The organism is Nitrospirillum amazonense, assembly GCF_007828035.1.
GTDB classification, from domain to species: domain Bacteria; phylum Pseudomonadota; class Alphaproteobacteria; order Azospirillales; family Azospirillaceae; genus Nitrospirillum; species Nitrospirillum amazonense.
In genome coordinates this window covers 511,337-568,325 of record NZ_VITV01000003.1, presented here as the reverse complement: position 1 = coordinate 568,325, position 56,989 = coordinate 511,337, and the positions used below count along the sequence as shown (strand labels likewise).

The 56,989-nt window shown below is 68.0% G+C and carries 47 protein-coding genes and 1 riboswitch (2 of these 48 cut by a window edge); of the genes, 21 read left to right on the top strand and 26 right to left on the bottom strand.

Annotation, left to right across the window (positions count from 1 at the left end; all coding sequences use genetic code 11):
- Positions 1-897 carry the 3' portion of a LysR family transcriptional regulator gene (locus FBZ87_RS10410; protein ID WP_145610245.1) on the top strand. Its footprint begins 27 nt before the window's first position, so only the last 897 of its 924 coding nucleotides appear in the window; the start codon falls outside the window, past its left edge; the stop codon is at positions 895-897.
- 102 nt (positions 898-999) lie between these two features.
- Positions 1,000-3,930, top strand: a complete 2,931-nt coding sequence (locus tag FBZ87_RS10405) for an ATP-binding protein (protein WP_145610244.1) — start codon at positions 1,000-1,002, stop codon at positions 3,928-3,930.
- Between the two features lie 15 nt (positions 3,931-3,945).
- Here FBZ87_RS10405 and FBZ87_RS10400 read toward each other — a convergent pair whose 3' ends face one another.
- The 8 genes from FBZ87_RS10400 to FBZ87_RS10365 form a co-directional block, all read right to left on the bottom strand.
- Positions 3,946-4,710, bottom strand: a complete 765-nt coding sequence (locus tag FBZ87_RS10400; protein WP_145610243.1) for an SDR family NAD(P)-dependent oxidoreductase — start codon at positions 4,708-4,710, stop codon at positions 3,946-3,948.
- A gap of 63 nt (positions 4,711-4,773) precedes the next feature.
- Positions 4,774-5,331 carry a response regulator transcription factor gene (locus FBZ87_RS10395; RefSeq protein WP_145610242.1) on the bottom strand — a complete coding sequence of 186 codons (558 nt, stop codon included), beginning with the start codon at positions 5,329-5,331 and terminating at the stop codon, positions 4,774-4,776.
- A complete protein-coding gene (locus tag FBZ87_RS10390) occupies positions 5,318-6,646 on the bottom strand; it encodes an ATP-binding protein (RefSeq protein ID WP_145610241.1) in 1,329 nt (442 codons plus the stop codon). Before FBZ87_RS10390 ends, FBZ87_RS10395 begins: the two co-directional genes overlap by 14 nt.
- 233 nt (positions 6,647-6,879) lie before the next feature.
- On the bottom strand, positions 6,880-7,251 hold the full coding sequence (gene cyoD, locus FBZ87_RS10385; RefSeq protein WP_040849428.1) for a cytochrome o ubiquinol oxidase subunit IV: 372 nt from the start codon (positions 7,249-7,251) through the stop codon (positions 6,880-6,882).
- Positions 7,251-7,889, bottom strand: coding sequence for a cytochrome o ubiquinol oxidase subunit III (gene cyoC / locus FBZ87_RS10380; RefSeq protein WP_145610240.1), 639 nt, complete (start codon positions 7,887-7,889; stop codon positions 7,251-7,253). The genes cyoD and cyoC overlap by 1 nt, the downstream gene beginning before the upstream one ends.
- 4 nt (positions 7,890-7,893) lie before the next feature.
- On the bottom strand, positions 7,894-9,873 hold the full coding sequence (gene cyoB, locus FBZ87_RS10375) for a cytochrome o ubiquinol oxidase subunit I (protein WP_145610239.1): 1,980 nt from the start codon (positions 9,871-9,873) through the stop codon (positions 7,894-7,896).
- Between the two features lie 3 nt (positions 9,874-9,876).
- The gene (cyoA, locus tag FBZ87_RS10370) at positions 9,877-10,773 is read right to left on the bottom strand and encodes a ubiquinol oxidase subunit II (RefSeq protein ID WP_145610238.1); all 897 of its coding nucleotides are present in this window, start codon (positions 10,771-10,773) and stop codon (positions 9,877-9,879) included.
- Positions 10,774-11,424: 651 nt separating this feature from the next.
- Complete coding sequence (locus tag FBZ87_RS10365; protein WP_145610237.1) at positions 11,425-12,192, bottom strand: FadR/GntR family transcriptional regulator; 768 nt, start codon at positions 12,190-12,192, stop codon at positions 11,425-11,427.
- A gap of 297 nt (positions 12,193-12,489) precedes the next feature.
- Between FBZ87_RS10365 and FBZ87_RS10360 the strand changes: the two genes are divergently transcribed.
- Genes FBZ87_RS10360 through FBZ87_RS10345 form a run of 4 tightly spaced genes read left to right on the top strand, consistent with a single transcriptional unit; the run spans position 12,490 to position 18,482 of the window.
- Positions 12,490-13,293, top strand: coding sequence for an SDR family oxidoreductase (locus FBZ87_RS10360; RefSeq protein WP_145610236.1), 804 nt, complete (start codon positions 12,490-12,492; stop codon positions 13,291-13,293).
- 22 nt (positions 13,294-13,315) lie between these two features.
- Positions 13,316-15,148 carry an acyl-CoA dehydrogenase gene (locus tag FBZ87_RS10355; protein ID WP_145610235.1) on the top strand — a complete coding sequence of 611 codons (1,833 nt, stop codon included), beginning with the start codon at positions 13,316-13,318 and terminating at the stop codon, positions 15,146-15,148.
- Positions 15,149-15,175: 27 nt separating this feature from the next.
- Complete coding sequence (locus tag FBZ87_RS10350; protein WP_145610234.1) at positions 15,176-16,354, top strand: acetyl-CoA C-acyltransferase family protein; 1,179 nt, start codon at positions 15,176-15,178, stop codon at positions 16,352-16,354.
- 31 nt (positions 16,355-16,385) lie between these two features.
- Positions 16,386-18,482, top strand: coding sequence for a 3-hydroxyacyl-CoA dehydrogenase NAD-binding domain-containing protein (locus FBZ87_RS10345; protein WP_145610233.1), 2,097 nt, complete (start codon positions 16,386-16,388; stop codon positions 18,480-18,482).
- A gap of 6 nt (positions 18,483-18,488) precedes the next feature.
- On the opposite strand, the gene FBZ87_RS10340 is transcribed toward FBZ87_RS10345, so the two are convergent.
- Complete coding sequence (locus tag FBZ87_RS10340; RefSeq protein WP_145610232.1) at positions 18,489-18,671, bottom strand: hypothetical protein; 183 nt, start codon at positions 18,669-18,671, stop codon at positions 18,489-18,491.
- A 342-nt stretch (positions 18,672-19,013) separates the two neighbouring features.
- On the opposite strand from FBZ87_RS10340, the gene FBZ87_RS10335 reads away from it, so the two are divergent.
- On the top strand, positions 19,014-19,487 hold the full coding sequence (locus tag FBZ87_RS10335) for a hypothetical protein (protein WP_145610231.1): 474 nt from the start codon (positions 19,014-19,016) through the stop codon (positions 19,485-19,487).
- Between the two features lie 54 nt (positions 19,488-19,541).
- Here FBZ87_RS10335 and FBZ87_RS10330 read toward each other — a convergent pair whose 3' ends face one another.
- On the bottom strand, positions 19,542-21,128 hold the full coding sequence (locus tag FBZ87_RS10330; protein ID WP_246134334.1) for a porin: 1,587 nt from the start codon (positions 21,126-21,128) through the stop codon (positions 19,542-19,544).
- Between the two features lie 595 nt (positions 21,129-21,723).
- Between FBZ87_RS10330 and FBZ87_RS10325 the strand changes: the two genes are divergently transcribed.
- Together FBZ87_RS10325 and FBZ87_RS10320 are read left to right on the top strand one after the other, a co-directional pair.
- On the top strand, positions 21,724-22,494 hold the full coding sequence (locus FBZ87_RS10325; RefSeq protein ID WP_145610229.1) for an AraC family transcriptional regulator: 771 nt from the start codon (positions 21,724-21,726) through the stop codon (positions 22,492-22,494).
- A gap of 85 nt (positions 22,495-22,579) precedes the next feature.
- Positions 22,580-23,581, top strand: a complete 1,002-nt coding sequence (locus tag FBZ87_RS10320; RefSeq protein WP_145610228.1) for a DMT family transporter — start codon at positions 22,580-22,582, stop codon at positions 23,579-23,581.
- Between the two features lie 4 nt (positions 23,582-23,585).
- Here the strand turns inward: FBZ87_RS10320 and FBZ87_RS10315 are convergent, their stop codons facing one another.
- The gene (locus tag FBZ87_RS10315; RefSeq protein WP_145610227.1) at positions 23,586-25,322 is read right to left on the bottom strand and encodes a tannase/feruloyl esterase family alpha/beta hydrolase; all 1,737 of its coding nucleotides are present in this window, start codon (positions 25,320-25,322) and stop codon (positions 23,586-23,588) included.
- Between the two features lie 25 nt (positions 25,323-25,347).
- Positions 25,348-27,483, bottom strand: coding sequence for a TonB-dependent receptor (locus FBZ87_RS10310; protein WP_186454687.1), 2,136 nt, complete (start codon positions 27,481-27,483; stop codon positions 25,348-25,350).
- 404 nt (positions 27,484-27,887) lie between these two features.
- Here FBZ87_RS10310 and FBZ87_RS10305 point away from each other — a divergent pair, with 404 nt between their 5' ends.
- Positions 27,888-29,186 carry an MFS transporter gene (locus FBZ87_RS10305; protein WP_145610225.1) on the top strand — a complete coding sequence of 433 codons (1,299 nt, stop codon included), beginning with the start codon at positions 27,888-27,890 and terminating at the stop codon, positions 29,184-29,186.
- Positions 29,187-29,212: 26 nt separating this feature from the next.
- Here FBZ87_RS10305 and FBZ87_RS10300 read toward each other — a convergent pair whose 3' ends face one another.
- Positions 29,213-29,854: a YbhB/YbcL family Raf kinase inhibitor-like protein gene (locus FBZ87_RS10300; RefSeq protein WP_145610224.1), complete on the bottom strand. Its 642-nt coding sequence runs from the start codon at positions 29,852-29,854 to the stop codon at positions 29,213-29,215.
- A 408-nt stretch (positions 29,855-30,262) separates the two neighbouring features.
- Between FBZ87_RS10300 and FBZ87_RS10295 the strand changes: the two genes are divergently transcribed.
- Positions 30,263-31,228 carry a GlxA family transcriptional regulator gene (locus tag FBZ87_RS10295; RefSeq protein ID WP_145610223.1) on the top strand — a complete coding sequence of 322 codons (966 nt, stop codon included), beginning with the start codon at positions 30,263-30,265 and terminating at the stop codon, positions 31,226-31,228.
- Between the two features lie 9 nt (positions 31,229-31,237).
- On the opposite strand, the gene FBZ87_RS10290 is transcribed toward FBZ87_RS10295, so the two are convergent.
- The gene (locus tag FBZ87_RS10290; RefSeq protein ID WP_145610222.1) at positions 31,238-31,873 is read right to left on the bottom strand and encodes a helix-turn-helix domain-containing protein; all 636 of its coding nucleotides are present in this window, start codon (positions 31,871-31,873) and stop codon (positions 31,238-31,240) included.
- A gap of 510 nt (positions 31,874-32,383) precedes the next feature.
- Here FBZ87_RS10290 and FBZ87_RS10285 point away from each other — a divergent pair.
- A complete protein-coding gene (locus FBZ87_RS10285) occupies positions 32,384-35,440 on the top strand; it encodes an ATP-binding protein (protein WP_145610221.1) in 3,057 nt (1,018 codons plus the stop codon).
- Between the two features lie 84 nt (positions 35,441-35,524).
- On the opposite strand, the gene FBZ87_RS10280 is transcribed toward FBZ87_RS10285, so the two are convergent.
- A complete protein-coding gene (locus tag FBZ87_RS10280; protein WP_145610220.1) occupies positions 35,525-36,274 on the bottom strand; it encodes an SDR family NAD(P)-dependent oxidoreductase in 750 nt (249 codons plus the stop codon).
- Between the two features lie 337 nt (positions 36,275-36,611).
- Here FBZ87_RS10280 and FBZ87_RS10275 point away from each other — a divergent pair, with 337 nt between their 5' ends.
- Entirely contained in the window at positions 36,612-37,538 is a 927-nt protein-coding gene (locus FBZ87_RS10275; protein WP_145610219.1) for a Gfo/Idh/MocA family protein, read from the top strand.
- On the opposite strand, the gene FBZ87_RS10270 is transcribed toward FBZ87_RS10275, so the two are convergent.
- The 3 genes from FBZ87_RS10270 to FBZ87_RS10260 form a co-directional block, all read right to left on the bottom strand.
- Complete coding sequence (locus FBZ87_RS10270) at positions 37,523-38,929, bottom strand: MFS transporter (RefSeq protein WP_246134333.1); 1,407 nt, start codon at positions 38,927-38,929, stop codon at positions 37,523-37,525. The two genes, FBZ87_RS10275 and FBZ87_RS10270, sit on opposite strands and share 16 nt — an antisense overlap.
- Before the next feature lie 130 nt (positions 38,930-39,059).
- Complete coding sequence (locus tag FBZ87_RS10265) at positions 39,060-39,491, bottom strand: 6,7-dimethyl-8-ribityllumazine synthase (protein WP_246134332.1); 432 nt, start codon at positions 39,489-39,491, stop codon at positions 39,060-39,062.
- 110 nt (positions 39,492-39,601) lie between these two features.
- Positions 39,602-40,081, bottom strand: a complete 480-nt coding sequence (locus tag FBZ87_RS10260; RefSeq protein ID WP_145610218.1) for a MaoC family dehydratase — start codon at positions 40,079-40,081, stop codon at positions 39,602-39,604.
- Between the two features lie 128 nt (positions 40,082-40,209).
- Here FBZ87_RS10260 and FBZ87_RS10255 point away from each other — a divergent pair, with 128 nt between their 5' ends.
- Genes FBZ87_RS10255 through FBZ87_RS10245 form a run of 3 tightly spaced genes read left to right on the top strand, consistent with a single transcriptional unit; the run spans position 40,210 to position 43,518 of the window.
- Positions 40,210-40,752: a winged helix-turn-helix transcriptional regulator gene (locus FBZ87_RS10255; protein ID WP_145610217.1), complete on the top strand. Its 543-nt coding sequence runs from the start codon at positions 40,210-40,212 to the stop codon at positions 40,750-40,752.
- Between the two features lie 13 nt (positions 40,753-40,765).
- Positions 40,766-41,911 (top strand): HlyD family secretion protein, encoded by a 1,146-nt coding sequence (locus FBZ87_RS10250; RefSeq protein ID WP_145610216.1) that lies wholly within the window; start codon positions 40,766-40,768, stop codon positions 41,909-41,911.
- The gene (locus tag FBZ87_RS10245; protein WP_145610215.1) at positions 41,908-43,518 is read left to right on the top strand and encodes a DHA2 family efflux MFS transporter permease subunit; all 1,611 of its coding nucleotides are present in this window, start codon (positions 41,908-41,910) and stop codon (positions 43,516-43,518) included. Before FBZ87_RS10250 ends, FBZ87_RS10245 begins: the two co-directional genes overlap by 4 nt.
- 39 nt (positions 43,519-43,557) lie before the next feature.
- Here the strand turns inward: FBZ87_RS10245 and FBZ87_RS10240 are convergent, their stop codons facing one another.
- From FBZ87_RS10240 to FBZ87_RS10230, 3 genes are all read right to left on the bottom strand, one after another.
- Positions 43,558-43,950, bottom strand: a complete 393-nt coding sequence (locus tag FBZ87_RS10240) for a catalase-related domain-containing protein (RefSeq protein ID WP_145610214.1) — start codon at positions 43,948-43,950, stop codon at positions 43,558-43,560.
- Positions 43,951-44,126: 176 nt separating this feature from the next.
- Positions 44,127-45,191 (bottom strand): EAL domain-containing protein, encoded by a 1,065-nt coding sequence (locus FBZ87_RS10235; RefSeq protein WP_145610213.1) that lies wholly within the window; start codon positions 45,189-45,191, stop codon positions 44,127-44,129.
- A 192-nt stretch (positions 45,192-45,383) separates the two neighbouring features.
- Complete coding sequence (locus FBZ87_RS10230) at positions 45,384-46,580, bottom strand: cytochrome-c peroxidase (protein ID WP_145610212.1); 1,197 nt, start codon at positions 46,578-46,580, stop codon at positions 45,384-45,386.
- A 160-nt stretch (positions 46,581-46,740) separates the two neighbouring features.
- On the opposite strand from FBZ87_RS10230, the gene FBZ87_RS10225 reads away from it, so the two are divergent.
- Complete coding sequence (locus FBZ87_RS10225; RefSeq protein WP_425465727.1) at positions 46,741-48,282, top strand: acid phosphatase; 1,542 nt, start codon at positions 46,741-46,743, stop codon at positions 48,280-48,282.
- Positions 48,283-48,356: 74 nt separating this feature from the next.
- Here the strand turns inward: FBZ87_RS10225 and FBZ87_RS10220 are convergent, their stop codons facing one another.
- Entirely contained in the window at positions 48,357-49,085 is a 729-nt protein-coding gene (locus tag FBZ87_RS10220; RefSeq protein ID WP_145610210.1) for a TonB-dependent receptor, read from the bottom strand.
- 228 nt (positions 49,086-49,313) lie between these two features.
- Between FBZ87_RS10220 and FBZ87_RS10215 the strand changes: the two genes are divergently transcribed.
- Positions 49,314-50,033 carry a 4'-phosphopantetheinyl transferase family protein gene (locus tag FBZ87_RS10215; protein WP_186454686.1) on the top strand — a complete coding sequence of 240 codons (720 nt, stop codon included), beginning with the start codon at positions 49,314-49,316 and terminating at the stop codon, positions 50,031-50,033.
- Here FBZ87_RS10215 and FBZ87_RS10210 read toward each other — a convergent pair whose 3' ends face one another.
- The gene (locus FBZ87_RS10210; protein ID WP_145610208.1) at positions 50,034-52,076 is read right to left on the bottom strand and encodes a TonB-dependent receptor; all 2,043 of its coding nucleotides are present in this window, start codon (positions 52,074-52,076) and stop codon (positions 50,034-50,036) included.
- 139 nt (positions 52,077-52,215) lie between these two features.
- Positions 52,216-52,445: riboswitch (cobalamin riboswitch) on the bottom strand.
- Between the two features lie 397 nt (positions 52,446-52,842).
- Between FBZ87_RS10210 and FBZ87_RS10205 the strand changes: the two genes are divergently transcribed.
- The 3 genes from FBZ87_RS10205 to FBZ87_RS10195 all read left to right on the top strand — a co-directional run bounded on the left by FBZ87_RS10205 (position 52,843) and on the right by FBZ87_RS10195 (position 55,257).
- A complete protein-coding gene (locus tag FBZ87_RS10205; protein WP_246134331.1) occupies positions 52,843-54,450 on the top strand; it encodes a DEAD/DEAH box helicase in 1,608 nt (535 codons plus the stop codon).
- Positions 54,451-54,499: 49 nt separating this feature from the next.
- A complete protein-coding gene (locus FBZ87_RS10200; RefSeq protein ID WP_145610207.1) occupies positions 54,500-54,736 on the top strand; it encodes a hypothetical protein in 237 nt (78 codons plus the stop codon).
- 110 nt (positions 54,737-54,846) lie between these two features.
- A complete protein-coding gene (locus tag FBZ87_RS10195) occupies positions 54,847-55,257 on the top strand; it encodes a DUF2177 family protein (protein WP_246134358.1) in 411 nt (136 codons plus the stop codon).
- Here the strand turns inward: FBZ87_RS10195 and FBZ87_RS10190 are convergent.
- From FBZ87_RS10190 to FBZ87_RS10180, 3 genes are all read right to left on the bottom strand, one after another.
- Positions 55,236-55,724, bottom strand: a complete 489-nt coding sequence (locus FBZ87_RS10190) for a hypothetical protein (protein WP_145610206.1) — start codon at positions 55,722-55,724, stop codon at positions 55,236-55,238. The genes FBZ87_RS10195 and FBZ87_RS10190 overlap by 22 nt on opposite strands.
- Before the next feature lie 92 nt (positions 55,725-55,816).
- Positions 55,817-56,632 carry a DUF1295 domain-containing protein gene (locus tag FBZ87_RS10185; protein ID WP_211106910.1) on the bottom strand — a complete coding sequence of 272 codons (816 nt, stop codon included), beginning with the start codon at positions 56,630-56,632 and terminating at the stop codon, positions 55,817-55,819.
- 3 nt (positions 56,633-56,635) lie between these two features.
- Positions 56,636-56,989 carry the 3' portion of a ChrR family anti-sigma-E factor gene (locus FBZ87_RS10180; RefSeq protein ID WP_186454685.1) on the bottom strand. Its footprint extends 318 nt past the window's final position, so 354 of the gene's 672 nt are visible here — the last part of the coding sequence; its start codon lies beyond the right edge, outside the window — the gene reads right to left on this strand; the stop codon is at positions 56,636-56,638.

Below are 56,989 nucleotides of genomic sequence, written 5' to 3'. Positions count from 1 at the left end.
GCCATTTTCGCCAAGGTGGCGGAAACCGGGTCCTTCGCTGCCGCCGCCAGTGATTTCGGCGTCTCCAACGCCACGGTCTCCAAGGTCATGAAGCGGCTGGAGGAACGGCTGGGCGAACGGCTGATCCACCGCACCTCCCGCCGGTTCTCGCTGACCGAAACGGGGCGGGTGCTGGCAGTGCGCGCGGCGCAGATCCTGGCGGAGGGGGAGGCCGTGGAGGCGGAGGCCCAGGCCAAGTCCAGCCAGCCGCATGGCCGCGTGCGCCTGGCCGCCCCCATGTCCTTCGGCGTGCGCCATGTGGCCCCGGCCCTGCCGGATTTCCTGACGGCCTACCCCGACGTCACGGTAGACTTGCAGCTGGATGATCGGCTGGTCGATCTGGTGGCCGGAGGGGTGGACGTGGCGCTGCGTATCGCCGAGCTGACCGACTCCAGCCTCATGACCCGGCGTCTTTGCCCCGTGCGACGATGGGTGGTCGGGGCGCCCAGCTATTTCGCCCGCCGCGGCATGCCCGTCCGGCCACGCGACCTGAAGGATCACGCCTGCCTGGTCTACAGCTATCTGGCGACGGGGGAGACGTGGCGCTTCGTCCATGTGGATGGCACGGAGGAATTGGTGCGGGTCAAGGGGCCATTGAGCGCGACCAACGCCGACGCGCTGCAGGACGCGCTGCTGGCTGGGCTGGGGGTGGCCATGCAGCCGGATTTTCTGGCGTGGGAGGCGGTGCGCGATGGCCGCCTGGTGGTTGCGTGCCGCGACTGGGCACCGCCACCCCTGGCCATCAACCTGGTGACGCCGGCGGGCGGTCCGCGCGCCGCCCGGGTGGCGGTGCTGCTGGATTTCCTGGCGCACCGCTTCACCGCCGGTTCGGCACCCTGGACACGGGAGCTGGCATAGCGCCGCCCCATAAGGCAGGCGTATAGGTTGGCGGCGGAATGGTTGCCTTTATTAACCACTTTTGTTCGGATGCAGAAAGCGGTCTACCCCGGGGCCTGACCCATGCCTGAACAAGCAACAACAAAGCCATCGGCCGAAGCCGTCTATCGGTTTGGCCCGTACAGCCTTTATCCGGCCCGCCGGCTGCTGACGGCGGGTCAGCCCATCGACCTGCGCGGCCGGGCCCTGGACCTGCTGCTGGCGCTGGTGGAACGGGCGGGTGAGGTGCTGGACCGGGCGGAGTTGGAAAGCCGCGTCTGGCCCGGGCTACACGTCGGGGAAAACAACTTGCGCGTCCAGATGGGCAAGTTGCGTCGGGCGCTGGGGCAGGATGGCGACGACGGCCCCTATGTCGGCACGGTGCCAGGCCAAGGCTACCGCTTTGTCGCCCAGGTCCTGAAAGAGGGGGCGGGGCCCGCCCCCCCGACATCCCCCGCCATGGCCGCCTTCGCCCTGTCGCGGCAGATGGCCCCGCCACTGGGCCGGGATGAAACCATCGCGACGCTGGCGGCAAGCCTGGGTCGGCAGCGCCTGATTACCATCGTCGGGGCTGGCGGCATGGGCAAGACGACGGTGGCCCTCGCCGTGGCGGCCGCCGTGGCTGGGCGCTATCCGGACGGCGTGGCGTTGATCGACCTTTCCGCCGTGGGGGAGGGCGGGCTGGTAGAGACCGCGGTGGCCGCCCGCCTGGCGCCCCATATCCATGCCGCCAATCCCATGCCGGCCCTACTGGCCTTCCTGAAACCCCGGCGCATGCTGCTGGTGCTGGACAGTTGCGAGCCGGTGATCGCGGCGGCGGCGGCGCTGGCCGACGCCTTGTTGGCCGGCGCGCCCGGTCTCGACATCCTGGCGACCAGCCGGGAGCCGCTGGGGCTGGAGCGGGAGCACGTCCACCGCCTGGCGCCGTTGGTGGTGCCTATGCGGTCGGAAGGTCTGAGCGCCAGCCAAGCCTTGGCGCATTCCGCGGTGCAGTTGTTCATGGCGCGGGCGGCGGCGGGGGCTGGCGGCGGCGCGCTGACGGACGCGGAGGCACCCGCGGCGGCGGAGATCTGCCAGCGTCTGGACGGCATTCCCCTGGGTTTGGAACTCGCGGCCGGCCAGGTGGCCGCTTACGGCATCACCGGTGTGGCATGCCGGCTGGACGACCGCCTGGGCTTGCTGGTGCGCGGGCGGCGTACCGCGCCGCCGCGTCACCAGACGCTGCGGGCGGCTTTTGATTGGAGCTACGCCCTGTTGTCCGGCGCGCAGCGGGCGGTGCTGAACCGGCTGTCGGTGTTCGTCGGCGGCTTTGATGCCGCCGCCGCGATGGCGGTCGTATCTCCGGCCGACCTGGATGGCGAGGGCACCAGCGGGCATATCGTCGACGAACTGGTGGCCAAATCCCTGGTGGTGGCCGACCGGCGGGGGACGGAGGCGCGCTACCGCCTGTTGGACACGGTACGGACTTACGCGGGGGAGTGGCTGGAGGCCAGTGGTGGCGGTGCGGAAACCCGGGTGGCCCACGCCGCCCACTATCTGCGCCTGTTCCAGTCCATCCTGCCGGAGTGGGCCACCCGCCCGGCGGGCGAGATGGCGCACCGCTACGCGGTGGAGATCGATAACGTCCGCCAGGCGCTGGACTGGTGTTTTAACCATGCCGGTGATGAGGGAGTACGCGTGGGGCGGGCACTGGTGCTGGCCGTGGCCCCCCTTTGGCAGTGTCTGTCCCTTGGTATGGAATGCCACCGCTGGGCGGCGCTGGCGCTGGGCAGCCCCCTGCCCCACGCCGATGATCGGCAGAGCCTGGACTTGCAAATGTTATGGGTCATGGCCGTCACCGTGATGAGCATCGCACCGCCCGATCAGGTGGCCGCGTTGTGGGAGGGAGTCCTGGCCACCGCCGGCCGTCTGGGTGATGGGGACGGCCGGCTGCAGGCGCAACAGGGCCTCTATTTCTGCCATCTTCAGCAGGGCCGGGTGCGCCAGGCGCTGGAACTGGTCCGGGGCATGCGGAAGGATGTGGCCGAGGGGGGCGATCCGTCGGCTCTTGCGCTGGCTGAGCGTATGGTTGGCGGGGCGCTGTACATATTGGGCGACCCGGCAGAGGCCCGCCATCACACGGAGATGGCGTTAAGCCTGGCGGAGAGCGGGCCGGCCACGGGGCGCCGCATCCGGTTTCAAATGGACCAGCAGATCGTGGCGCGCGGCGCGCTGGCGGGCATGCTTTGGCTGCAGGGGAATATCGACCAGGGAATGGAACAGTTGCGCCGTTGCCTGGAGCAGGCAATGGCGCTGGATCACGCCTACACCACCTGCGTCGTGCTGGGGCAGTCGGCCTGTCCTCTGGCCATGATGACGGGGGATTGGGCCGCGGCGCAGCGACACAATGATCTGCTGACGCTGCTGGCGGAGCGGCACGGTTCGCTGACTTGGCAGCCGTGGGCACGCGGCTTCGGCCTGATCCTGCGCCAGAGAGCCGGCGGGACGGCGGAGGGGTTGGAAGAACTGCGTCGCCAGATGGCGAATATCGGCGACCTGTCCCATGCGCGCTATGGCATCCTGGTGCGCGAGACAGCGTTGGCCCTGGCGCGCGCGGGCGATTTGGAGGGCGGCTTGGCGATGGTCGGGGCGGCATTGGCCCGCGCCGAGGCCAATGAAGAAGGCTGGGCTCAACCGGAACTGATGCGCCTGAATGGCGAACTGCTGTTTCAGCGGGGCGACAAGGCGGCGGCCGAGATGCTGTATCGCCAGGCGTTGGCGGTGGCCGAACGTCAAGGGGCATTGTCCTGGCATCTGCGGGCGGCGATCAGCCTGGCCCGGTCGCAGGCCCGCCAGGGGCGCGTCACCGACGCGCCGGATCTGCTGGTCCGGGCGGTCGGCCGCGTCAATGGTGGACGACCAACGGCGGAGGTGGACGTCGCCCGGGTGCTGCTGGGTCACTTCCAGGGTGTTCCAGCGCCGGACCACGTGCTGGACGGCCCGGCGGGACCCGCTGGCGGCCTGCTGGCGGCTTGATGATCCCGACGCCGATCAATCCGTGATCAGCGTCCCGCCGTCCACCACAAGGTTATGACCGGTGACGAAGGCGCCGGCGGCGGAGGCCAGGTAGACGGCGGTGCCCGCGATCTCGCGCGGCGTGCCCATGCGCCGCAGGGGCGTCTGGGCCATACGCTTCTCGAAACGGGCCGGGTCGGCCTTGAACACCGCCGATAGGTCGGTGTCGATCAGGCCGGGGGAGATGGCGTTGACCCGCACATTGCCGGGGCCGTACTCCACCGCCATGTTGCGCGCCATCTGCGCCAGGGCCGCCTTGGTCATGGAATAGACGCCCAGCCCGCGGTTGCCGCGCAAGCCGGACAGGCTGGACATCAGGATGATGGCACCGTCCCCCCGTGCCGCCATGGACGGAGCGATACGGTTGCATAGGCGGAAGGCGCTGCGCAGATTGATGGCCATGACACGGTCATAGGCCTCATCCGGTGTGGTGGCGCTGGGGCCGTTGTGCAGGTTCAGGCCGGCGTTGCAGACCAGGATGTCCATACCGCCCAGCCGACTTTCCGCGGCGGCCGCCAGGTCGTCCAGGGCGTTGTCATCACTGACGTCGCAGGGAATGGCCAGGGCGCTCAACCCCTGGGCCGCGAACGCCGCCGACACCTGGGCGCAGTCGTCCGGCACTTCGCTGGAGATGATGACTGTCGCGCCGGCGCGGGCCATTTCCAGGGCGATGGCGTGCCCAAGGCCCCGTGTCGATCCGGTGATGAGCGCCCGCTTTCCTTCCAGGCTGAACAGATCCATGACCCCTCCCGTTTTCTGGTGGGGCCCATTTCCAGCCAGCCAAGGTTGTGCCGTCAACCGGAATTAACTGACGCGCTGCTTGGCCAATTTGCGGGCCAGGGTCCGGCGGTGCATGCCCAGGCGGCGGGCGGCTTCCGAGACGTTAAAGCCGGTATCGGCCAGGGTCTCGTGGATGCGTTCCCACTCCAGCGTCTTGATGGAGGTGGCGCGGGTGGTCAGGCCGACGCCGCTGTCGCCCTCGGTGCGGCCGAAGGCGGCCTCGATGTCGTCGGTGTTGGACGGCTTGGCCAGGTAGTGGCAGGCCCCCAGCTTGATGGCTTCCACCGCCGTGGCGATGCTGGCGAAGCCGGTCAGCACCACGATCTTCATCTCCGGATCATGGGCGTGCAGCATCTTCACGCATTCCAGGCCGGAGGCCCCGGCCAGCTTCAGGTCCACCACGGCGAAGTCGGGCGCCTCTTTGGTCAGCAGGTCGGGCACGGCTTCCGCCCGGTCGCAGCTCACCACATGATATCCCCGCCGCTCGAACGACCGTTTCAGCGCCCGGCCGAAGGACGGGTCGTCTTCCACGATCAGCAGGACGGGGGCGTCCTCGTCGGCAATGGGATTATCGTCCATCATCGGCATCCTCGATCACCCCATCCGCGATTATTAGCGATTCGATGGGCAGGCGCAGTTCCACGGTGGCGCCACCGGCTGGGTTGTTGTCGGCGGTTACCCGGCCACCCAGTTTGCGCGCCACATTGACCGTAAGGAAGAGGCCAAGGCCACGGCCTGGTTTGTTCTTGGTGGACTGGTAAGGCTTGCCGAAACGGGCCAGGATGTCGGGCGCGAAGCCCGGCCCGCGGTCCTGCACCGTGACGGTCAGCAGGCCGTCATGGCAGGCGACGTCGATACCGACCCAGGCGGGGCTGGCCTCCAACGCGTTGTCGAAGACGTTGAACAGGCTCTGCTTGATGGCGGTGTCGGACACGATGGCCACATCGTCGGTGATGTGGTTGGTGTAGTCGATGGCGCGGTCGGCGTGAGCCCGGCGCCAGTCCGCCACCACGGCGTCCAGGAACCGCACCAGGGTCGTGCGCTCCGCCCCTTCGCCCCGCGCCTCGCCCGCCGTCAGCAGGATGCGCGACACGATCTCCTTGCAGCGGGCCAATGCCGCCTGCATCTCCGCCACGTCGTCCAGCAGTTCGGCGTCGCGCTCGTTGGCCGGCATGTGCTGCCAGTCGTTCAGGATGACGGACAGGGTGGCCAGGGGCGTTCCCAGCTCATGCGCGGCACCCGAGGCCAGCAGCCCCATGCGCACGATGTGGTCCTCCTCCACCGACTTCTGCCGCAGATCGGACAGGCGGGCATCGCGCTGGCGCAGGTTGCCGTTGATGCGGGTGACGAAGCTGACCGCCAGCACGGAAGCCAGCAGGAAGCAGATGAAGGTGCCGGCCAGGTACAGGTCGAACACCCGGGGCCAGGCCCCTCCGGCCGAGGCCAGCCCCTGGGAGAACAGGGCGATGTCCCGGTGATAGGCCGTCAGGCCGACGAAGCAGGCGCTGGTGAGGCCCACCAGGGTCCAGGTTAGGGCCGGCTGCAACAGCACGGCGCCTAAGATGACCTGCAGCAGGAACAACGAGACGAAGGGGTTGGTGGCGCCGCCACTGAGGTACAGCTGCACCGTCAGGGCGGCCACGTCCAGCAGCAGGCCCAGGAACAGTTCGCCATTGGCGATGTGCGGGCTGGTGCGGCTGCGGTACAGGCTGACCAGATTCAGCAGCACCAGGAACAGAACCACCCCGGCCATGGGAATGAGGGGCAGTTCGATATCGAACCAGGCCTGGGCCATGGCGATGGTCGCCACCTGGCCGCCGACCGCCAGCCATCGCAGGGTCACAAGAAGAAGCAGGTTCTTCTTGTTGGTGGTGTCCTGGATCGAAATCTCTTCCATCCTGTCCCTAGTCCCTCCCGGTGACGGATGTCTTTTCCGGTAGGACTAACGGTTCAACGGGGGGCCGGCAATGACGAAGGCGACCACGGGGCCATCCCGCCGCAGGGGGCCGGGTGGTCTCGTGGTCGCCCTGACGGTGCCCAACGGCACGGTGGTCAACAGCGCGGGTTTGGTGGGAAAGCGCCCGGGGGGAGGGGAGGATGCTGATCCAGCCCTGCCCCCGGGAAGACGCCTTACTCCATGGGCATGGCGCCCGGCATCATGTTGGCGTTCAGGTGCAGCATGACCCACCAGGAACCAACCACCAGGATGGCGACGATCAGCAGTGTGAACAGGAAGGCGGCCATGTTCCAGGACCGGGCCGACGAGCTGTTCATGTGCAGGAAGTAGACCAGGTGCACGATGATCTGGACGATGCCCAGGCCGAAGCACACCGGGATGGCGGTCCCGGCCGGCAGGGCGCCGGACATGACCAGGCCGAAGGGGATGGCGGTCAGGATGACCGACAGGACGAAGCCGACGATGTAGGACTTCACGCTGCCGTGAGCGCCCTCGCCATGGTGGCCATGATCATGGCCGTGAGCAGTGGTGTGTGCGGTAGCCATCACGCGGCCACTCCCGACAGGTAGACGATGGTGAACACGCCGATCCAGACGATGTCCAGGAAGTGCCAGAACAGGCTGAGGCAGGTCAGGCGGACGATGTTGGCGTGGGTCAGGCCGCGGCGCAGCACATGGGCGATCAGCGTCACCATCCAGACCATGCCGGACAGGACGTGCAGGCCGTGGGTGCCGACCAGGGTGAAGAACGACGACAGGAAGGCCGACCGGTCGGGGCCCGCACCCTCGCCGATCAGCTCGGCGAACTCATGCAGTTCCATGAACATGAAGCCCAGGCCCAGCAGCAGGGTGACACCCAGCCACCGCAGGGTGGCCGACTGCTTCTGCTTCTCGGCGGCGATCATGGCCATGCCGTAGGTGAAGCTGGACACCAGCAGGAAGGCGGTTTCACCGGCCACGTAGGGCAGGCTGAACAGCTCCTTGGCGTCCGGCCCGCCGGCCGTCTGTCCGCGCAGCACCGCGAACGCCGCGAACACGGCGGCGAACAGGATGCAGTCGCTCATCAGGTAGATCCAAAACCCCAGCGTGGTCTTGGAACCATCGTCGTGGTGGTGCTCGTCATGAGCCTCCACGGCATTAAGCAGGGCCGCGTCGGCGGCCGCGACGGAATGTGCGTTGCTCATCGTCTTAGACCTGCGACGTCAGTTGCTTGAAGTACTTGCCCTCGGTCTCGGCCACCGTCTCGGAGGGGACGTAGTAGTCCCGGTTCTCGTTGAAGGTGTGGCCGATGCCCACCGCCACGGCGGCGGCGAACGCGGCGACCGCCAGCCACCAGATGTGCCAGATCAGCGCGAAGCCCAGGACGGCGATGAAGCCGCCGAGGATGACGCCCGTGCCCGTGTTGTGGGGCATGTGGATCTTGCCGTAGGCCGGCAGGGGCTGGAGGCCGGCACCGGTAGTCTGCTTCTGCTCCCAGAAGGCGTCGCGGCTGGTGACGACCGGGTCGACGGCGAAGTTGTAGAACGCCGGCGGGGACGAGGTCGCCCACTCCAGCGTGCGGCCGTTCCACGGGTCGCCGGTCAGGTCGCGCAGGGCCTTGCGGTTCAGCACGCTGACCAGGATCTGCAGGACGAAGGCGCCGATGCCGCAGGCGATGACCGCCGCACCCAGGGCCGCGACCAGCAGGTAGTTGTGCCAGACGACGTTGTCGACATGGTTCATGCGGCGGGTCATGCCCATCAGGCCCAGGGCGTACAGGGGCATGAAGGCCAGGTAGAAGCCGACCAGCCAGCACCAGAACGACACCTTGCCCAAGGTTTCGTTCAGCTTGAAGCCGAAGGCCTTGGGGAACCAGTAGGTGAAGCCGGCCAGGTAGCCGAACAGCACGCCGCCGATGATGACGTTGTGGAAGTGGGCGATCAGGAACAGGCTGTTGTGCAGGACGAAGTCGGCGGCGGGCACCGCCATCAGCACGCCGGTCATGCCGCCGATGACGAAAGTGACCATGAAGCCCAGGGTCCACAGCACCGGAACGGTGAACTGCACCCGGCCGCGATACATGGTGAACAGCCAGTTGAAGATCTTGGCGCCGGTGGGGATGGAGATGATCATCGTGGAAATGCCGAAGAAGGCATTCACGTTGGCGCCGGCGCCCATGGTGAAGAAGTGGTGCAGCCACACGATGAACGACAGCACGGTGATGCAGACCGTGGCGTAGACCATCGAGGTGTAGCCGAACAGCTTCTTGGACGAGAAGGTGGAGATGACTTCGGAGAAGATGCCGAAAGCCGGCAGGACCAGGATGTACACCTCAGGATGGCCCCAGGCCCAGATGAGGTTCACGTACATCATGGCGTTGCCGCCACCGTCGTTGGTGAAGAAGTGCATACCCAGGTAACGGTCCAGCGACAGCATCGCCAGCGTGGCCGTCAGGATGGGGAAGGCCGCCACGATCAGCATGTTGGAGCAGAGCGTGGTCCAGGTGAAAATCGGCATGCGCATCAGCGTCATGCCCGGGGCCCGCATCTTCAGGATGGTCGTGATCATGTTCACGCCCGCCAGCAGGGTGCCGACGCCCGAAATCTGCAGGGCCCACAGGTAATAGTCGACACCGACGCCGGGGCTGTACTGCAGCTCCGACAGGGGCGGATAGGCCAGCCAGCCGGTGCGGGCGAATTCACCCACCGCCAGCGAGATGTTGATCAGCAGCGCGCCCGCGGCCGTCAGCCAGAAGCTGAGGTTGTTCAGGTAGGGGAACGCCACGTCGCGCGCGCCGATCTGCAGCGGCACGACGATGTTCATCAGGCCGACCATGAAGGGCATCGCCATGAAGAAGATCATGATGACGCCGTGGGCGGTGAAGATCTGGTCGAAGTGCTCGGGCGGCAGCGGGCCGGCGGCGCCGGTGGAGGCCATCGCCTGCTGGGTGCGCATCATCACGGCGTCGGCGAAGCCACGCAGCAGCATGACCAGCGCCAGGATAATGTACATGATGCCGATGTTCTTGTGGTCGACCGAGGTCAACCACTTGGACCACAGGGGGCCCCACAGGCGGAAGAAGGTGATGCCCGCGAACAGGGCCGCACCACCCAGGACCATCATCGCCACGGCGCCCATGATGATGGGCTCGTGGTAGGGAATGGCCTCGAGAGTCAGTTTACCGAACATGGATTAACCCCTCGGCTTGGCGGGATTGCACAGCTGGAGGTCGCCGCCGGCCACTTCCTTGGCCATCGCCAGGCTGACCGCCGCGTCCATGCAGGTGGAACCGTCCGAGCACTTGTTGAGAATGTCGTGGTAGAGCGTGGGCTCGACCTCGGCGTAGTAGGAGACCGGGTCCTTCTCGCTGGGCTTGGCGAGATCACGGTACTTGGCCATCGTCAGCTTGCCCTCGCCGGCGCGCGCCTTCTCCACCCACTGGGCGAAGGCGTCGTCGGTCATGGCGTGCGCCACGAAATGCATGTCGGAGAAGCCGCCGCCGCTGTAGTTGGCGGACAGGCCGTCGAAGTCGCCGGCGGCGTCGGCCAGCAGGCTCAGCTTCGTCTCCATGCCGGGCATGGTGTAGATCTGGCTGCCCAGGCGCGGGATGAAGAAGGAGTTCATCACCGTGGCCGAGGTCAGCTTGAAGTGGACCGGGGTGCCGGCGGGGAAGGCCAGCTCGTTCACCGAGGCGATGTTCAGCTCGGGGTAGATGAACAGCCACTTCCAGTCCATCGAGACGACTTCGACCTCGACGGCCTTCTTGTCGGCGACCAGCTCACGGCTGGGCTCCAGGGTGTGCGAAGACACCCAGGTGACATAGGCCAGCACGGCGATGATGACGCAGGGGATGCCCCACACCGCCAGCTCGATCTTGGAAGAGTGGTCCCAGTCCGGCTTGAAGGTCGCCGCCTTGTTCGAGGCGCGGTAGCGCCAGGCGAACAGGAAGATCATGGCGATGACGGGGATCACGACGATGAGCATCAGGCACGTGGCCAGGATGATGATCGACTTTTCCTCGGCACCGATGGGGCCCGCCGGATCCAGCAGGGCCATGTCGCAGCCGCTGAGGAAAGGCGCAGCGGCCATGAGTGCCGCCAGGGATTTTGTGCGGCCGCGAAGGCTCCGCAAAATTCTAAGGGTCGCAGTCATTCTGTCCACGTAAAGCCGTGATTGATCGTCAACTCATGATTCTAATTTTTGGGCGCTTAGCCATTGGCGCGCTTGGGTTGTGGTGTTGACCCCTCAATGCTGACCCTTGCCGGCCCGCACGCAAGGCACGCCACCCCGCCGCGTCGCGTGAGGTTTCGCACTGCAAAAGAACTAGACCTCCGCCGCGTCATTTATCGAGTTCATTGTGTAGGGGGGATTGGACAATTGGTCCAAGGGCGGGCACCCCACCGGTCCGCGTACGCGCGGGTGCGTCGTGGCATAAATGGATATAGTGGCTTGATATCGCTGCAGTATTTCCAATGCGGCCGGCAAATTGTCCGGACGGGCACACGATTGCCATCCTATGACATGCGTATGGCGTAGGCCAGCCGTGCCCGAGGTTCAACCGCCATTCACGGTTAAAAGGGCATGTGCGCATCCGTTCCATCCGAAACGGTCGCCCGATTCGGAATCTGTCAGCACCACCAACGGTTTATGGTTACCGACCTGTTAAGGGCCGGAGCCAGGGTTGTGACCGCAATTGCTGCGTGCGCGAAACAGGAAAATGTCTCGCGCCACGGTGGTGGTTCACCGCCGTGGCGGGGGGGCGGCGGGCGGCGCCGCGGTGGGATCCAAGGCCTCGTCCAGGTCCAGCCCGGCGGTGTCGTAGCCCCGGCGGAAATCCACCATGTGCTTGCGCATCCATTCCCGCGCCACCTCGGCGTCGCCGTCGGCCAGGGCCTCGACGATGCGCCGGTGGGCTTCCACCAGGCGGCGGGGGCCCACCGCCGACGTCTTTGGATGGCGGAACAGCCGTTCCAGGGCGGGATAGAACAGCTGGGTCACCGGCTCGCGCGCCAGCAGCAGGGCGCGGTTGCCCGCCGCCTCCGCCACCAGGATGTGGAAGGCGACGTCCAGCGGGATGATGGAGGCACCGGCGGTGATGGCCTCCTCCGTCGCCTCCACATTGGCACGCAGCTGCGCCAGGCGGCTGGCGTCGATGCGGCCGGCGGCGTGGGCGGCGGCGCTGGGCTCCAGATCCATCGACACCTCCCACAACTCGCGGAAGGTGACGCGCTGCATCACCATGGCGCGGGACAGGCGGGGCGCCAGGTCGCCGTAGTGGGGTTCGGCGACATAAAGGCGCCGCCCGGCCTCCCGCCGTACTAGGCCGCTCTGCTCCAGGATGCGGATGCCCTCGCGCACGGTGTGGCGGGTGACGCCGAACTGGTCAGCCAGTTCCGTCTCCGTCGGCAGGATATCCCCGGCGTTCAACCTGCCGGCCAGTATCTCCCGCTCTATGGTGTCGCTGACCACCTTATAGGTGGGCAGGATGGCCAGCCGTGCGAACGCCATGCGCCGAATGCCCCTTTGCCCGCCGTGCCGAATAGGCCCGACACTGGTCCCGTGCGGATGATGAAACCCCAGGCGGCAGTTCACTGCGGCCCGTCCTTATGAAAGCCCCTCTAGCACAAGCCGCCGCGTGCCGGAATTGATCTTGTGTTTTCAGGGCGATATTTCAATTGTCCAACAAACGAACAATGGCATACAGTGCCCCCGCCCGGCAACCGCCCCGAAGGGGACCGGGCCACGGGTAAATACCGGCCCCGGCAACGCATCCGGGATGCCGAACGACAGGAGGAAACGCCCATCATGTCTTCGCTCGCCGCCCCCAAGACGGATGCTTTGCATCGCCTGTTCGACCTGTCCGGCCAGGTGGCTTTGATCACCGGCGGATCGCGCGGGCTGGGCCTGCAGATCGCGGAGGCGCTGGGTGAGTTCGGTGCCCATCCCGTACTGGTGGCCCGCAAGGCGGAGGAGCTGGAGGCCGCCGTGGCCCACCTGGCCGGCCAGGGCATCACCGCCACCGCCATTCCCGCCGACCTCAGCCGCCAAGAGGCCATGGCCCCGCTGGTGGAGAAGGTGATGGCGGACCTGGGCCGCATCGACGTGCTGGTGAACAACGCCGGCACCACCTGGGGTGCCCCGGCGCAGGACCACACGCCGGAACAGTGGGCCAAGGTGGTGGACCTGAACCTCAACGCCGTGTTCTTCCTGACCCAGGCCGTGGCGCGGGCCGCCATGCTGCCCCTGAAGCGGGGGCGCATCGTCAACGTCGCCTCCATCGCCGGACTGCAAGGACACCACCCGCGTATGGTGGGCACCGTCGCCTATGGCACCACCAAGGGCGCCCTGGTCAACATGACCCGCGTGCTGGCGGCGGAATGGGGCCCCTATGGCATCACCGTCAACGCCCTGGCGCCGGGCTTCTTCCCGTCCAAGATGACGCGCGGCACCCTGGCCAAGCATGAGGCCGACCTGGTGGCGGGCACCCCCCTGGGCAAGCTGGGCAACGACCAGGATCTGAAGGGTGCCGCCCTGCTGCTGGCCACGGCCGCCGGCGGCCACATCACCGGCCAGATCCTGGCCGTGGACGGCGGCGTCAGCGTCATCTGAAGCCAGCAGGAAGGAGCCACCCATGACCACGCCCCCGGTGCGCGCCCGCGACCTCGGCTTCCTGCTGCATGACTGGCTGGACCTGAAGGGCCTGCTGGCCTACCCACATTTCCAGGATCACAGCGTGGAAACCGTGGACGCCATGCTGGATATCGCCGGACGGGTGGCGGCGGACACCTTCCTGACCCATTACAAGGCAGCCGACAGCCAGGAGCCGCACCTGGTGGAGGGGCAGGTGCGCATCCTGCCCGCCATCCATCAGGCGCTGGCCGCCTTCGCGGAGGTCGGCATGTTCGCCGCCCCCTTCGATGCCGAGGTCGGCGGTTTGCAACTGCCGCAACTGGCCTACAGCGCCGCCATGGCGCACTTCATGGCCGCGAATGTGGCGACGTCGGCCTATCCCATGCTGACCACCGGCAACGCCAAGCTGCTGGTGCGCTACGCCAACGAGGCGTTGGTCAAAGCCTGCGCCCTGCCGGAGATCGAGGGCCGCTACTTCGGCACCATGTGCCTGTCAGAGCCCCAGGCCGGGTCCTCGCTGGCCGACATCGCCACCCGCGCGGTGCCCGATGGCGATGACGGGCTGGGTGCCCGCTATCGCCTGTTCGGCAACAAGATGTGGATCTCCGGCGGCGACCAGGACGCCAGCGAGAACATCATCCACCTGGTGCTGGCCAAGGTGCCGGGTCCGGACGGCAAGCTGATCCCCGGCACCCAGGGCATCAGCCTGTTCGTCGTGCCCAAGGTTCTGGTCTCGGGCTCGGACTACGCCGGCCAGCGCAACGACGTGGTGGTGGCGGGCCTGAACCACAAGATGGGCTATCGCGGCACCGCCAATTGCCTGCTGAACTTCGGTGAGGGCGCGCACCACCGGCCGGGCGGCATCGCCGGGGCCGTGGGCTACCGCGTGGGCGGGGTAGGGCAGGGCCTGCCCATCATGTTCCAGATGATGAACAGCGCCCGCATTTCCGTTGGCCTCGGGGCCGCCATGCTGGGCTACCGCGGCTACCGCCTGGCGGTGGATTACGCCCGCGACCGCCGCCAAGGGCGGCCGATTGGCGGCAGAGGGGGCGCGCCCATCGCGATCATCGACCACCCCGACGTGCGCCGCCTGCTGCTGGCGCAGAAGGCCTACGCCGAGGGCGCGCTGGCCCTGGTGCTGTATTGCGCCCGGCTGGTGGATGAGGAACTGCACGGGCCGGCCGAGGGACGGGATGAGGCGGCCGGCCTTCTGAGCCTGCTGACCCCCATCGCCAAGACCTGGCCCTCGGAATGGGGCTTGGCCGCCAACGACCTGGCCATCCAGGTGCATGGCGGTTACGGCTACACCCGCGATTTCGATGTGGAGCAGCTGTACCGCGACAACCGCCTGAACCCCATCCATGAGGGCACCACGGGCGTGCAGGGCCTGGACTTGATGGGGCGCAAGACCCTGAAGGATGACGGTGCCTCCCTGGCCACGCTGCGGCACCGGGTGACCGCGACGGTGGAGCGGGCGCGCCATCTGCCGGCCTTGGCCGACTTCGCCCATGTGCTGGACGTTACCTGGGCCCGCATCGGCGCCCTGGTGGGCCACCTGAAGGCTGCCGGCGACGATGTCGCCAGCCTGGCCCAGGCGACCTCCTTCCTGTCGGCCTTCGGCCATGCCGTGGTGGCCTGGCAGTGGCTGGACCAGGCGGTGGTGGCGGGCAGCCTGGCCGCCACCGATGACCCGGACGAGACGGCCTTCCGTGCCGGCAAGCTGGCCGCCTGCCGCTTCTTCTTTGAGACTGAGGTGCCGCGCGTCGATGTCTGGCTGGGCATCGTCGGCCGGCGCAGCGACCTGACCCAGACCTTCGATCCCGCCGGCTTCTGACGCTGGCCCCAGATAGGAAAAAGCACCATGACCGAGGTGTTCATCGTTTCCGGCGTCCGCACGGCCATCGGCGATTTCGGTGGCGCGCTGAAGGACATCGCCCCCGGCGAACTGGCGACCAAGGTGACCCGTGCCGCGCTGGACCGCGCCGGCGTGGCCAACGACGCCGTGGGCCATGTCGTCTTCGGCCAGGTCATCCCGACGGAGCCGCGCGACGCCTATCTCGCCCGCGTGGCCGGCATCGGCGCCGGGCTGCCGGTGGAGGTCCCGGCCCTGACCGTCAACCGCCTGTGCGGTTCCGGCCTGCAGGCGGTGGTGTCGGCGGCCCAAAGCATCCTGCTCGGCGACTGCGACGTGGCGGTGGCCGGCGGGGCGGAGAACATGAGCCGCGCGCCCTATCTGCTGCCCGATGCCCGCTGGGGCAGCAAGATGGGCGATGCCCGCGTGGTAGACTATCTCAACGGCGCCCTGTCCGACCCCTTCGACCGCAACCTGATGGGGGTGACGGCGGAGAGGGTCGCGCAGCGCTATGGCATCAGCCGCGATGACCAGGACGCGCTGGCCCTGGAAAGCCACCGCCGTGCCGCCCGCGCCCAGGCCGAGGGCCGCTTCACCGAGCAGATCCTGCCGGTGGAGGTGACGGTGAAGCGCCAAACGGTGCAGTTCGCCACGGACGAGCATGTGCGCCCGGACCTGGCGCCGGGGGATTTGGCCAAGCTGCGTACCGTGTTTCAGAAAGACGGCACCGTCACCGCCGGCAACGCCTCGGGCATCAACGATGGCGCTGCCGCCGTGGTGCTGGCCTCGGGCGAGGCGGTGAAGCGCCTGGGCCTGACGCCGCTGGCCCGCCTGGTGGGCTATGCCCACGCCGGGGTGGACCCGGCCTACATGGGCATCGGACCCATCCCGGCGACGCGCAAGCTGCTGGCCCGCACCGGCCTGACGGTGCAGGACCTGACCGTCATCGAATCCAATGAGGCCTTCGCGGCGCAAGCCTGCGCCGTGGCGCGTGAGCTGGACTTCGACCCCGATCGGGTGAACCCTAATGGCAGCGGCATTTCCCTGGGCCACCCGGTGGGCGCCACCGGCGCCATCAACCTGGTGAAGGCGGTCTATGAGCTGCGTCGGGTGAGCGGCAGGCGTGCGCTGGTCACCATGTGCATTGGTGGCGGGCAGGGTATCGCCGCCGTCATCGAAGCCGTTTGAGCCCAACCCTCACCAGGAAGGAAGCCGCCCCATGCCGGTGCACATCGATATCCGCGACGGCGTCGCCGTCCTGACTCTGGACCGCCCGCCGGTCAACAGCTTCGACCTGGCGCTGCGCCGCGACCTGCGCGCCGCCCTGGCGATGGTCATGACCAAGCCGGGGGTCGAGGCCGTGGTGCTGACCGGCGGCACGCGCCACTTCTCGGCCGGGGCGGACATCGAGGAGTTCGCCGCCGGCACCCGGGGTGGGGCCACGGCCGTGCCCACGCTGCCCGATGTGATCATCGATCTGGACCAGGCGGCCAAGCCGGTGGTGGCCGCCATCGCCGGCACCTGCCTGGGCGGCGGGCTGGAGGTGGCGCTGGGCTGTCACCACCGCGTGGTCGCCGCCAATGCCACCCTGGGCCTGCCGGAGGTGAAGCTGGGTATCCTGCCCGGTGCCGGCGGCACCCAGCGCTTGCCCCGCGCCATCGGTGTCAAGGCGGCCTTGGACATGATCCTGTCCGGCGCACCGGTGAACGCCGCCACGGCGGCCAAGCTGGGCCTGGCCACCCTTTCGACCGGTGATCTGATTGAGGACGCGGTGGCCGTGGCCAGGCAAGCGGCCCGCGACGGCGCCAAGCCGCGCCTGTCCCTGCAGCGGGCGGAGATGCCGGCCGATGCCGGTGCCGACTGGTTCCAGCGTCAGATCGATGGGCTGAAGCGACCGCTGCCGGCGCCGCTGGCCTGCATCGAGGCGGTGCGGGCGGCGGTGGAGCTGCCCTTCAGCCAGGGACTGCAGCGGGAATTCAACCTGTTCCGCGAGCTGGTGGTGACGCCGGAATCTAAGGCGCTGCAATACGCCTTCTTCGCCGAGCGCCGCGCCGCCCGGATCGAGGGGCTGAGCCCCGACGTGCAGCCCCGGGCCATCGAACGCGTGGCGGTCATCGGCGCCGGCACCATGGGGGCCGGCATCGCCACCGTGGCCGTCAACGCCGGGCTGGAGGTCATCCTGCTGGACCGGGATGAGGCCGGGGTGCAGAAGGGTGTCGCCGGCATCACCAAGGGCTATGACGCCGCCGTGGCCAAGGGCCGCATGGATGGGGCCGAGCGGGACCGCCGCCTCGGCCGCCTGCACACCGCCACTGATCTGGCGGCCTGCGCCGCTGTCGATTTGGTGATCGAGGCCGCGTTCGAGGATATGGGCGTGAAGCAGGATATCTTCCGCACCCTGGACAAGGTCTGCGGGCCGGACGCCATCCTGGCCAGCAACACCTCCACCCTGGATCTGGACGCCATCGCCGCCATCACCAGCCGTCCGCAAAGCGTGGTGGGCCTGCACTTCTTCAGCCCGGCGCCGGTGATGCGCCTGCTAGAGGTGGTGCGGGGGGCCGAGACCGCGCCCGAGGTGCTGGCCACGGCCATGGCGCTGTCGCGCAAGCTGGGCAAGGTCGGTGTCGTCGCCGGCGTCTGCAACGGCTTCATCGGCAACCGCATGGTCGAGGAATACCTGCGCCAGGCCTATTTCCTGGTGGATGAAGGCGTGCTGCCCTGGCAGGTGGACGGCGCCCTGGAACGCTGGGGCATGGCCATGGGGCCTTTCGCCATGATGGACCTGGCGGGCAACGACATTGGCCGCGCCATCCGCGCCGGCCGCAAGGCGTTGGGCGATGAACGCCCCTACTCCACCTTCCCCGACAAGATTTGCGCGCTGGGCCGGTTCGGACAGAAGACCGGCAAGGGCTATTACCAGTACGACCCAGCCACCCGGGCGCGGGAAACGGATCCGGAGGTCGATGCCCTGGCCCAAGCCCACGCCAAGGAGATCGCCCAGGAATTCGGCCTCAGCCCCCGCGTCATCGGGGATGAGGAGATCGTGGCCCGCTGCCTGCTGGCGTTGGCCAACGAAGGGGCGGCCCTGCTGGGCGAGGGCATCGCCCAGCGCGCATCGGACATCGACGTCGTTTATCTCAACGGCTACGGCTTTCCCGCTCACAAGGGTGGGCCGATGTTCCACGCCGACAGCCTGGGGCTGGAAAACGTGCTGCGCTTGATGGAAGGCTTCCTGGAGGGCTATCAGGGCCAGTTCTGGAAGCCGGCCCCCCTGTTGTGGGAAAAGGCCAGCGCCGGCGGTCGCCTGACCGCCTGAAGGGGGTCAAGAGGGCGTGCCGGGCAGCCCGCCGTCGGCGGGTGTTCCGTCCTCGGCTTCATCCTGGGCCAGGTGCCTGTCCAGGGTCTGCTTCAGGGCCAGCAGCATGGACCAGCCCAGTTGGCCTTGGGACAGGTTGTAGGCGCTCATTATTCCGGACAGGCTGCCCAATATTACAGTGCTTTCCATGGTGCCGGGCACCTCGCGTTGATCAGGTCGTGGACCGGTTCTCGCTGGGTGATACGGCGGGAAAAAGACGACCCGTCGCGGCCCGAAGGCCTGGCCGCACCGACAGGCAGGGCCTGAGCATTCGTCAACTATCTATATATTTCAAATAATTAACATGATCTTCGGCGTATTGGCCCACGGGTCATGCATCTTTCGGGTGCGCGGTTTTGGCGCGGGGCGTGCCGTGGACACGCCGCCGCCGCGCCCCATTTCGGCTCCAATCCGCCGCGACCGTGGGCGGACGAAAGGACGGACGGGCCCGGTTGGGGGTAACCGCCGCCTGGAAGGAAGGAGCAAACCATCATGAAGCATATCAAAGTCTTGGGCGCCGCCCTGGTTCTGATGGCCGCGTCGGCCTGCGCCACCGCGCCCGGTCCGGCGCACGCCCAGCCGGCCCACCCCGCCTATCTGCACGCCCTGTCTGATCTGCGCATGGCCCGCGCCCTGCTGGATCGCCCGGCGGAATACAACGTGGTGCGTGACCAGTTCGCCGCCATCGACCATGTGAACGGCGCCATCGGCGAAATCCGCCACGCCAGCTATGACGATGGCAAGGACCCTAACTGGAACCCGCCCATCGACGCCAACATCAACCATCGGGGCCGTCTCACCAAGGCGCTGGACCTGATCGCCACCGCCGAGCGCGACCTGCGGTCCGAGGAAGACAATCCCCGCGCCGCGGGTTGGCGCAACGCCGCCTTCCATCACCTGGAAGAGGCGCGGCACGCGGTGGAGCACGCCATCATGGACAAGCGCATCGATGAGGATCGGTACTGATGATGCGGCGTGCGGGCGGCGGCGGCCGCCGCCCGCTTCGCTATGGGGCAAGTTCTAGAAGTTGAACCGGACACCCGTGGTGGGAGAGATGTTGTCGGTATGCAGGTAACCCGCCGCCAAGCCGCCCGCGACCTCGGAGTACATGACGCCCAGATAGGCGTCGAAGCGGCGGGCGAAGCGGTAGTCGGCCACCAGGGAATAGGCGTTCAGCGTGCCGGAGCAGGTGGCGGTGCTGGCGTCGGAGCAGCTCTTGGCCCCGAAGCTGTTCTGGTCGTAGTGGTAGAAGCCCGCCGACAAATCCACCTTGGGCGTGACGGCATAGCGGGCGCCGGCCCAGGTGACCTGGATGATCTTGTCGTGGACGAAGGCGCTATTGTTCACGAAGGCCAGGGTATAGCCGCCGATGTCGATCGAACCGGCGCGCAGGGGGACGGAAGGATTGGCGAAGTCGATGTGCTCGTAACCGGCATAAAGCTTCCACTGCGGGTCCAGGACATAGGACCCCATCAGCGCGTAGGACGTGTTGTCGGAAATGGTGGCCGCCAGTGAGTTGCTGGGGCTGTATCCCAGCGCGGTGGCTTGGGTCACCTGGGCCGCGGTCAGACTGCCCGCCGACACCATGTCCTGCTTCTGCGCATACGTGGCGTCCACGGACAGCCCGCTGACCTCGGCACCGGCGTTCAACTGCAGGGCGTTGCCGTGCATGCCGCCGTTATCCTCACCGAATTGGTACATGGCGCCCAGGTGCAGCGGCCCGAACTTGTTCATGTACTTGACGGAATTATCGAGACGGAAGTCCTCCGTGCTGCCGCCGCCGCCCGTCAGGCCCGAGAAGCCGATGACGGAGAAGGCGTAGGAGCTTTGCTGCGGGTCGTAGGTGATGATGTTGTCGGCCAGGATGGTGTTCTGGCGGCCGAAGGTGACGGTGCCCCAGTCCTTGGAACTGACGCCGACATAGGCGGCGCGGTTGAACGCCTGGCCGGCATGGCTGGAATCGCCGTTGGCGGTCTGCTTGGTCAGGGCCACGCCGTTATTGGCCGCCATGGAATGCGGACCGTCGGCCAGCTGGCCGGACTGCGGGTTGAAGCCTGTCTCCACCTTGAACAGGGCCGACCAGCCGTCGGCGAACTCCTCCGACCCGCGCAGGCCGACCTTGGACTGGCTGAGGCCGTTGCCGGCTAATGAGGCGATGCCCTTGTTGCCGTTCTTGCTGACCAGGAAGTCCAGCCCTGGCGGGTAATAGGGGCTGAGCGCCGCGCCGTGCGACTGGTAGGAGAAGCCCATGTCGACGGTGCCGTAGAGGGTGATGCCGTAGAAGGTCAGGCTGCCGTCCTTGGGCAACTGAGGATGGGCGGCCGCGTCCGCCACCTTCTGCGCCGCTTGCGCCGCGGACTGGGCGGCCTGGGCCTGTTGCGCCGCCTGTGCCGCCGTCTGGGTGCTGGCGGCCGTCTGGCCCGCCGTCTGGGTCTGCTGCGCCTCCAGCGTGTTCAGCCGATCTTGCATCGCCTGCATGGCCTTGGCCTGGGCCGCCATCTGGGCCTGGGCCTCCTGCATCTGCTGGCGCAGCTTGCGCAGTTCATCGGCGTCGCTGGCGCGGGCCGTGGCCGGCGCCAAGGCCAGCAGGGCGCACACGGCGGTCATGGCCCAGAGACCCCCGGTCACGGGCGCCATGCGCCCGCGGGCCGCCCGGCATGCCGGTGCCAAGGCATGATTCATCGTCAAGGTCACGAGAGACCCTCCCACATTTGATGGTTTTTCTTGTTCGCGGCATGGAAATGCCGCCTCCGGTGGCCGATTTCGGGCCGACGGAATACATTTCCCAAAGACTGAAGCTTGAGAATCTGGCCTCGTTTCTCTAGCGTCCGTCAGGCCGGCCTTTTTCAATGCCGATTCCATCAGTATCGCTGATCATTTGATTAGAGGGCGTGATGGCTTTTTAAGAAATTAAATACGCTTTTATGAGTCTAAATTTATTTTTAATATCCGCCGATGCGCCAAGATCTGAGGGATTTCGTGGGTGATTATTGGTTAACAGATGGTTGCCGGACTAATGTTCGTGGTCGCCGTCACTTTAGCCTCCTTTTCTTCTCTCTCCTGGATCTCCCCGCCGAGGAGCCCCCGATCGGCGCGACTGGTATGGGGGCTTCACCCTTGGTGGTGCTTTCCCGGGGCCGCCAACCGTGACACGATGGGTTGACCTCTCAACCCCCGTTGGCCGCATCTGCGCCCGCAACCCATGACCGCCTCTTCCGCCGACAGCCACCTCAGCTTCCGCCGGTATCGTTCGGTTGGGTTTTGCCACACCCATGACCATGCCCAGATCGTGCTGCCTTGCCAGGGAACCCTGGAGATGGAGGTGGGCGGACGTGGGGGACGGGTGGATGCCGCCGTCGCCGCCTTCGTCCTGCCGGGGGAAGTGCATTGCCAGCGGGCCGAGGGCGATAATCGCTTCCTGATCGTGGACTGCGCCGGCGGTGAGGGAGCCGGTGCGCCGGACGGGCGCGTGCTGGAACGGTTGGGCCGCCGTACTTTCCTGCCCATGACGCCGGCCGTGCGTCGCCTACTGGATTTCATTACCCTGACGGCCGGCAATGCCGATGGCGGCGGCATGCACCTGGACGGCCTCGCCCGGCACTGGACGCCCCTGCTGCTGGATACGCTGATGGCGGAACCGGCCCGCCCCGTCTCACGCCTGCATGCGCTACTCGCCCGTGTGGAGGCGGCGCCCGAGCGGCCCTGGACGGTGGAGATCATGGCGCGTACGGCGGGCCTAAGCGCCAGCCGGCTGCACGCCCTGTTCCGGGAGGAATTGGACCAGACGCCCCAGGCCTACGTGGCGTCGTTGCGCCTGGCCCGTGTCATGGACCAGCTGGCCGGCACCACCCTGTCCATCGCCCAGATCGCCTATCAGTCCGGCTATGCCGACCAGAGCGCGCTGACCCGCGCGCTGCGCCGCGCCGTGGGCCTGACCCCCGCCGCCTATCGCCGCCAGCATGGGCGGGGGTGATAGCCTCGGTCCAAACAATTGGAGGATCCGTCTATCGCAGCGGCCGCCCTCTCGCCATTTTCAGGGCGATGAAAGGGGAAGGGGCATGAGGACGGACAGGACCATATTGGCCGGGATCGGCTGTGGCGTGATGGCGGGGGCGTTCTGGGGCGTGGTGTTCCTGGGCCCCCGCGTGCTTCAAGCCTTTTCCCCGCTGCAGCTGGCGGCATCGCGCTATCTGCTGTACGGCTTGGTCTCGGGGGTGCTGATCCTGCCGCGCTGGCGGCTGCTCAAGGCCCAGGTGGGGCATGGGGAATGGCTGGCGCTGCTGCGCCTCAGCCTGCTGGGCAACATCGTCTATTACATTTTCCTGGCCAGCGCCGTGCACTTGGCCGGCGTCGCCGCCACCTCCCTGGTCATTGGCCTGCTGCCCATGGCCGTCACCCTGGTGGGCAGCCGGGAGCAAGGGGCGGTTCCCCTGCGGGCATTGATCCTGCCCTTGTCCCTGGGGGTGGCCGGTGTATCGCTCATCGGCGCCGACCTGATGGGGCGTCCAGGTGTCGGCGAAATTTCGGTAGCGGAACGATTTCTGGGCCTGGCGTGTGCCGGCGGGGCGCTGGCCTGCTGGACCCTCTACGCCGTGCTGAACAGCCGCTGGCTGGCCCGCCTGCCCGCCGTGTCGGCGCACGACTGGTCGCTGCTGACCGGTGTCGCCACCGGTGCCCTGGCCCTGCTGCTGGCCCTGCCCGCCTTCCTCTGGCACACCACGCCGAATGCCGCTGGACCGCATGCCGTTGGCGATTGGGCGCTGTTCTGGGGCGTCAGCGCCGGCGTGGCCATCGGCGCCAGCGTGGTCGGCAACGCCCTTTGGAACCGGGCCAGCCGTTTGCTGCCCCTGACCTTGGTGGGGCAGATGATCCTGTTCGAAACGCTGTTCGCCCTGCTGTACGGATTTCTTTGGGACACGCGGTGGCCCACCCTGCTGGAGGGCCTGGCCATCCTGGCCCTGGTCGCCAGCGTTGGCCTGTGCGTCGGCCGGCATCAACGTCGACCGGAAGACGCCGCCCCCGAGGCCGTGTGCCCGGAGGCGGCCTCGGAGGCGACGTAAGGCCTCACAACGCGCAGTCGAAGCTGTCGGCGCTGTTGAGGTCACCCGTGCCTTTATAGCGCGCCACCTTGGGGTAGGGGCACAGGGGCCGGGTACGGCCGGGCCAGGGGGTGTCCGGCCCGGCGCTGGCCAGGATGCGGTCCGGCGCCTGGCCTTGCTCCACCCAGCGCACCAGGGCGCCGAAGGCGTCGTAATGGGTGGTGGCGGGGCCACCGGCGCAATGGTTCATGCCCGGCACGGGGAAGACCCGGACGAAGGCGGCGGCCTTGCCCCCCTGGCGGCTGTCCACCTCCCGCCACCAGGCCAAGGTGTCGTTGATGGAGAACACGGGGTCGGAGGCGCCGTGGGGCACCATCAGCTTGGCGCCCCGCGCCTTGAGGCCGGACAGGTCGGGGGAGCGTGCCGACACGTCCTGCCAGGCTGACCGGGGGAACGTGGCGCTGGTCGCCGTCAGCTGAGCCGCCACCTGGTCGATGTCCAGGCCCATCTGCCAGCGCAGCAGCGCCTGCGGATCCGGCGGCAGGGGCGTGGGCGGTGTGGTGAAGACCGAGGCCAGCGAGGCGCCGCCCAAGGCGACGTTCAGGCTGGGCACCTTGTCGGCCAAGCCCAGCTTCCAGATGCGCCAGCCGGGGGCGGCCACACCGGCATCCCAGGGCCAGTCGCTGTAGATCGCCTGGCCGGCCTTGGTGCGGGGGCCTCCGTAGGACTGGGTGATGGCGGTGACCTGGTTGGGGCTGAGGCAGCCGTCCACCTTGGCGCCGGCGCAGGTGCGGGTCTTCAGCGCCGGCGCCACCTTGGCGGCGGTGCACTGGGCGAAGGTACCGACGATGCCGTCCTTGGCGCCATCGTCGGCGTCGCACGCTTCCAGCACCGCGTCGCGGACAAGGCCCAGGTCGGCGTCGCTGAAGGCGGCGGACAGCAGGGGGAACGACGGTTGGCCGTCCGGTCCCTTGGCCAACGCGGCAAAGGCCTGCACGTCCCACGCCTGGGCCAGCGCGGCGCGGGGCAAGGCGAAGCCGGGGGCGCTGGCCAGGATGCCGTCGAACTCTTCCGGATGTTGCTGGGCGAAGACCATGCCTTCCTCCCCACCCTTGGAACAGCCGACAAAGTAGGAACGGTGGGGGGTGCTGCCGTAGAAGGCCGCGACCAAGGCCTTGGCCGCGTCGGCCACCGGCTTCAGCGAGGCATTGCCGTAGTCGGCCCGCGCTTGCGGGTCGAAGCCGAAGGCGGCGGTGCCGCCGTGTGTCGGATCAGTATTGCGGGCGTTGTCATGGCCGGAGTCCTGGCTGACCACGGCGTAACCCTGCAGCAGGGCCGGTGGCGTGTCCGACCCCGTTGGGCCGATGGCGTTGCCGACCTCGCCGTTGGTGCCGCCGCCGCCCTGGAAGAAGAAGCCCTGGTTCCAGGTAGTGGGCAGGCGGACATGGAAGCGGATGGCGTAGGCCTGGCCGTCCACGCCGGTTCGCTCATGCATCACGCCGTAGACTTCGCAATGTTCCGGCAGCTGCACCGGGGTGCCTGGGGCGCCCGGCATCATGGGTGGCAGGGTGATGGGGCCGGCGGCCTGCGGCGTGGACGAGACGATGCGGGTGTCGGCGTCCGGCCAATGGCCGGCCATGGTCTTTTCAAGCGCCAGGCAGCGACCTTTCAGGTCCGGTTCCGCCGCGTGCGCGGTCGCGGTTAGGGCCAGCAGGCTGGCGCTGGCGGCCAGGCCCAATGCTGCGCGGGAACGGGATGGCATGGGATGTTTCCCTCTCTTGGGCGGGTCAGAACTCGACATGCAGGCGCAGGCCGTATTCACGCGGCGCGCCATAGAATTCGTTGTTGCCGGACTGGCCGGTGACGTACTTCCGGTCGGTCAGATTGGTGCCGTAGGCCTCCACCGTCCAGTCGCCGGCGCGCAGCGTGACCAGGGCGGACAGTAGGGTGCGGCCGGCCAGGTAATCGGTCACGCGGGAATAGAGGATGTCGGTATAGCTGGGCCCGACATAGGCGATGTTCAGACGGGGCGTCAGGGTCATGCCGCCGGGCAGATCGACGGTGTAGTCGACGCCGGCATTGCCGGTCCATTTGGGCGAGAACAGGTTGGGCCCGCCGCCGCCCGTGCGCAGATAGCTGGTGTAGTCGAAACAGGTGGGCGGGTTGCTGGCCGTGCCAGCGGGGCATTGCGGCCCCAGGGTGCCGGAGGGGAGCTGGCGCAAATTGACCACGGTGACGGAACCCAGCTGGCTGTCGACATAGGCGAAGCCGGCATCCACGCCAAAGCCGCCATATTTGGCCTGCACCTGGCCCTCGATGCCTTTGATGGTCGCGTCCGACAGGTTGGTCACGCCGTTCTGGCCATTGGTCAGGTCGATACGGCCAAACTGGAAGCCCTTGTAGTCGTTATAGAAGGCACCCAACTGCGTGCGCAGGTGGCCGTTCAGCAGCGTGGTCTTCCAGCCCACCTCATAATCCCATACCGTTTCCGGGGCGAATTGGGAGGTGGAGGAGTTGAAGCCGCCCGGTTTGTAGCCGCGCGCGGCGAAGGCATAGAACAGGGTGTCGGCGTCGGGTTTCCAGTTCAGCGCCACCTTGCCCGTGGGCATGCTGTCGTCATGCCGGCCGGCTGTGTCGGCCACCTTCAGGCCGTTGCCGGGGAAGCCCGGAATCCCGCGGCCGATGTAGACGCCGCCGTCGCCGGTGACATGGAACCAGCTTTCCCGCGCACCGACCTGCAGTTCCAGGTCCGGCGTGATCTTGTAGCCGCCCTGGGCGAAGACGCCGGTGGTCAGCTTGTTGTTCTTGGTGCCGATGTTGGTGGGGAATCCCGCGTTCTCGTTCAGGATGTCGACATCGATCTTGTTGCGCTGGTAATAGCCGCCGACGATCCAGTTGAAGGCGCCGTCGGTGGGGGAGAGGATGTTGACCTCCTCCGTCCATTCCCGTTCGCGCACATATTGTTGTTCGGTCTGGGTCGCGGCGGTGGTGGCGTCGCTGTCGTACAGGTTGTTGATGCGCTTGTTCTGGAAGCCGCTCAACGACCGCACGGTGATGCCATCCTCGAACTCATAGCGCAGTTCCAGGCTGTTGATGATGGCGCGTTCGGAATTCTGCGTGGGCGCGTTGTAGTCCAGGTTGCGGATGCCGGGCACGGCGTCATCGGCATACTGGGTGCCTGGGATGGGGCGGTAGGCGTAACCCCCGGTGTTCTTGTTCGCCGCCTCCACCTTCAGCAACGCCTGGAAGGCGCCGGGGTGCCACAGCACGCCCAGTCGCCCGTCCGTCTCGTTCAGCCCGCCGGGCTGGTTGTGATAGGGGCCGACGTCGTCATAATAGCTGTCGTGCTCGCGATGGTTGGCCGCCAGGCGGATCGCCAGCGTATCGGTCAGGGGGATGTTGATGGCGCCCTGCGTCGCCACAGTGGCGTAGTTGCCGTAGGCGACCTCGCCATAGCCCTCCACCCGATCCAGCTCGGGGCTTTTGCTGGTGATGAACATGGCGCCGCCGGTGGAGTTCGACCCCACCAGCGTACCCTGGGGGCCGCGCAGCACCTCGACATTGGCGATGTCGTAGAAGCTGTTGGTGGTGACGATGGGCGGCTGGAACAGGCCGTCGATATAGGTGGCCACGCCGTTGGCCACTTGGGGCGATCCGCTGGCCAGGCCGATGCCGCGGATGTTGACCGATTGGGTCAAGCCGGCATCCGTCACCGTCAGGGCGGGCGAGGCGAACTGCAGGTCCGACAGGCGCGTCACGGCCTTGTCGGCCAGCTTGTCGCCACTGATCGCCATGGCGGCGATGGCCACGTTCTGCAGGTTCTCGGTGCGCCGTTCGGCCGTCACCACGATCTCCTGCAGCGTGTCGCTTGCGGGTTGAGGGGCCGATTGCGCCAGGGCCGATGCGGACAGGCATAAAGCCATGGCCGTCGCCATCGCCGCGGAAGTGGCCTGTAAAGTAGCCTTTACCATTTTGTAATGCCTCCCTCGGATTTTATTGGGCGGCCTCCGGATTGCCCGGGGCGCCGACGTTTGGTGCTTGGGTACAGGCGGTGCTTAAGGCTGCGCGGGGCCGATACGGTGTCGGCCGGCATAACGTGCGGCGGGCCCGTCGGCGATGCGAACGCGGTGTGGTGCTGGAGCCATGCTTTTAATCCTCCCCGCCGGTCTTCTACGAACCGTGCTTGGCCAACACTGTTATATTTCATAACTTCTGTCAATGGCTCCGTATGCAGGAGGATCTCGGGACTTGGCCTTGACCTCATGGCATCCGCCCGCCATACCCCAAGGAACGGATAAGGACGGTTGAAAATCGGGGTTGAAATAAAATGTCAAACGCAGCGGGCGGTACCCCGTCTTCGGCGCGCATCCTTGTCGCCAGCCTGGTGGGCACGGCGGTGGAGTTCTATGACTTCTACATCTACGCCACCGCCGCCTCGCTAGTCTTCGGGCCGCTGTTCTTCCCCGTTGCGTCGCCTTCCGCCCAATTGATGGCCGCCTATGGCAGTTTCGGCATCGCCTTCCTGGCGCGGCCGCTGGGCTCCATCGTCTTTGGCCACTTCGGCGACCGCATCGGGCGCAAGTCCACGCTGGTGGCCTCGTTGCTGTTGATGGGCGGATCGACGGTGCTGATCGGCCTGCTGCCCACCTATGACAGCATCGGCTGGCTCGCCCCCTTCCTGCTGTGCGTCCTGCGCTTCGGCCAGGGCTTCGGCCTGGGTGGGGAGTGGGGCGGCGCCGTCCTGCTGGCGGTGGAGAACGCGCCGCCCAGCCACCGCGCCCGGTATGGCATGTTTCCGCAGATCGGCGCGCCGGTGGGGTTCATCGCCGCCAACGGGCTGTTCCTGCTGCTGGGGGAATTCCTGACGCCGGCCCAGTTCCATGACTGGGGCTGGCGCCTGCCGTTCCTGGGCAGCGCCGTCCTGGTGCTGCTGGGCCTGTGGGTGCGCCTGAAGCTGACGGAGACGCCGGCCTTCGCCAAGGCGCTGGAGGAGGGGCCGCCGCCCGCCGTGCCGCTGGCCGAGGTGGCGCGTGACTTCCCCCGCCAGACCTTGGGCGGCACCTTCGCCGCCATCGCCTGCTTCGCCCTGTTCTACCTCGCCACGGCCTTCGCCCTGGGCTACGGCACCACCACCCTGGGCTACAGCCGCACGGCCTTCCTCGGGGTGCAGTTGGGCGCCATCCTGTTCCTGGCCGTGGGCATCATCGCGGCCGGCTGGTGGGCGGATCTGACCTCGCCCCGCCGGGTGTTGATGGCCGGCTGCGTCATGACGGTGCTGGTGGGCCTGGCCCTGGCCCCGATGATGGCCAGCGGCTCGCTGACGGTGGTGGCTTTGTTCCTGTGCCTGGCCTTGCTGGTCATGGGCTTCGTCTACGGTCCCCTGGGCGCCTGGCTGCCCAGCCTGTTCCCGGCGCGGGTGCGCTATACCGGCACGTCCATGACCTTCAACCTGGGCGGCATCCTGGGTGGCGGCATCGCGCCCGTGCTGGCGCAGTCGCTGGCCCAATCGGGTGGGCTGCCCTATGTCGGCGCCTATTTGGCTGGTGCCGCCCTCATCAGCCTGGCGGCATTGTATCCGCTGCGGGGCCGGACGGCCGGCGTGGCGGTGGAGACGCCGGGCCCGTAAGGGGGAGCATCCCAAGGTGACCGGTGTCAACTCGTGCCCAGCAGGGCCGGGTTCAGGGAATAGCCGCCCACGATGCTGGCCCGGTCCAACACATGCCCCGCCATGGCCAGCAGGGTGGAGGTGCCGTTGATGGGACCCACCACCGGCAGACGCGGAATGTCCAGGGCATGGATGGTGAAGATGTACCGGTGGAAGATGCTGTCGTTCCACGGCGGGCAGGGACCATCATAGCCGTAATAGTCGCCCGTCCGCGCCCTGTCCTCCAGGAACAGGATGGTGAAGTCGTTCAGGCCGTGCCGGGCGCCCGCCGGTTCCGGTGCCGAGGGGCCTTGCTTGCCGCGGTTGGTGATACCGGCGCTGTGCCGGCCCTCTTTCACCTCCCGCGTCCGGGCGGGCAGGTCGATCAGAATCCAGTGATAGAAGGGCACGCGGGGCAGGTCGGGTGACAGGGTCCTACCTTCCCGATTGGCGTCGTTCCAGCGGTGCGGGGCGTCGGGGCTGTGCATGGTCAGCACGAAGGACCGCGTCCCCGCCGGCGGGTCGCTCCACGCCACATGCGGATTGCGGTTGGGGCCCGGCCGGACGCGGCCGATGCCGGAAGTGACGGCGTAGGCGCAGGCATCGGGGAGGCGGCCGCCATCACGAAAGCTGTTGCTGGTGATCTGCATAGGGTCCTTTCTCACCCCAGCAATATGCCCTGATTTGACGTGCAAAACTCAAGTTGTTTTCAATCCTTTGGTCAATTGGGTGGGGCGGCGGAAGATAACGTCACTGCCGCATACCCGCGCATCCCAAGCGCTGCGCGGCCGCCCGCCCCCCGTGGGGAAAGCTATCCGTGACACGATGGTGGCGCCGTTTCGGGACGGTTGTGCAGTGAAATGTTGTAAACGGCGTGCGAATCAAGGCCTCGCCCACCACTGACGGCAGGTGCTCGGGGCGGTGGCGTTGCGCCAGGCGTTGCCGGTTTCATGCCTGTCCGGTTCTGGCAGTAATTGCATCGATACGTCGTTTACTGCCAAAGTTAGGGTCTCTTCACCAAGATCCCAGCCATTGAACCAGAAGTCGGGGGTCGTTCCGTGCGTACCGTCGCCATCGCCATCTTTCCCGGCGTCCAGGCCCTGGACGTGGCGGGTCCGCTGGACGTCTTCGCGGAGGCCAACGGCTTCCTGCCTCCGCAGGATCGCTACGCCCTGACCGTGCTGGGCACGGCGGCCGGACCGATGCGCGCCTCCAACGGCCTGTACCTTGCGGCCGACCGGGTCATCGACCCGGTGGCCGATCGTTTCGACACCCTGCTGGTGGCGGGCGGGCCGGACCTGCCCAGGGGTCCGATGGACCCCGGGCTGGTGGAATGGTTGCGCGTGGCGGCGCCGCGTTGCCGGCGCTACGGCTCCATCTGCACCGGCGCTTTCGCGGTGGGGGCAGCCGGCCTGCTGGACGGCCGCGCCGCCACCACCCATTGGCAGAACGCACCGGCGTTGGCGGAGCGCTTTCCCGCCGCGCGGGTTGAGCTGGACCGTATCTACTTGCGCGACGGTCCGCTGGTGACCTCGGCCGGCGTCACCGCCGGCATCGACTTGTGCCTGGCCCTGGTGGCGGAGGATCATGGGGCCGCCATTTCGCTTGCCACGGCCAAGCGCCTGGTGGTCGTGGCGCAGCGCCAGGGCGGCCAGTCGCAGTTCAGCCCCTATCTCACGCTTCCTGCGGATGACGGTTCCCCCATCGCCCGCGTGCAGACCCATGTCATGCAGCATGTGGCGCAGGAGCATACGGTGGCCAGCATGGCGGAGGTGGCGGGCATGAGCGCGCGCAACTTCGCCCGTGTTTTCGTGCAGCAGGCGAAGGTGACGCCGGCCGAATTCGTGGAGCGGGCGCGGGTGGACGCCGCCCGTAACCTGCTGGAGGGCGGCGACCTTCCCCTGAAGACGGTCGCCTTCCATAGCGGATTCGGCAGTGCCAACCGCATGCGCCTGGTGTTCGTCAAGAACATGGGCATGACGCCCAGCCAGTACCGCGCCAGCTTCCAGCCCGTCCCCCTGTAGCGACGGGAATCAGGCCGCTTCGGTCTGGAAAACCGGTTCCAACGGGGCGTCGCGCCACTGCCGCCGCCAGGTGCTGGGGCTGAGGCCCACGACGCGTCGGAACAGCTTGGAGAAATGGGCTTGGTCGCACAGGCCGCAGGCCAGCGCGATCTGACACAGCGGTTCCTGGGTGGTCAGCATCAGGTGCTGCGCCTGCTGTATGCGGCGCTGCACCACATAGGTATGCGGTGGCACGCCGAAGCTGCTCTTGAACGCGCGCGAGAAATAGCGGGTGCTGAGCCGCGTGACGGTGGCGCAGTCGTCCATGCGGATGGCGCCAGCCAGATTGGCGTCGATATGGCTGATCACGCGGCGTATCTGCCAGGGGGCCAAACCGCCGCGCAAGGGCTCGGTGGTCGCCGGTCGCGCCGGGACGGCGGGCGGGAAACCCTTGGCCTCTCGCCGGGCCCCATCCGTCCGGCCGGCGGCGGGGGCGGCCTCTCCCCGCAGGAAGGCGGCGGCACGGGCGATGCAGACGCGCGCCGCGTCGCGGTCGCTGTCCAGGATGTCGCCGGCGTCGTCCAGCAGCTTCACCACCACCGCGGCGATCCACTGTGTGTCAGTGGCGGCCGGTGTTTCGATGTTCCCTTGGCCTGCGTCCATCATGGCTGCCCCCCGTCATGGGTGCCCCCGCACCCCGCGGAAGGCTGTCCTTGCGATGGGGGAAGTCTGCCGTCAGCCCGCCGTGATGGCGAATTAAGTGCTGTAATTTGTTGTAAGTTGCCGTCAACCGGCGCTCCACTAGTAACGAAATGGACATGGAGACGACGCGGATAGGCGAAAACTGCGGGATTTTTTAAAATCTGGCTGTCTCGATGGGGTATTGCCTCTTGGAGGATTGCCCGCCGCGACCTCATGCGCCAGCATCATTTCGTTCGCTGGCGGCGGGGCGGCCGGCATTCCTCTCGCCGCGTCTGAAGGAATACGGCCGTATGTTCCAACGGTTCCGCCTGGTGTTCCGGTTCCCCTGGGCATCTCCGCCCATGGCCAGATTGCTGGGCAGGTTTCATTGGGATTGAGGCGTTGTGGTCCGGGTAGCGGCGGATATCGCCATTTTATTGGGGACCTGACGACGGGTCCCCGCCGCAAAGGGGGTGGGACCGTGGGGGGCGTGGCATGACCGATACGACGGTTGGTTCAGGCTCCGAACGGCTGCTCACGTTCGGCCCTTTCCGTCTTTCGCCGGGGCGCAAGATCCTGTTGGACGGTGACGTGCCGCTGCGCCTTGGCAGCAGGGCCTTGGACATCCTGATCGTCCTGGCGGAACGCGCTGGCCAGGTGGTGGCCAAGGACGACCTGGTGGCCAATGTCTGGCCCGACACCTATGTCGATGACGCCAACCTGCGGGTCAATATCGCCGCCCTGCGCAAGGCCCTGGGCGAGGGCCGCGATGGCGCCCGCTACATCGCCAATGTTCCCGGACGGGGCTATTGCTTCGTGGCGCCGGTGATGCGCTTGGACGGGATGCCGGAACCGGTCTCGGCGCCGCCGCCCCCGCCCGGCGGCACCGGGGGGGACTTGGCGGGGCATAACCTGCCCGTTCGGCTGACCCGCGTCGTGGGGCGGGAAGCCCTTGTCCGCGCCCTGTCCGAACAGTTGCCCGCCCGTCGCTTCGTCACCCTTGTCGGGCCGGGCGGCATCGGCAAGACGACGGTGGCGCTGGCCCTGGCCGAAGCGGTTGCGGCCGGCTATGCCGATGGCGCGCGCTTTGTGGATTTCGCGCCGGTGACGGACGCGACCCTGGGCGACGCCACGCTGGCGGCCAGCGTGCTGGCCGGGGCTCTCGGCATCTCGGTCGATCGCATCGCCGACCTGGGCGCCATCCTGCAGGACAAGAAACTGCTGCTGATCCTGGATAATTGCGAGCATGTGGTGGGAACGGCGGCGGTGCTGGCCGAGACCGTGCTGCGGGGCGCCCCGGGCGTCCATATCCTGGCCACCAGCCGCGAGCCACTGCGGGCGGAGGGGGAGTGGGTGCAGCGCCTGGCCTCGCTCGAAACCCCGCCGGTGACCGCCTCCGTCGACGCTGCCCAGGCCCTAGGCTACTCGGCCGTGGCCCTGTTCGCGGAGCGGGCCGCGGCCTGTGTCGACACCTTCACCTTCACTGATGCCGACGTGCCGCTGGTGTCCGAGATTTGCCGTGGCCTGGACGGCATCCCGCTGGCCATCGAACTGGCGGCCGCCCGCCTGGACTTGTTCGGGCTGCGTGGCTTGGCCACCCGTTTGAACGACCGCTTCGCCCTGTTGGTGCGGGGCCGTCGCACCGCCTTGCCCCGGCACCAGACGCTGCGCGCCATGCTGGACTGGAGCTATGAACTGCTGCCTGTGGCGGAGCGGACGGTGCTGCATCGTCTGGCGATTTTCGCCGGTGGTTTCACCATGGAATCCGCCGCGACCGTGGCTGGCGACACGCTGCTCAGCCAGACCGACATTCTGGTGGCGTTGTCGAACCTCGTGGCCAAGTCGCTTTTGATTGCGGATGTTAGCGGTAACTATGTCCACTATAAGTTGCTGGAGATGACTCGGGCCTATGCCCTGGAAAAGCTGATGGAAAGCGGGGAGCTGCCTCGTCTGTTGCGTCGGCATGCCGAATGCCACCGCGACCTGCTGGTGCGGGCGGAACAGGAATGGGATCACCGGCCCACGGCGGAATGGCTGGAGGTCTACGGCCGGCAGATCGACAATTTGCGCGCCGCCCTCATCTGGGCTTTCGGGCCGGAAGGGGACGCCAGCCTGGGCCTTTCTCTCACCGCCGCGGCCGTGCCGCTGTGGATGCAACTGTCGCTGATGAACGAATGCCGCGAGGCAGTACGTCGCGCATTGGACATTGTGCCGCCATCGTCGCCGGCGGAGCTGGCGCCGGGCCCGGATGCGGAACGGATGCTGCGCCTGCTGGCGGCCCTGGGCCTGTCGCTGATCTACACCAAGGGGCCGGGGCCGGAAATCCGGGCGGTGCTGGGCCAGGCGCTGACCCTGGCGCGCCATCTGGACAACATCGACTATCAGCTGCGCGCCCTGTGGGGCCTGTACGTCGAGACTTTCAATGAGGGCCGCTACAGCCAGGCGCTGGAGATTTCTGAGCAGTTCCGCGCCGTGGCGGTGCGGTCGGCCGATCCGGTGGATCTGATTGCGGCGGATCGCATACGGGGCTTCGCCCTGCATCTGATTGGTGATCATGCCGCCGGCCGGCAGCACATCGAGGATGGGCTGCGCCGCTATGTCCGACCCAATCATCGCGGTCACCTGGTGCGTTACCAGTACGACCAGCGGGTTGCGGCGTGCGTGCCGCTTTCCTTCATCCTGTGGATCCAGGGCTTTCCCGACCAGGCAGCGGCCATGGTGGCCATGGCGGTGGAGGAGGCGCAACAGCTGGACCATGCCCTGACGCTGGGGTACGTCCTGTCCACCGCTGCCTGCCAGGTGTCCCTGCTGGTAGGGGATTTGGCCGCGGCCGATCGCTATGTCGGGCTGCTGCAGGACCAGGCCACCCGTCATGGCCTGGGACCGTGGGCGGTGATGGGCCGCTATTTCAAACATCGGCTGCAGACACTGCGGGATGAGCGCGCGGCCGGCCTGGCCGGGATGCGCGCCGCCATGGCAGACCTGGAAGCGATAAACTTCGCCCTGCGTTACATCGGCTATCTGGGCGAATGGGCGGATGCCTTGGGTCAGGCCGGCCAGGCGCGCGAGGGACTGCAGGTCATCGATCAGGCGCTGGGCCGGTCGGAGACGCGCGGTATCCATTGGGCCATGCCCGAATTGCTGCGCATCAAGGGTGAGCTGCTCTTGCGGCAGGACAGTTCCAGCGCCGTGCGCCTGGGTGCCGCGCAGGCGGCGGAGGCCCTTTTCCACGACGCGATAGCCTGGGCGCGGCAGCAGGAAGCCCTGTCGTGGGAGTTGCGCGCGACCCTCAGCCTGGCGCGGCTTTGGCGCAGCCAGGGCCGATCCGCCGACGCCCATGCGCTGGTGCACGGCGTCCATGGCCGCTTCACCGAGGGATTCCTGACCGCCGATTTGATGGCCGCCCGCGACCTCATGGTGGCCCTGGTGCAGGACATGGCCTGCCCGCTGGCGTTCGGCTTGTTGAATGGCGCCGTCGGCCCCGCACGGCCCTGGCCAGTGCGCGAGGGGCGGGATGGGGAGGTCATTCCCTTCCCGGGCGTGGCCTGCTAGGCGGGCGGCCTTTATAACCGGGGTGTTGGGAACATCCAGGATCGCCAGGGCACTTTACTGGCGTCCGAGGACGCGAAAGCGGCGTCAGGCCCCGTAACCGCCATCTATGGTCAGGACCGAGCCCGTGACGAAGGAGGCATCCGGGCTCGCCAGGAAAAGGATGCCGGCCGCCACCTCTTCCGGCCGGCCATAGCGCCCGAAGGCGTTCATCGCGGCCTGCACGGGCGCGAAGGGTCCGTTGGCGGGATTGAGGTCGGTGTCGATGGACCCGGGCTGCACCACGTTCACGGTGATGCCGCGGGGGGCCAGGTCGCGGGCGGCACCCTTGCAATAGCCGGCCACGGCCGCCTTGGCGGCGGTATAGTCGGCCAGGCTGGGGAAGCCGACGCGGGCCGCCACGCAGGCGCCCACCGTAATGATCCGGCCGTTGTCCGCCAACACCCGCGACGCCGCCCGGATGGCGGTGACGACGCCGGCCAGGTTCACGGCGTACTGCCGGGTCAGCGCCTCGATGTCGCAGTCGAGATCATCCACGTCACCGGTGGCGAACATGCCGGCGTTGTTCACCAGGATGTCCAGACGGCCGAACTGGGCCACGACACTGCGAACCAGGCCCTCGACCTCGCGTGGGTTGGCCTGATCGACCTTGAACGCCGCCGCACGGGGGCCCGCCGCCCGCATGTCCCGCACCACGGTGTCGGCCAAGGTGGATGAGGCCAGGTAGCTGATCGCCACGTCCGCCCCTGCGCCGGCCAAGGCTTTCGCGGTCGCGGCCCCGATGCCGCGCGAGCCACCAGTGACCAGGGCCACCTTGCCCGCCAATTTCTTCGTCATGCCTGCCATTTCCGGGATTGAGGAAGTGTCGCGGAAGGTGCGCGAGCCGGGCCTTCCGGAATGTTCCTGTTTTCAGGATTGGGCCGTAAAGGCGGGATAACGGGGATATATTCCCATGATGGAAATCGCTATCCATGAACGCTGCGGCTCCCGTCAGTCAGGTCCCCGCCCGGGGGCCGTTTTACGGCGCAGGGTGCCGCTGTTCCGTCGCCGCCGATTGTACGATTCACCCTCTAATTTGAAACTGCATGCGACATCGTGTCCGACGGCGGCTGGTTTTTTCCGCCCGCCTGGCGCTAAGGTTCCCGCCGGATATCTAGGGACTACCGGGGGATGCATGCGTGTCGCGATGATTGGTTTGGGGGATATCGCCCGCAAGGCCTACCTGCCGGTCCTGGCGGCGCGCGGTGACGTCACGCTGTCGCTGATGTCCCGCGACGCGGACAAGGTGCATGCCATCGCCGCCGACTGGCGCGTGGCCCACGCCCACAGCGATCTGGATGCCTTGCTGCGCGATGGACTGGACGCCGCCTTCGTCCATGCCGCGACGGCGGCGCATGAGGAACTGGTGACCCGGCTGTTGACGGCCGGCATCCCCACCTATGTCGACAAACCGCTGGCCGATACCGCCGCCGCCGCTGAGCGGCTGGTGGATTTGGCGGAGGCGCGCGGCGTCAGCCTCATGGTCGGGTTCAACCGCCGCCACGCCCCGGCCTACGCCGCCCTGGCGGCGGCCCCCCGGGACCTGGTGCTGATGCAGAAGCATCGCGTCGATTTGGCCGACACGCCGCGCATGGTGGTGTTCGATGATTTCATCCATGTCGTGGACACGCTGCGCTTCCTCATGCCGGCGCCGGTGCGTGACCTGCGGGTGGACGCCCGCGTGCGGGACGGCCTGCTGCACCATGTGGTGCTGACCCTTGCTGGGGGCGACGGCGCCACGGCCTGCACCGCCATCGGGACCATGAACCGGGTGGCCGGCGTGAATGAAGAGGTGCTGGAAGTGTCGGGCATGGGGCGTGACGGCCAAGCCCTGCGCCACCGTGTCGTTGACATGGCCGACATCCACATCGCCGAGGCCGGCACCCACACCAGCACCCGGCGGGGCGACTGGACGCCCGTGTCGGATCAGCGCGGCATTCGCCAGGCGGTGGACCATTTCCTGGGCGCCCTGCGCGCCGGCCGCGTCTTGAGCGCCCGCGATGCATTGGAAACCCACCGCCTGTGCGAGACGGTGGTCCAGCAGGTTCAGGCCGCGGCCTGAGGCTTCACTGTCAGGCGCAGGAAGCTGGCGACGCTGGCGGCCCCGGCGGCGAAGGCGCCCAGCCACAGGGCCAGCGTGGCGCCATAGGTCAGGTCATGGTTGGCCAGCAGGCCGAAGCAGGCGGCGGTCAGCGCGGCACCGGTCGATTGGCCCAGCAAGCGCGCGGTGGCGACGATACCACTGGCCCCGCCGCTGCGGTGCAGGGGGGCGCTGCTCATGATCGCCTTCAGGTTGGGCGACTGGAAAAAGCCGAAACCGGCGCCGCAGACGCCCAGGCGCCAGGCGATGTCCAAGCCGGATGGCTGGGCCGGCATCAGCGCCACCAGCGCCATGCCCAGGCACAGCATGGCCAGACCTAAGCCGCCCAGGACGCCGGCGGGATAGCGATCGGACAGCTTGCCCGCGATGGGGGCCATGACCGCCACCACCACCGACCAGGGCGTGATCAGCAGGCCCGTCTCCACCGCTGTCCGGCCCATGACCGACTGGAACAGGAAGGGCAGGGCGACGAAGGCCAGGCCCTGGGCGATGAAGGTGCAGACCGAGGTCAGGGCCGACAGGGCGAAAACCCGGTTGCGGAACAGGTCGATGGCCAGCATGGGGGCGGGATGACCGCGCTGCCGGCGCAGCAGTAGGAAACCGCACAGGGCGGCCCCCGCCAGCTCCACCGCTAGCTGTGGCCAGGACGCCGCGTGCGCCGCCTCGCCCATCCCAAGCACCAGCAGGGCGAAAAGGCCTGCGGTCAGCAGTGCGGCCACGCCGTCGAAGCGATGGCCCAGGGGCGGAATGGCGGGCAGGGTGACGGTAGCCAAGCCCAAAGCCAGCAGGCAGAACGGTACGTTCACCAGGAACAGCCAATGCCAGGTTGCCACCGACAGGATGGTTGAGGTGACGGTGGGTCCAATGGCGAAGGAGATGGCGACGGCCAGGGCGTTGCGGCCGAAGCCCCGGCCCATGATGCGGGCGGGATAGATGTGGCGGATCAGCGCGATGTTGACGCTCATGATGGCGGCGGCGCCCAGGCCCTGCACCACGCGCGCCACTTCCAGCAGGAACAGGGTGGGCGCCATGCCGCAGGCCAGCGACGACAGGGCGAACAGGGCCAGGCCCGCCAGGTAGACGCGCTTTTGTCCCAGAAGGTCGCCCAGCGAGGCCAGCGGCAGCACGGCGGCGGCCACCGCCAGCTGATAGGCGTTCACCACCCAGACGGAATCGGCGGCCGTGGCGTGGAAATCGCCGGCGATGGTGGGCAGGGCGGTGTTGGCGATGGCCGTGTCCAGCGTGGCCATGCCCACCGCCGTCAGGATGGCGGCCATGGCCCAGAACCGGGGGCGGTCGGGCAGGCCGTCGGTCTGCGTCGGCTTGGGGGTGTCCATCACGTCTGCGGTCATCGGCCTTTCCCAGGCGTCCGGTCATCGATCCGCTTCCGGGATAGTCGAAGTCGGCCCTGTCCAGGCGCGCCGAAAGCGCTGGCGTGCCATGCCGCCGCCCCGGCCAAGCCAGGGCGGCGGGCTTGAATGATCAGACCTCGTAGGGGGATTCGGCGCCGATCAGCATGACCTCCACGGCGGCCACGGCGGCCACGGCATGACCCACCAGGCGGGGCTGAATCTGGGTGGGGAAGACCTCAGGGCCGATGATGCCGATGCCGATCGGCTTCATGAATTCCAGCTGCATGTTGACCAGGGCGTCGCTGACCGACTGGCCCATGACGCGGCCGTGCGCCGTCTCGCCATGCTCGATGATGCCCAGCACCACCACGGCGTCGACGTCGTCGCGCTGCAGCAGGCGCTTGGTGGCCAGCGGCTTTTCATAGGAGCCCGGCACGCGCACCACGGCGCGCAGCGTCATGCCGCGTTCCTTGATGGCCCCGGCGGCGGCGGCCAGCATGGTCTCGCATTCATTTTTGTGGAAGGAGCCGACTACGATGGCGACTCCGCTTTTCTTGGGCACGGGATGCTACTCCTGGAGAGGGCGCGGACGCTGTCAGGCGTCCGCCCAATTGGAAGGCGGCCACTATGGCGAAAAGAAGGGGCGGCGGAAAGACGTCGCCGCTCCCCCTCTCAGCCTTCCGAAGGGCGGCGGAACACCACCACTCGGGTTGTCATCAGCTGCACCACCTCGCCCCGCTGGTTCCGCGTTTCGGTCCGCATGGTGATCATTCCCCGGTCGGGTCGGGAGCGGGACGGCTTTACCTCCAGGATCTCGCAGTGCGCCTGCAGGATGTCGCCGGGCCGGGTGGGCGCAGGCCAAGTGATGTCCGCACCCGCGCCGATGACGCCGCCGGCGATGGGCAGGCCATCGACCATCAGCCGCATGGTGACGGCGGCCGTGTGCCAGCCACTGGCCGCCAACCCGCCGAAGAAGCTGCGGTCGGCTGCCTCCTCATCCAGATGGAAGGGCTGGGGGTCGAACTGGGCCGCGAAGGCCTTGATCCCCGGGGCGTCCAGCGTGTGCGTGCCGGTCACGTGGCGCTGACCGGCTTGAAGGTCGTCCAGGTACAGCTTTGGGCCGGTGGAAGGGGGTGTCGCCGTTTCAGACATAGGTGGTTTGCTCCCATCGCGGGGTGCCGAGCCGGGTGGGTCGGCTTTGTCACTTGCATAATGAAAGCCACTGAGGCTAGATGGCGTCCTGTGGCTTTCATTATGAAAGTAACACAAGGACGGCCATCATGCACAATAGCAGCCTGATCAATCCGCAGTGCCCCATCGCCCGCAGCCTGGAACGGGTGGGGGAGTGGTGGAGCATGTTGATTTTGCGCGAGGCGTTCCTGGGCGCCAGCCGTTTCGACCAGTTCCAGAAGAATCTGGGCATCGCGCCCAACATGCTGACCCGCCGGTTGCAGACGCTGGTAGCCGACGGCCTGTTGGAAAAGCGGCCCTACAGCACGCGGCCGCTGCGCCATGAATATGTGTTGACGGCCGCCGGTCAGGACTTCCGCCCCGTGCTGTGGACCATCATGGCCTGGGGCAACCAGCATTTCGCACCCGAAGGCCCGGCCATTCAGCTGGTGGACAGCGCCACCGGCGCGCCCGCCGAGCCGATGCTGGTCGATCGCCATACCGGCCGGCCGCTGACCTATCCCGCCTTCCGTGTCGTGGCCGGCCCCGCCGCCGACGCCCGCACCAAGTCGCGCTATCCCACCTGGCCCGCCACCACGCCCACGCCGAACCCCACCGAATCCGCCGACGCCCCAACCGGCGCCGCCGCTTGAAGGATGCGATCCCATGTCCAGCCAGACCTATGAACAGCAGCAGGACGGCCGGCTTGCCGGCAGCCCGGTGAAGTCGCGGCGCCTGGGCCGCACGCTCCTCCTCTCCGTCCTGGGCCTCGGTCTGGGCGTGGCCGCCGCAGCCTACGGCTATGATTGGTGGACCAGCGGCCGCTTCATCGAAAGCACCGACGATGCCTATGTCGGCGGCGACGTCACGGTGATCGCGCCCAAGGTGTCCGGCTTCATCGCGCAGGTGGCGGTGACCGACAATCAGGCGGTACACGCCGGCGACCTGCTGCTGAAACTGGACGACCGCGACTATCGCGCCGCCCTGGCCCGTGCCGTGGCGGCGGTGGAGGCGCAGGAGGCCACGCTGGCCAACCTGGAGGCGCAGCGCCGCCTGCAGCAGGCCGTCATCAACCAGGCCGCGGCCGGCGTCGGCGCCGCCAAGGCCGAGACCGACCGCGCCAAGTACGACCAGGACCGCTACCGCGCGCTGTCGGCCACGGCCGCCGCCTCGATCCAGGCTTTCGAGAAGGCGGACGCCGCCTACAAACAGGCGGTGGCGAATGGCGAGAAGGCCACGGCCACCCTGCAGGCGGCCCAGCGCCAGATCGATGTCATCGACACCCAGAAGCGCCAGGCGGAGGCAGCACTTGCCGGCGCCATCGCCGACCGCGACACCGCGCAACTGAACCTCAGCTATACCGAGCTGCGGGCGCCCATCGACGGCACCGTCGGCAATCGCAGCGCCCGGCCGGGCGCCTATGCCACCATCGGCGCGCAGCTGATCGCCATCGTGCCGGCGCAAGGGCTGTGGGTGGACGCCAACTTCAAGGAAAGCCAGATCGCGGACCTGAAGGCGGGCCAGCCGGTGTCGGTCGAGGCCGACGTGCTGCCGGGCCGCCAGTTCCACGGCCGGGTGGTCAGCATGGCGCCGGCGACGGGCGCGCAGTTCAGCGTGCTGCCGCCGGAGAACGCCACCGGCAACTTCACCAAAATCGTGCAGCGCGTGCCCGTGCGCATCCTGCTGGATGGTGAAGGCAGCCTGCTGGGCAGCCTGCGCCCTGGCCTGTCGGTCACCGCCGCGATTAACACCAAGGACGGCGCCGCTACCTCGGGCAAGGCGGTCGCCGTCGCCGGAAAGACGGCGCCATGACCGCCGCCACGGCCGCTGGGGGTCCAGGGGTGGCGATAGCCGCCCCGCGGAGGAAGGAACTCTCCCCCCGGGGCAAGATCGTCGCCTTCGCCATCATGTGCGTGGGCATGTTCATAGCACTGCTGGACATCCAGATCGTCTCCGCCTCGCTGCGCGACATCGGCGGCGGCCTGTCGGCCGGCACGGATGAGACGGCCTGGGTCCAGACCAGCTATCTGATCGCCGAGATCATCGTCATCCCCCTGTCCGGCTGGCTGGCGCGGGTCATGTCCACCCGCTGGCTGTTCGCCGTCTCCGCCGCCGGCTTCACCCTGACCAGCCTGCTGTGCGGCTGGGCCTGGGACATCCAGAGCATGATCGCCTTCCGGGCGCTGCAGGGCTTTCTGGGTGGGTCCATGATCCCCATGGTCTTCACCTCCGCCTTCGCCTTCTTCGCCGGTCCCCGCGTGGTGGTGGCCGCTGCCACGGTGGGGGCCTTGTCGTCGCTGGCGCCCACCTTGGGCCCGACGGTGGGCGGTTGGATCACAGACCATTATTCCTGGCACTGGCTGTTCTTCATCAACCTGGTGCCCGGCCTGTTCGTCACCATCGCCGTGCCCCTGATGGTGCGCATCGACGAACCCGACTGGTCGTTGCTGAAGGGTGCCGACTATCCCGGCATGCTGCTGATGGCCATCTTTCTCGGCTGCCTGGAATACACGCTGGAGGAAGGGCCGCGCTGGGACTGGCTGGACGACGACACCATCCGCCTGACGGCCTGGATCTCGGCCGTCGCCGGTGTCGCCTTCATCGTCCGCAGCCTGACCTATGCCAACCCGGTGGTGGATCTGCGGGCGCTGAAAAGCCGCAACTTCGCCCTGGGTTGCCTGTTCTCCTTCATCACCGGCATTGGCATCTTCGCCACCATCTACCTGACGCCGCTGTTCCTGGGCCGGGTGCGGGGGTTCAGCGCGCTGGACATCGGTCTCACCGTGTTCTCCACCGGCCTGTTCCAGGTCAGCGCCATCCCCCTCTACACCATCCTGGCCAAGCGGGTGGACCTGCGCTGGCTGATGATGGTGGGGTTGACCGGCTTCGCCCTCAGCATGTGGAACTTCACCCCCATCACCCATGACTGGGGCTGGCGCGAACTGCTGCTGCCCCAGGCTTTCCGGGGCTTCTCCCAGCAATTCGCGGTGGCGCCCATCGTCACCCTGACCCTGGGCGGCCTGCCGCCGGCCCGGCTGAAGCAGGCGTCGGGCCTGTTCAACCTGATGCGCAACCTGGGCGGCGCCATCGGCATCGCCGTCTGCGGCACCATCCTGAACGACCGCACCAACCTGCACTTCGAACGTCTGGCCGAACATCTGACGCCCGCGAGCGACCCCATGCGCGCGCTGGTGGCCAAGGTGGGGGCGTCCGACGTCGCGACCCTGGGCGGGGATGCGCTGCGGGGGCAGGAGGCGGCCCTGAAGCAGCTGTGGAACCTGGCCTATCGCGAGGCCCAGACCATGGCCTATGCGGACGCCTTCCTGGTCATCCTGGTGTGCTTCGTCATCGCCACGCTGCTGGTGCCGGCCATGCGCAAGGTGGGGCCGCCCAAGGGGCCCTCCGCCGACGCGCATTGAGCGTTCCGGCCGGGAAATTCCAGGCCGGAGACCTTCCGGTCACCCGGCCTGGTTACCGGCATCCACCAGGGTGGGAAGTGATATGCCCAGGCGGGCGGCGACGCCGGCGCCGTAGGCCGGGTCGGTACGGCCGAAATGGGCCAGTTGCCGCTGTTGCAGGGCGACGGGCATGCCCCGCATACTGGCGGCGACATCGTCCATCAGGATGGCGCGCTGGGCTGGGCTCAACAGCCGGAACAGGGCGTTCATGCTGGCCATGATGCGTGCTCCTTCATTGAGCGTTGGGCTGCTGGGCGTTGGGACCATCATCGCGTCCGCCCGGTTGGCGTCGGCCCGGTCGTTGGCGGCGGGTTGATGGCTGACGTCGGCCAGACCGGGTACGGATTCGACGCGGCCGCAGGTCATGCAGAACAGGGCGGGATAGCGGGCCATTCACGTCATCTCCTACGGGCTGGGCACGCGTTGGCTTGGGGGGGACCAGGCGGCCGGTTGATCCAACGGTGCACAGCATGATCGTCGCCGGCGCCCTTGGATTGTACGGGGCAGCGGCCTTTTGTTCGTCTGTGTGGCGACATTGGGCCGCGCCGGGCCGGCCTGGAAAGATCCGCTTACAGCGACAAGGTCAGGGCCGGCTGAGCCTGCTGGGCAAAGGCGATCAAGTCGGGCGCCGGCATGGGCCGGGCGTAGACGTAGCCCTGGATGTGGCGCACGCCCATCTGGCCCAGGCGGTCGCGTGTTTCCCAATCCTCCACCCCTTCCGCCACCAGCGACAGCCCCAGATCGCGGGCGATGGCCACGCTGGCCCGCACGATGGCGTCGGCGCGGGGGTCGTCGCGCAAGGTGCGGATGAAGCTCTGGTCCAGCTTGATGCCGGTGAAGGGGATGCGGTGCAGCACGCTGAGCGAGGCGTAGCCGGTGCCGAAGTCGTCAAGGTACACGGCCATGCCGGCCTGGCGCAGGGTGGTCACCGCCTTGTTGACCACATCGAAATGCACGATCGACTGGGTTTCCGTCAGTTCCACCCGAATGGCGCCATGGGGCACGCCGTACTGGTCGCACAGGGCGATCAGGTGGTCCACCAGGTCACTGGCCTCCAGATCCTCCACCGACAGGTTGATGGAGATGGGGATGTCCAGGTCATGCAGCTCGCGCCAGGTGGCGGCGGTGCGCACCGCGTGTTCCACGATGGCCTTGGTCAGCAGGCGGATCAGGCCGCCGCGCTCCGCCAGGCCGATGAATTGGCCGGGGGACAGCATGGTGCCGTCGGCCTTGACCCAGCGGGCCAGCGCCTCGACCGCCACCACCTTGCCGCTGTCGGCGTCCACCACGGGCTGGAAGTGCGGCTGAATCTCGCCACGCACCAGCGCCTGGGGCAGGCTGCGCAGGATGCGCCGCTCCTCCGGCGAGAAGCGGGTGTGGGGGATCAGGTCCCAGATGCGGCGGGCCAGATAGACGACCAGGCCAGCGATGGCTGCCAGTGCCAGCAGGCTCAGCATTTCTCCCCGCGCCATGCTGAGGCCCGTGGCCTCCGCCACCACGTCGCGCAGGCCGTCCCAGGTCAGGACGGCCAGCAGGACAGCCAGCAGGGCGCCGCCGGCCAGCAGGTTCAGCAACCCGCTGTCGTGCCGGGTGGGGGAAAGCAGGGGCAGGAACATGGCATGCTCGTGGATCATGCGGGCATCCCCCGCAGGGTGCCTCATAGGATGCAATTTTACTGTGATGGCCATCGCCGGTTGCCCCCGTCATCCCCGTCATCGACGGGGCTGATCATGGCGGCGCCACCCCAGTCTCGTAATCCCTACCTAGGTGTTAGCCGCCGGTCGCCCAAGTGCGGCCAACTGTCATCATCCTGAGATGCGCCTGGACTATGGTCCGGCGGTTTTCGGGGCCGGCCAGCTATCCGTCAGGGTGCCCAGAAAGGCGATGATGTCGTGAATGTCCCGATCGTTCAGCGCCGGCGGATCGCCCGGCCGCCGGCCGAAGGGCGCCTCCATGTTGATGGCCGCCGGCACCGTGCCATGCGCGGCCACCGGCAGGTCGTCAAACTTCATGACGCTGCCGCCGGTCCGGCGCGGGTACCATTTGCCGGGGTCGCTGTCGCGCTCCGCATAGAACTCCATCACCTGCCGCAGGGTGTGGAAGACGCCGTTGTGCATGAACACCTGGCGCAGCGCCACATTGCGCAGGGTGGGGGTGCGGAAGCGGCCGCAGTAATTGGCGACGCCGGTGAAATCCGTGCGCAGCGGCCCGCACAGGCCCTGGTCGAAATAGCGGGGGTCGGCGTTGGCCGGGATGTCGCGGTTGCGCGGCACCCCGATGGCGATCAAGCCATAGTCGGTGAAGTGCGGCGGCGTGCCGTCGTTGCCGCGCCGGCTGACGTGGCAGCTGGCGCAGTTGCCGCGCGCCGGATCCTCGAACGCCTCCAACCCGCGCCGTTCTTCGTCCGTCAGCGTCGCCTTGCCCGCCAGAAAGGCGTCGTACTTGCTGGTATAGGGATGGAACAGGGCCCCGTCTTGCTGGAACACATCCAGCGCCCGCAGCGCCAGGTCCACCACGTCCGCCCGTTCCCCCGCTGTCCCGCCCATCGCGGCGCGCAGCTGGGCGCCATAGCCCGCCCGCTCCAGCCGGACACGCAGATCGGCAGGATCGGTGTTGCCCATCTCGAACGGGCTGAACAGGGGGACGCGGGCCTGTTCCCGCTGGCCGTCCACCCGGCCGTCCCAGGTCAGGCCGCCGGTGGGGCCGTTGTCGATGCTCTCATCCCCTTCATCCTCCGGCGTGCGGTAGTGTTCGGCGAAGGGGGGCACGTCCTGCAAGTACATGAGGGACGGCACGGCGCGCAGGCCCGGCGTTCTGCCGTTCGCGCCGCCCAGGCGCACGGCCGCCCCGTCGGGCGGGCCGAAGGCGTGCGCCGGGTCGTGGCAGCTGGCGCAGGCGAGGGTGCCGCTGGCCGACAGGCTGGGGTCGAAGAACAGCCGCCGCCCCACCTCCGCCAGGGCTGCCGCCTGGCGGCGCACCTCTTCCCGGCTCAGGCCCTGGGCCTTGGCGGGGGGCGGGACCATCAACCAGCCGGCCCCCAGGCCCAGGAAAATCGCCGCACCCAGCGCCACGCGGCCGCGCCGGGGGATGTGTTTTTTCGTGTCTGCGTATAAGACCTTCAGCAAAAGCGAAACGACGAAGAAGGGGAACATCATGGCAGTGGGCATGGGGCGGAGCGGAAGCTTGCGTCAGGGTGTGGCCGCGGTGGCGCTGGCCGCCGGCATCATGGCAGGGTTCGGTGACCAGGCGATGGCGGCCAAGCCGGCCGATGGCCTGGACAAGATAAAGACCGTGGTGGTGATTTACGCGGAAAACCGCGGCTTCGACAACCTGTACGGCACCTTCCCCGGCGCCAACGGCATCGCCAACGCCCCGCCGGACAGCCTGGCGCAGCGCGACCGCGACGGGTCGGTCCTCAAGGAACTGCCCCCCATCTGGAAGGGCCTGACCGCCCGCGGCGTGACGCCGGAGGTGACGCAGGCCCAGACGGAGCATCTGCCCAACCAGCCCTTCGCCATCGACGACCCCAAGGGTTTCAACCTGGGCCAGGGCGTTGTGACCCGCGACCTGGTGCACCGGTTCTACGAGAACCAGATGCAGATCGACGGCGGCAAGAACGACAGGTTCGTGGCCTACGCCGACAGCGGCGCCCTGGTCATGGGCCATTACGACGGTGCCAAGCAGGCGATGTGGACGCTGGCGCAGCAGTACACGCTGGCCGACAACTTCTTCATGGGCGGATTCGGCGGTTCCTTCTTCAACCACTTCGTCCTGATCTGCTCGTGCGCGCCCTATTATCCGCATGCCGACCAGGGCCCGGCCAAGGGGTCGATCTCGGTGGTGGAACCCGACCGTGTCAGCCTGACGCTGGCGCCCAACTCGCCCAAGTCAGCCCTCGAGGGTGTGCCGAAATTCGTGAACAGCGGCAACCTGACGCCCGACTTCTATGCCGTGAACACCATGCAGCCGCCCTATCAACCCAGCGCCAACAAACCGGTGCAGGGCGGCGATCCCGCGCTGGCCGATCCGGCCAACCCCACGACGCTGCCGCCGCAGACCATGACCAACATCGGCGACCTGCTGAGCCAGAAGAAGGTCAGCTGGGCCTGGTACAGCGGTGCCTGGCAGGCCACGCTGGACCACGGCAACGCCGAGCCCGTGCCTAACTTCCAGTACCACCACCAGCCCTTCAACTACTTCGCCAGCACCGCCCCGGGCACGAAGGCGCGCAAGGAGCACCTGCGCGACGGCGGGCTGGAGGGCAAGGCCTTCATCAAGGACATCGACGCCGGCACGCTGCCCGCCGTCACCTTCTACAAGCCCCAGGGAAACCTGACCCAGCACTCCGGCTATGCCGACGTGGCCTCGGGCGACGCCCACATCGCCGACATCGTGAAGCACCTGCAGGCCTCGCCGCAGTGGAAGAACATGCTGGTGGTGGTGACCTATGACGAGAACGGCGGCTACTGGGACCACGTGGCCCCGCCCAAGGCCGACCGCTGGGGCCCCGGCACCCGCATCCCTGCCATCATCATCTCGCCCTACGCCAAGAGGGGCTATATCGACCACACCTTCTACGACACCACCTCCATCCTGCGCTTCATCACCCGCCGCTTCGACCTGCCCAAGCTGGAAGGCATCAAGCAGCGCGACGCCGCCCTGGCCGCCAACGGCAGCCCGGCCCTGGGCGACCTGACCGGGGCGCTGGATCTCGCCCAGAAATAGGTGGCCGAGGGGTTCAGATTTAAGCGGAGCGGGCGCCGGCGACGGCGCCCGTCTTCGTTTCAGCCCGTTTCACTTCAGAACACGTACTTCACCGTCAGGCTCAACACCGGGTACCAGCTGTAGTCCTTCACATCATCGCGCAGTTCCTGGCGCTCGGCTTCTAGGCGGCTTTCGAAGTCGGGGGTGGTGGTGACGGGGCCGCTGGCGTCGAGGGAGACCTTGGGCGTGCCGTGGTACATGGCGCCGAGGTCGAAGCCGAAGCGCCAGTGGTCGGCCACCGCGCCCTCGTAGCCCACGCCGACGTAAGGGGCGAAGCGGTTGAAGGCGATCTTGCCGTTCAGGCTGCCGACCTCGCTGGCGGTGTAGGTCATGCCGTGGATGGTGTAGGTGGCGTTCCGCGGCGTGCCCTTCAGGTCGACCTCGTTCAGGTTCAGGCGCGCGCCGGCGGTTACGCGCCAGCCGTCGCCGAAGGGATGCAGGTCGGCCAGCAGGCCGAAGGACTCCAGCGTGGCGTCGCCGTCATAGCGGACGTCGCGCACCGTGTGGTTGGCGGAAAAGCTGAAGCCGTTGGCGTTGAGGCGCAGGCCGAAACGGTCATCGAAGCGGGCACCGACCTCCGCCCCCAGGCCCAGGGTGCTGACCACCGGCCCGACGCTCAGCAAGGGACCCCAGCCCGCCGGATCGGCCGTCTGCGCCTGGGCGGTGAGCGCGGCGGACACGGTCGCCAGCGCCACTGTGGCGGCCAGGATGCGGCGGGCGTTGCGGCGGTTGGGCATAGTCGTCGGGGCTCCGGTCACGGTCATGCTGCGCTTCAACAGGCTGGCCGCACGCCGTGTTCCTTGGGGATTCGGGGGATCATTTTCCGGATAGGGCGGCAATACCTTCGGCGATGGGGATATCCCCAGCCGTAGCGGGGCAATATATGGATTACCGCGTCGGTTGGGGGCCGGGGGACCGGGCCCTTGACAGGGGGCGGCCGGGCGCCTGTTCTGGCCGGGCTTTCTGATCCCCTGTCGCCTGAACGGATGACCATGCCGCTGCTGCGGACCCTGCCCCTGAGCACGCTGGATGACGCGGCCTATGACCGCCTGTGGCCCCTGCTGGATGAGGGGGAACGGGCGCGGGCCCGTCGCTTTGTGTTCGAGGTCAACCGGCGGGAATATGTGGCGGCCCACGGCCTGGCCCGGCTGTGGCTGGGCCGCCTGCTGGGCCGGCCGCCGGCGGCGCTGGCCTTCGCCCCCCTCACACCGCAGGGCAAGCCTGGTCTGGTGGACGCGCCGGTGGGGCTGGATTTCAACCTGTCGCACACCGACGGCCTGGTGGCCTGTGCCGTGACCCTGGAGGTTGGCACACGGATAGGCGTGGATGTGGAGCGCGGCGAACGCCGCATCGGGGCGGAGTTGGCGGCGGCCATGTTCGCGGCGGAGGAACTGGCTTGGCTGGATGCCCGCCCCGCCGGGCGCAGCGGGCGGGATCTGGTGACCTTCTGGACCCTGAAGGAGGCCTACATCAAGGCCCTGGGCCTGGGCCTGTCGTTGCCCACCGACAGCTTCGCGATCGCGCCGGATGGCCCGACCTTGGTCCGCGGCGGCGGCTCCCTGCCGGCGGGCCAGGCTTGCCGGCTGTGGGTGCGCGACCTGTCCAGCGGTCACGCGGCCGCCGTGGCCTGGATGGGACCGGCCTGGATGGAAGGGAAGGGCCAGCCCCCCACCGATCTGGTGATGGAGGAGGGGCTGGCCGACCTGTGGTGATCAGAAACTTTGGGCCACGGTAAACCGGACGGAGCGGGGCTCCAGCGGGTGGGCGTGCAGATCGCCGACACCTTCCGCCGGTTCGCCCTTCAGGCGGTCGGTGTAATAATAGTCGGCGGCGTCATCCTTGCTGTCGAAGACGTTGTAGAGGCCGATGCCGAAGCGCAGGCCGCTTTGCAGCGTGTAGTTGGCCGTCAGGTTCCATTCCTGGCTGCCCGCCGAGTGCACGCTGTTGTCCTCGACCAGCGGGTGGGCGCCGAAATAGCGGTACTCCACGCCACCTGACCAGGGGCCGAGATCGCGCAGATAGATCCCCAGCGAGCCGATCAGCTTGGGCGCGTCGGGGATGAAGCTGCCGGCTGGATCGCTATCGGTATAGCGGGCGTGGCTGAAGGCGACGCTGCCGTAGAATTCCAGCCAGCCGAATGGGTTGTAGGTGGTATTCAGCTCCACCCCGCGCCGGCGGCTGGGGCGCCCCGCCTCCGTCTGGCCGACGTCGGCGTCGTAGGTCAGCTCCGACGCGAAATCCATCTGGAAGGCCGTCAGCGTGGCGGTCAGGTTGGGCAGGATGGTGCTGCGGATGCCCACCTCCTCGCCATCGGCCTTGGCCAGCAAGGGGGCGTTCCCCTGCGACGCTCCCCGCACGTCGTCGCTGTGGAAGCCGCGGCCGGCGCTGAGGTAGACCTCAGTTCCCTGCCACAGGGTGGCGATGGCGCTGCCCTTCGGCTGGAACAGGCGGGCCGCCACCACGCCGGCGTTGCTGCCGTGGTCGGTGGCGGCCAGGTAGTCCTCCCGCATGCCCACCACGGTCCGCAGCCAAGGCGTCCAATGGCTGGTCGCCTGGACATAGGCGCCGCCGCCGGTCTCCTGAACGTTGTCGTTGCTCAGCTGGGCATAGGCCACGCGGGCTCGGGTCGCCCGCAGGTCGACATGCACATCGTCGAAGCGGGTGTCCAGGCCGGCGACCACCTCATGGTCCAGGCCCAGCAGGTTCAAGGGACGGCTGTAGCTGATGGCGCCGCCGGCAACCATGCGGTTCTCATCCTGGGCGTGCTGGTCGCCCTGGACGGGATTGTCCAGGAAATGGGTGAAGTTGTTCCACAGCGTCAGCTGGTTGTTGATAACATAGGCGTTGGCCGTCACCTCGCCGCCAGCCAGCCAGCCGGCATCCACCGGCATGGCAAAGGTGCCCGACAGGCTCATGCGCCGCGCCTGGCCGCCATCCGTGGGGTCCAGGGTGCCATAGCGGCCGATCAGGCCTTGCGCGATGGCGCGTTCCGGCTGGTCGGTGGTGGCGTTCCACAGGCCACGGTAATACATGGCCGTGACGCTGAAGCCGTCGGCCCGCGCGCCCTGGCTGTAGCGCAGCACGGCATTGCCCTTGCGCAAATTGTCCGGATGGTCCCAGGGCCCGTCATAATGCACCAGCTCACCGCCCGCCATCAGCTGGCCGGCGCCCAACGCCGTAGCGCCGGCGGCGAAGGCACGCTGATAGCCCAGCGTGCCCGCCGTCAGCGCCACCTGGGCCGGAAGCTGGTCCAGGTAAGCCATCTGGATGGAACCGACGGCGGAGAAGTCGCCCTGCGCCGCGAAGTAGGGGCCCTTGGTGTAGCCGATGCCGCGGGCCAGTTCGGGAATCACGAAATTCAGGTCGGTGTAGCCCTGGCCATGCGCATGGGTGCGCATGTTCACCGGCATGCCGTCCACGCTGGTGGCCATGTCGGTGCCGTGGTCCAGGTTGAAGCCACGCAGCAGATACTGGTTGGCCTTGCCCTCGCCACTGTGGCTGGTGACCACCAGGCCCGGCACGGTCTCCAGCATCTGGCCCACACGGTAGGCCGGCAGCAACTCCAGTTCCTCCTTCACCACCACCCCTTGGCTGGAGGTGGCGGCGGCGCCGATGAGATCGCGGCGGGCGGCGGTAACCAGCACGTCGTCGACGGTGTTGGACGCGGTGTCGGCGGCATCGTCGGTGGCGGCGAAGGCCGCCGGGCTGGTCAAGACCAGCAGCGCGGTTGTTATTCCGGGAACGAAACGACCCATGTTTGTTGGCCTCTGGCAACGTGACACGTCACCACGGGCCAAAGACCGGATCGCCCATCCACCGGCCTGGATATCCCCCAAGCGGCCGGGACGGCGGGCGCCCTTTCCCCACTGGTGCACCCCGCCCAATGTGCCCGTGCGTGACCACGGCGTGACGGCAGGTCTCCTGGCTCACGGGTCATCACCCTGGCACCGCCTTCCCGGTTTCCCAGTGGCTTCGATCCCCGCCGCGATAGCATGCGCGGGGATGGTGTCGGGCTCGCCGTTCACAGTTGCGGGGGCAGCCGCGGCGTCGGGGAGGGGATTCCCCACCGCGTTCCCTTTTCATCCCGCCCGGTCAGGGCGGGAACCGTCAGGGCTTTTCTACGGGGAATTGTAGGCGCATGCAAACGCGATGTCGCTGCGTTGGGGGGTGAGCACCCTGGCGAACAAGCTTGGCGGTTGTGTGACAACGGCCACCCACGCCGGGGCATGGCAGCAATTCGGGGGGCTTCGAGCGATTTCCCTTGTACCTGGGACCGGTCACAGCCACTTATGCGGTCTTAGGGAATGGATGGCATCATCCGTTCCCATGCCGGGCCGCTGGGCCTGGCGGTATCCCCCGGGTGGCGCGTAGCGGTGGCGGCCAAATCGCCCCTGTAGCACCCAGGGCATACTCGACCTTCTGACACATGCCTGCCGGCACGCGCCCGGGCAAGGGCTTGACCGCGATCCGCGGCCGCGAGAAACGAACGCGGCCGGCGCGTCGCCCTGGGATTCCAAGACATTGACCGCTTTCGACACCCTTTCCCTGCGGCCTGAGATTCAGGCCGCCCTGGCCCAGCTGGGCCATCACACCGCCACCCCCATCCAGGCGCGGGCCATTCCCCATGCGCTGGAGGGCCGCGACATCCTGGGCATCGCCCAGACGGGCACCGGCAAGACCGCCGCCTTCACCCTGCCCATCCTGCAGCGCCTGGGGGCCGCCCCGTCGGCCCTGCCGCTGCGCATGCCCCGCGCCCTAATCCTGACCCCGACGCGTGAGCTGGCGGTGCAGATCGGCGAGAGCATCACCAACTACGGCGTGGGCCTGAAGCTCAGCCACACCGTCATCCTGGGCGGCGTCGGCCAGGGCAGCCAGGTGAAGGCGCTGGCCAACGGCATCGATATCCTGGTGGCCACCCCCGGCCGCTTGCTGGACCTGATGACCCAGGGCCACGTGCGCCTGGACAAGGTCGAGGTGCTGGTGCTGGACGAAGCCGACCGCATGCTGGACATGGGCTTCATCCACAGCCTGCGGAAGATCATGGCCAAGCTGCCGGTCAACCGGCAGACGCTGTTCTTCTCCGCCACCATGCCGGCCGACGTGTCGGAACTGGCGGGCAAGATGCTGCGCGACCCGCTGCGGGTCGAGGTCACGCCCGTTTCCACCACGGCGGAGCGCATCGAGCAGAAGGTCATCTTCGTGCCGGCGGCGGAAAAGCGCCACGTGCTGGTCGACCTGATCCGCGGCGATGCCGGCATGCAGCGCAGCATCGTCTTCACCCGCACCAAGCATGGCGCCAACCGCGTGTCGGCCCAGCTGGAGCAGGCGGGCATCGAGGCCGCCGCCATTCACGGCAACAAGTCGCAGAACGCCCGGCAGAAGGCGCTGGACGGTTTCCGCGCCGGTACCGTCCGGGTGCTGGTGGCGACCGACATCGCGGCGCGCGGCATCGACGTGGACGGCGTCACCCACGTGGTGAACTTTGAGCTGCCCAACGAGCCGGAGACCTATGTCCACCGCATCGGCCGCACCGCCCGCGCCGGCGCCTCCGGCGTTGCCGTGTCGCTGTGCACGGCCGACGGGGATGAGCGCATCTACCTGCGCGATATCGAGAAGCTGATCCGCAAGTCCATCCCGGTGGGTGAGCGGCCCGAGGCCACGCCCCAGGCCGCCGCCGCCCCGGTGAGCCGTCCGCCCCTGCCGGCCCGCCAGCCGCGCAACGGCGGCGGCAATGGCGGTCGCGGGCAGCCCCGCGGCCAGCGCAGCGCCGAGGGCCAGGCGGAGGCTCGGCCCCAGGGCCAGCGGCCCGCCCGTAACGACGGCCAGCGGCCCGCCCGTGCCGACGGTCAGCGTCCTCGCGCCGAGGGCAACCGCCCGCAGGGCCAGGGTCCGCGCCCCGAGGGCGCACGGCCTGAAGGTGGCCGCCAGCAGCAGCAAGCCCGTCCCCAGGGCCAGCGTCCGGCCCAGCCGCAGGGGCAGCGTCCGAACGCCCCCCGTCCGGCCGCGCCACGCCCCGTCCAGGATGGTCGTGGCACCCAGTTCTCCAGTTTCGTGGCGGCCTTGAACGCCAACGAAGACCAGCAGCAGCCGGCGCGCGAGGATCGCAACCGCCCGCGTCGCCGCCGCTGAGCCGTACCACGCCTGAGTTGTGATGGTTCTTTAGGAAGAGGAGGTCCCCATGGGCCGCAGCAGCAAGCCGAAATCCAAGTCCGTCAGCGAATTCGTCCTGTTCGACGTCCTGTATGACGATGGTTCGCGGTCGTCCAACCGCCGCGTCCCCTCGTCCGAACTGGGCGGCCTGGACGGTGACGAGCCCGCCCGCGCCATCATCGAGGCGCAGGACCGCGAAATCGCCGCCATGTCCGGCAACCCGCGTGGCCGCATCAAGTCGCTGACCCGCTCGCCGGTCCGGTGAGCGCCGGGCTGATCCATCCGCATCGCCGACGCGTATTGAGAAACGTCCCGTGCCCAGGCGCGGGGCGTTTTTCTTTTTGGCTTTGCGGGGAGGAAAAGGCCTTGGGACCAGTGCTGCGCCAGGCCGCGATCTACGCGGCGACCCTTATCGCCTTCCTGGCCCTGGATGCCGTCTGGCTGACCCGCATGGTTGGGTTTTACCGCCAGGTGATGGGCGACATGGTGGCACCCCAGCCGCGCCTGGGGCCGGCTGCCGTGTTCTACCTGCTCATGGCGGGCGGCATCATCTTCTTTTGTGTGGAACCGGCGACGCGATCGGAGGCACCGCTGATGCAGGCGCTGATGCGCGGCGCGGTGTTCGGTCTTCTCACCTATGGCACGTACGACCTTACCAACCACGCCACCTTGCGCCTATGGTCCGCCCGGCTGAGCGCGCTGGATATGGCGTGGGGCACGATTCTGACCGCCGTGGCGGCGGCGGCCGGCTGCGCCGCTGCCCTTTATTTCAGCAAGAATCCATAATGGTTGCCGCCGGCTGTGCGGTTCACGATTTGGCCGGGGGTGTAGTCGAAGGTATCGTCCAGGGTCAGGCGCACGAAGATGGGCTTTCCCATCATGTCCAGATGCGCCAGATCCGCGATCTCATAGTGAACATGCACCTTGCCGCCCGCCAATGACACCAGGGTGACGTCGCCGCCGATGCAGACCTGGCCGTTGAACTTGGCGCGCACGTAATAGGTGTCGCGCCCATCGGCCAGGACGGTGGATTCGACACGGCGTACGTCCACCGGCGTCAGCGGCAATTCGATGCGGTACATGGTCAGCACGTCGGTGCCGGTGGGGCGCGTGGTGTGCAGTTCCAAGGCGCAGGCGGCCTGCAACATCTTCTGGTCGGGGCCGGGGCCCATCGGCTCCTCGCTGGAACAGCCGCCCAGCGCCAGACCGGCGCCCAGGGCCAAGGCGACCCCCAACTTCTTCCCGTCGCGCATGCCGTCCCCCGATGTGGTGTCCCCAGGGCGGTCGACCCCCGTCGATCCCCAGGGTCAGCTAATCGCCCGAGGCGCGGCGGATGGTCAAGGATCTATTCCGTGTCCGGCCGTGGCGGCCAAGGGAAGAAGGCGCTGGTGCGCCGGCGATAATCAGCGAACGCGGCCCCCCGCGACCGCGCCATGTGCGCCTCCAACGGCGGCAGTCCAGAGACATGGACCAGCAGCACGTACATCAGGACGGGGCCGATCAGCGCCAGCCAACCCCACGGCCAAACCCCTTCCGGCCCCGGCGTCAGGGCGAAGCAGGGGTAGGCCAGCCACACCAGCCATTCGAAGAAATAGTTGGGATGGCGCGACCAGCGCCATAGTCCGGCGTCGCACACGCGCCCGTGGGCATTGGGCCGCCGGCGGAAGCGGGCCAATTGGGCGTCGGCCACCCCTTCGCCGGCGATCCCCGCCAGCAGCACCACCGCGCCCAGAACGTCCCCGCCGCCAAGGCCGGGCGCTGGGTTACGGGCGGCGGCGTAAACGGTGATCGTCAACAGCGCCGCGGCCAGCGCCTGGCTTTGCAGGAACCAGAACAGGCGCATGGCGGCTTTCGGACCCCAGACCCGCATCAACTCGGCATATCGCGGATCGTCACCGCCACCCCGGGTGCGGACGGCGATATGGGCGGCCAGCCGCGCCGACCAGAGTCCCACCAGCGTCGCCACCAATATCTGCCGGGGGCTGGCAGGCGCCCCGTCCACCGGCGCCAGCACGGCGGCCAGGGCGCCCGCGCCCACGGTTATGGACCAGCAGGCGTCCACCCAGCCGGACTGGCGGGTCCGCCGCTGGATGGCCCAGGCCAGCGCCATGGCGGCGCACTGCCCGAGTGCCACCGCCGCCAGCAGGATGGCCGGCGCCAAGGGTCAGAGCCCGACCAGCGGCTGGACCAGGCGGCCCAGCAGGCTGTGGATGCGCAGCCGACCGCGCACGGCGATCAGGCACAGGCAATCGCCATCCGGCTCTGCCAGCGGCTGGTGATCCACGCTGGCATCCACCGCCGCCATGTCGCCGGAGGCGAAGCGGCCGAAGACGTCGCTGAAGGCGCCGTCGACGACACAGGTGTATTCCTGGCCCCGATGGCCGTGCATGGGTATGGCCATGCCCGCCGCCACACGGAACAGCATGACCTTGTAGCCCTGGGCGGGGTCGACCCGCACCGCGCGTCCCCGGATGCCGGGTGCGACGAAGCGCCAGGGGCCCAGGCGCTGGCGACGCAG

Coding starts and splice junctions, on each gene's coding strand:
- FBZ87_RS10325 (WP_145610229.1), top strand. CDS start 21,724: ATGACCGCCTCTTCCGCCGACAGCCACCTCAGCTTCCGCCGGTATCGT.
- FBZ87_RS10250 (WP_145610216.1), top strand. CDS start 40,766: ATGTCCAGCCAGACCTATGAACAGCAGCAGGACGGCCGGCTTGCCGGC.
- FBZ87_RS10360 (WP_145610236.1), top strand. CDS start 12,490: ATGTCTTCGCTCGCCGCCCCCAAGACGGATGCTTTGCATCGCCTGTTC.
- FBZ87_RS10300 (WP_145610224.1), bottom strand. CDS start 29,854: ATGCAGATCACCAGCAACAGCTTTCGTGATGGCGGCCGCCTCCCCGAT.
- FBZ87_RS10405 (WP_145610244.1), top strand. CDS start 1,000: ATGCCTGAACAAGCAACAACAAAGCCATCGGCCGAAGCCGTCTATCGG.
- FBZ87_RS10355 (WP_145610235.1), top strand. CDS start 13,316: ATGACCACGCCCCCGGTGCGCGCCCGCGACCTCGGCTTCCTGCTGCAT.
- FBZ87_RS10395 (WP_145610242.1), bottom strand. CDS start 5,331: ATGATGGACGATAATCCCATTGCCGACGAGGACGCCCCCGTCCTGCTG.
- FBZ87_RS10255 (WP_145610217.1), top strand. CDS start 40,210: ATGCACAATAGCAGCCTGATCAATCCGCAGTGCCCCATCGCCCGCAGC.
- FBZ87_RS10315 (WP_145610227.1), bottom strand. CDS start 25,322: ATGCCATCCCGTTCCCGCGCAGCATTGGGCCTGGCCGCCAGCGCCAGC.
- FBZ87_RS10240 (WP_145610214.1), bottom strand. CDS start 43,950: ATGGCCCGCTATCCCGCCCTGTTCTGCATGACCTGCGGCCGCGTCGAA.
- FBZ87_RS10330 (WP_246134334.1), bottom strand. CDS start 21,128: ATGACCGCCGTGTGCGCCCTGCTGGCCTTGGCGCCGGCCACGGCCCGC.
- FBZ87_RS10215 (WP_186454686.1), top strand. CDS start 49,314: ATGCCGCTGCTGCGGACCCTGCCCCTGAGCACGCTGGATGACGCGGCC.
- FBZ87_RS10245 (WP_145610215.1), top strand. CDS start 41,908: ATGACCGCCGCCACGGCCGCTGGGGGTCCAGGGGTGGCGATAGCCGCC.
- FBZ87_RS10290 (WP_145610222.1), bottom strand. CDS start 31,873: ATGATGGACGCAGGCCAAGGGAACATCGAAACACCGGCCGCCACTGAC.
- FBZ87_RS10275 (WP_145610219.1), top strand. CDS start 36,612: ATGCGTGTCGCGATGATTGGTTTGGGGGATATCGCCCGCAAGGCCTAC.
- FBZ87_RS10235 (WP_145610213.1), bottom strand. CDS start 45,191: ATGATCCACGAGCATGCCATGTTCCTGCCCCTGCTTTCCCCCACCCGG.
- FBZ87_RS10345 (WP_145610233.1), top strand. CDS start 16,386: ATGCCGGTGCACATCGATATCCGCGACGGCGTCGCCGTCCTGACTCTG.
- FBZ87_RS10310 (WP_186454687.1), bottom strand. CDS start 27,483: ATGGCTTTATGCCTGTCCGCATCGGCCCTGGCGCAATCGGCCCCTCAA.
- FBZ87_RS10230 (WP_145610212.1), bottom strand. CDS start 46,580: ATGGTCCCGCCCCCCGCCAAGGCCCAGGGCCTGAGCCGGGAAGAGGTG.
- cyoA (WP_145610238.1), bottom strand. CDS start 10,773: ATGGCCGCTGCGCCTTTCCTCAGCGGCTGCGACATGGCCCTGCTGGAT.
- FBZ87_RS10285 (WP_145610221.1), top strand. CDS start 32,384: ATGACCGATACGACGGTTGGTTCAGGCTCCGAACGGCTGCTCACGTTC.
- FBZ87_RS10190 (WP_145610206.1), bottom strand. CDS start 55,724: ATGCGCGACGGGAAGAAGTTGGGGGTCGCCTTGGCCCTGGGCGCCGGT.
- cyoC (WP_145610240.1), bottom strand. CDS start 7,889: ATGAGCAACGCACATTCCGTCGCGGCCGCCGACGCGGCCCTGCTTAAT.
- FBZ87_RS10320 (WP_145610228.1), top strand. CDS start 22,580: ATGAGGACGGACAGGACCATATTGGCCGGGATCGGCTGTGGCGTGATG.
- FBZ87_RS10210 (WP_145610208.1), bottom strand. CDS start 52,076: ATGGGTCGTTTCGTTCCCGGAATAACAACCGCGCTGCTGGTCTTGACC.
- FBZ87_RS10335 (WP_145610231.1), top strand. CDS start 19,014: ATGAAGCATATCAAAGTCTTGGGCGCCGCCCTGGTTCTGATGGCCGCG.
- FBZ87_RS10200 (WP_145610207.1), top strand. CDS start 54,500: ATGGGCCGCAGCAGCAAGCCGAAATCCAAGTCCGTCAGCGAATTCGTC.
- FBZ87_RS10280 (WP_145610220.1), bottom strand. CDS start 36,274: ATGACGAAGAAATTGGCGGGCAAGGTGGCCCTGGTCACTGGTGGCTCG.
- FBZ87_RS10350 (WP_145610234.1), top strand. CDS start 15,176: ATGACCGAGGTGTTCATCGTTTCCGGCGTCCGCACGGCCATCGGCGAT.
- FBZ87_RS10340 (WP_145610232.1), bottom strand. CDS start 18,671: ATGGAAAGCACTGTAATATTGGGCAGCCTGTCCGGAATAATGAGCGCC.
- FBZ87_RS10305 (WP_145610225.1), top strand. CDS start 27,888: ATGTCAAACGCAGCGGGCGGTACCCCGTCTTCGGCGCGCATCCTTGTC.
- cyoD (WP_040849428.1), bottom strand. CDS start 7,251: ATGGCTACCGCACACACCACTGCTCACGGCCATGATCATGGCCACCAT.
- FBZ87_RS10270 (WP_246134333.1), bottom strand. CDS start 38,929: ATGACCGCAGACGTGATGGACACCCCCAAGCCGACGCAGACCGACGGC.
- FBZ87_RS10400 (WP_145610243.1), bottom strand. CDS start 4,710: ATGGATCTGTTCAGCCTGGAAGGAAAGCGGGCGCTCATCACCGGATCG.
- FBZ87_RS10260 (WP_145610218.1), bottom strand. CDS start 40,081: ATGTCTGAAACGGCGACACCCCCTTCCACCGGCCCAAAGCTGTACCTG.
- FBZ87_RS10365 (WP_145610237.1), bottom strand. CDS start 12,192: ATGGCGTTCGCACGGCTGGCCATCCTGCCCACCTATAAGGTGGTCAGC.
- FBZ87_RS10220 (WP_145610210.1), bottom strand. CDS start 49,085: ATGACCGTGACCGGAGCCCCGACGACTATGCCCAACCGCCGCAACGCC.
- cyoB (WP_145610239.1), bottom strand. CDS start 9,873: ATGTTCGGTAAACTGACTCTCGAGGCCATTCCCTACCACGAGCCCATC.
- FBZ87_RS10390 (WP_145610241.1), bottom strand. CDS start 6,646: ATGGAAGAGATTTCGATCCAGGACACCACCAACAAGAAGAACCTGCTT.